Origin of the sequence: Brevundimonas lenta (genome assembly GCF_014196335.1) — a bacterium.
GTDB classification, from domain to species: domain Bacteria; phylum Pseudomonadota; class Alphaproteobacteria; order Caulobacterales; family Caulobacteraceae; genus Brevundimonas; species Brevundimonas lenta.
In genome coordinates, this window is sequence record NZ_JACIDM010000003.1 from 561,501 (window position 1) to 616,734 (window position 55,234).

The window sequence follows — 55,234 nt, forward strand, 5'->3', positions numbered from 1 at the left end:
GTCCGACGGCGACGCTCGACCCGCGAACGGGCGGTGTCAATGCGGACAGGGCCTCTAGGCGCCCGGCGCATTTCCGGCTTAGGTCCCGCCAACAACGGGAGAGGGGCCGCCATGACGGATGCCGCCGCGCAAAAGCCGACAACCGGCAAGCGCATCGAACTGACGCTTCGCGCACTGGTGCTGGGCTGTTTGCTGGCCGTGGTGTTCACCGCCGCCAACACCTACCTGGGCCTGCTGGTCGGCCTGACCTTCGCCTCGGCCATTCCGGCGGCGGTGATCTCGATGGCGATCCTGCGGGCGTTCCGCACCTCGACCATCTGGGAGAACATGACCGTCCAGACCGTGGCCTCGGTCGGCGGGGCCATGAGCTCGATCATCTTCGTCCTGCCGGGCCTGGTGATGATCGGCTGGTGGATGGAGTTCCCGTTCTGGCAGTCGGTGCTGATCTGCGTCTTCGGCGGCGTGCTGGGGGTCACCTTCTCGATCCCGCTGCGCCGGGCGCTGGTGACCGGAAGCGACCTGCCCTACCCGGAAGGCGTCGCCGCCGCCGAGGTGCTGAAGGTCGGTTCGCGCGGAGCCGAACAGACCGAGAGCGCGGTGCGCGAGAACAAGGCCGGCCTGTGGGTGGTGGTGTTCGGCTCGATCGTCTCGGCGGGCTACGCCCTGCTGGTCGCCGGGCGCGTGTTCGCCGGCGAGGCCGCGAAATTCATCAAGCTGCCGGCGTCGCTGGGCGCCGGCGCGACGGGCATCGGCTTCAGCATGCAGTTCGCCCTGCTGGGCGCGGGACACCTGATCGGCCTGACCGTCGGCCTGGCGCAGCTGTTCGGCCTGATCCTGGCGTGGTGCATCGCGGTGCCGGTGCTGACCTCTCCGGATACGGTCGCCTGGCTGACCGCGCACAACATTCCTTCGCTCGCCGGAACCATGGCGGCGGGCGCGCCGGTCGAGGAGCTGGCCACCAACGTCTGGCGCAATGAAGTGCGCTTCATGGGCGCCGGCGTCATCGGCGTGGCCGCGATCTGGACCCTGCTGAAGCTGGCCGGCCCGCTGGTCGGCGGCCTGTCCTCGGCGCTGGCCGCCCAGGCCCGTCGCAAGAGCGGCGAAGTGCTGGCGCGGACCGAACAGGACATTCCGATCGGCATCGTCGGCATGCTGTCGCTGGCCTGCCTGGTCGGCATCGCAGCCCTGCTGGCCTGGTTCGCGCAAGCCGCGCCCGCGCTGGCCGGATCGACGGGCATGCTGGTCGTCGGCGGCCTGGTCTATGTGGTGCTGATCGGCTTCGCCGTCGCCGCCATCTGCGGCTACATGGCCGGCCTGATCGGCTCGTCGAACAGTCCGGTGTCGGGCGTCGGCATCCTGGCGATCGTCATCGCCTCGCTGCTGATGCTGGGCGTCATGGCCATCGCGGGCGTGCCGGCGGATCCGTCGATCATCGCCTTCGCCCTGATCGTGACCTCGGTCGTCTTCGCCGTGGCGGTCATCGCCAACGACAACCTGCAGGACCTCAAGACCGGCCAGCTGGTCGAAGCCACCCCGTGGCGTCAGCAGACCGCGCTGATCGTCGGCGTCGGCGCCGGCGCGCTGGTCATTCCCTTCATCCTGAACCTGCTCAACCAGGCCTTCGGCTTCGAAGGCGGACCGCCCGCCATCGTCGAGGGCGCCGAGCCGCTGGCTGCGCCGCAGGCGACGCTGATCTCGGCCCTGGCCCGCGGCGTCATCGGCGGCGACCTGCGCTGGGACCTGATCGGGGTCGGTGCGGTGATCGGCGTGGTGATCATCATTCTGGACGTGGTTCTGAGCCGCGCCACGAAGGGCAAGATCAAGCTGCCGCCGCTGGCGGTGGGGATCGGCTTCTACCTGCCGGCGGCGGTGACCACGATGCTGGTGGTCGGCGCGGTGTGCGGCTGGATCTACGAGAAGGCGATCGCCAAGACCCGCTTCGTCGACGTGGGCCGCCGCATGGGCGTGCTGCTGGCCTCGGGCCTGATCGTCGGCGAGAGCCTGTTCGGGGTGTTCACCGCCGGGGTCATCGTGGCCACGCGCAACGACGCGCCGTTCGCCATGCTGCCGGAAGGCTCGGCCTGGCCGGCCATGCTGGCCGGGATCGTCGCCTTCGCGGGCCTGACCTTCCTGCTCTACAGCTGGATCATCCGTCAGTCGGCCAAGGTCTGATCGCCATCCCCGATCGCGTGATGAGCGCCCGTCCGTGAGGCCCGAACCTTCACGCGCCTCGGCCGGGGTGCTGCGCTTCCTGCCGGGGATCGCGCTGAGCGCCCTCGTGGGCGGGGCGGCGTGGACGGTGGCGAGGGCAGAAGCGACGCTGTTCGGACAGGCGTGGATCGAGGGCCTGGTGCTGGCCATCCTGATCGGCGCGGCGCTGCGGCTGGTGTGGACGCCGTCCGACGTCTGGCTGCCGGGCATCCGGTTCAGCGCGCGGACCCTGCTGGAGATCGCCGTGGCCCTGCTGGGCGCGACGGTCAGCGGCGCGGCCGTGGTGGCGCTGGGGCCGTGGATGCTGCTGGCCATCGTGGCCGTGGTGGTGCTGGCGATTGTCGGAGGGTTCGCCCTGGGACGCGCGTTCGGCCTGCCGCCGGCGATGGCGCTGCTGGTGGCGTGCGGCAATGCGATCTGCGGCAACTCGGCCATCGCGGCGATCGCGCCGGTGATCGACGCCGACGGCGACGACGTGGCCGCGGCGATCGGCTTCACCGCCGTACTGGGCATCGCCGTGGTGCTGCTGGTGCCGGCGGTGGCGGCGCTGCTGGGGTTCGACGCGGTGAAGACCGGGGCGCTGGCGGGGCTGACGGTCTATGCCGTGCCGCAGGTGCTGGCGGCCGCGGCGCCGGCGGGCGCGCTGGCGATCCAGACGGGCGCGGTGGTCAAGCTGGTGCGGGTGCTGATGCTGGGGCCGGTGTGTCTGGTGCTGGCTCTGATGAAGTCGAACCGGCCGGGCGCGACAGGGCCGAAGCGGCCGTCGCTGCATCAGATGGCGCCATGGTTCATCCTGGTCTTCCTGGCGCTGATGGGGCTGAGGTCGCTGGGCGCCATTCCGGAGGTGCTGCTGCCGCCGATCGGGACGACGGTGACTGTGCTGACCCTGATCGCCATGGCGGCGCTGGGCCTGGGCGTCGATCCGCGGGCGGTGATGAAGGCGGGGCCGCGGGTCGCGGCGACCGCCGCCCTGTCGGCGCTGATGATCGGCGTGCTGGCCCTGGGAGCGATCGCGGTGCTGGCTACGCTTTGAGCGAGGCGAGGACGCGGGACGGCTGCAGCACCCGCTCCAGCGCGCCGGCGGCCAGCAGGCGGTCGACCGCGGCCGCGTCCCTGATGGCCACCCGCGACCAGTAGAAATCCCGCGCCCTGTCGTCGTCGCCGGACAGCACCGCGTCGCGGGCCTGGAGATGGAACGGGCCGATGGAGGCGACGATGTCGTACTGGCCCCACCACTGATCGGGGAAGGCGCCCAGCAGCTCGTATTTGGCGCGGAAGGCATCGTAGCCGCAGCAGGCGTAGTGCAGGATCGAGGCGCGGTTGCTGACCACGCGACGCGCGGGGCGGGCGGGATCGTCGAAATCGTGGACGCCCATCGGCTCGAGCCCCGGGACGTCCAGCCGCACCGCAGCCTTGCCGTTGGTGTAGAGATTGAAGAGCGCCTCGCGGAAGCGCGGCACGCCGGCCAGCGCCGCCTGCAGGACGGCGGGCCGGGGGCTGGCGTTGAGGCGCGGGAGCGGGACCTTGAACAGGGTCACCTGCGCCATCGGATCGCTGAACGCCTCCTGCTCGGGCAGGGCTTCGTGGTTGGGATAGATGACCACGTCCGCCGCCAGGTTCGAGAGCTGGCGGAAATGGGCGTCGGCCCGCTGGTCGCCGGGGAAGAAGAGCTCGTCCACATCGATATGGAGAAGCCAGGCGCAGCCGTCGGCACGCGCCCATTGCATCGCCATGGCGGCGTTGAGGACCTGGCGGGCCATGACCTCCTGATCGATGGAGGCGGCGACGGAGGCATGGACGGGCAGTTGCGACCAGGCTTCGCGCAGCGCCGGGTCATGACGAACGACGGTGACGCCCGGAATATCGGCCACCCGATCGGCGTCCGGATCGGCCGGATCGTCGAACACCAGATAGATCCGCGCGAAGCCGATCGTGCGGTGCCAGGCGATGAAGGAATCCAGCAACGGCCCCGCGTTGCGGAGCGTCGTCACGATGGCTGGACCCGCGGGCGGGCGCTGCGCTTCCCCGATCATCAGCGTGTCTTACCTGACAGACCGGGGCGGGCAATGGCGGGGTGGTGCGGTTCCTGCTGGTGTTTGCAGGTGCGAACCTATAATAGGCCCGCGCTCCCCTTATCCCGCCTCAGGAACGCGGCACGCGCCGCGCCATTCGTCATGAACCTCCGTAACGTCGCCATCATCGCCCACGTTGACCACGGCAAGACCACGCTGGTGGACCAGCTGCTCGCCCAGTCGGGCGTGTTCCGAGCCAATGAGGCGACGACCGAACGCGCCATGGACTCCAACGACCAGGAGAAAGAACGCGGCATCACCATCCTGGCCAAGGCCACCTCGGTGCTGTGGCACGGCAAGGCCGGCGAGACCCGGATCAACATCATCGACACCCCCGGCCACGCCGACTTCGGCGGCGAGGTCGAGCGCATCCTGGGCATGGTGGACGGCTGCGTCATCCTGGTGGACGCCGAAGAGGGCGTCATGCCCCAGACCAAATTCGTGCTGACCAAGGCGCTGAAGATGGGCCTGCGTCCCATCCTCTGCATCAACAAGGTCGACCGCGCCCACGCCGACCCGGACCGGGTGCACCTGGAGACGATCGAGCTGTTCGAGGCCATCGGCGCCACGCCCGAGCAACTGGACTTCCCGCACATCTACGCCTCGGGCCGCAACGGCTGGGCGACGCTGGACATGAACGTCCCGTCCGACACCCTGGCCCCGCTGTTCGACATGATCGTCGACCACGTCCCGCCGCCGGCCGTGCAGGCGAACAAGGACAAGCCGTTCCAGATCCTGAACGTGCTGATCGAGTCCGACCCGTTCCTGGGCCGCATCCTGACGGGCCGCATCGAGAGCGGGAAAGCCGTTCCGGGCATGGCCATCAAGGCGCTGGACCGTGACGGCAAGCAGATCGAACAGGGCCGGATCACCAAGGTTCTGGCCTTCCGCGGCCTGAAGCGCACGGCCCTGGACGAGGGTTCGGAAGCGGGCGACATCGTCGCCATCGCCGGCATGTCCAAGGCCACCGTGGCCGACACGCTGTGCGCCCTGGAAGTCACCGAGGCCCTGCCGGCCCAGCCGATCGATCCGCCGACCATTTCGATGACCGTCTCGGTCAACGACAGCCCGCTGGCCGGTCGCGAAGGCGACAAGGTGCAGTCGCGCGTGATCCGCGACCGCCTGCTGAAGGAAGCGGAGGCCAACGTGGCCATCCGCGTGACCCAGACCGCCGGCGCCGACGCCTATGAAGTCGCCGGCCGCGGCGAACTGCAGCTGGGCGTGCTGATCGAGAACATGCGCCGCGAAGGCTTCGAAGTGTCCATCTCGCGTCCGCGCGTGGTCTATCAGACCGGCGAGAACGGCGAGCGCCTGGAGCCGATCGAGGACGTCATGATCGACGTCGACGACGAGTACACCGGCGTGGTCATCGAGAAGCTGTCGACCCGCAAGGCCGAGCTGAAGGACATGGGCCCGTCGGGCGCGGGCAAGACCCGCATCCAGCTGATGTGCCCGTCGCGTTCGCTGATCGGCTACCAGGGCGAGTTCCTGACCGACACGCGCGGTTCGGGCGTGCTGAACCGCGTGTTCAGCCACTACGAGCCGCACAAGGGCACCATCGAGGGCCGCCTGAAGGGCGTGCTGGTCTCGAACTCGGACGGCGACACGGCGGCCTTCGCCCTGTGGAACCTGGAAGACCGCGGCGTGATGTTCGTCGGCGCCGGCGAGAAGACCTATCAGGGCATGATCATCGGCGAGAACAGCCGCTGGGACGACCTGGACGTCAACCCGATCAAGGGCAAGCAACTGACCAACGTCCGCGCCTCGGGCAAGGACGAGGCCGTGCGCCTGACCCCGCCGCGTCGTCCGTCGCTGGAACAGGCCATCGCCTATATCGAAAGCGATGAACTGGTCGAGGTGACGCCGAAGTCGATCCGCCTGCGCAAGGCCGTGCTGAACCCCTCGTTCCGCAAGAAGCGCGTCCGCGAGGACTAAGCCTCACGCGAGCGATCGCTGGAGATTGTCGGGCCGCAGCCTTCCGGGTTGCGGCCCGATTGCTGTCCGACAAGGCGTTCGGCGAGCCGAAATCGGCCAATCCGGGCAGACCCAGGGTCATTTCGGGGCGGGCGAAACAAACCGAAACATCGGGTGTTTGCCTGTTCCTGCGAGCTCAACTCCGCTCGCGTTGATCAAGGCTGACATCATGCGAAAGACCGCGCTCCTCACTGGCGTCGCCGGCCTGTTCCTCATGACCGCTCCCGCGTTCGCCCAGGACAGCACGGCCCCGCAAACCCCGGCCCCCGCAGCGGCGCCGGCGGCTGAACAACCCCAGAGCCTGACGCTTCAGCCGGGCGCGACCGTCCGCGGCGCGGACGGCAGCGAACTGGGCAAGCTGGAAGGCGTCCGGCAGACCGAAGCCGGCCAGGAACTGACCGTACGCGGGGCTGACGGCGCCCTGCGCGGCGTGCCGGTGGCAGGCATCTCGCAACAGGGCGCCGACGTCGCGGTGGCCTGGAACAACAGCCAGTACCTGGCGGCTCCGGCCATTCCGGGGGCGGCCCCGGCTGCGGCTGAACCGGCGAACCCGGCCGAGCCGGCGACGCCGGCCGATCCCGCTGAACCCGCCACTTCGCCGTCGGCTGCAGAGCCGCCGGCCGCCGGTGAAGCCAAGCCGGACGAACCTGGCGCCTGACCGCCCGATCAGGCGACAGAAAAAGGGCGGCTCCGCAGGGAGCCGCCCTTCCCTTTTGTCAGATGGCCGGCCGGATCAGGCCCGACGCTTCACCAGTCCCAGCAGGAACAGCAGGATGATGGCGCCGAGGGTGGCCACGATCGTCGAACCGATCCAGCCGCCCCACGAGAAGCCCAGGGCGTTGGCGATGAAGCCGCCGATCAGCGCGCCGACGATGCCGACGATCAGATTGGTCAGCAGCCCATGGTTTCGGCCCATGATCTGTTCGGCCAGCCAGCCGGCGATAATGCCGACGATAATCCAGAAAATAATGCTCATTTTCGCTCCCTTCCTCAAAAGCAACGGTCGGCGAGTAAATGCGCCGCAGGGCCTCCGGTTGCCTTGACCGTAGAGAACGACGTTTTCCTGCAATCCCCCCTGGGGCGAGCCCGGCACGGCCCTTGCCGCGTGAAGGGCGAGCCGTCCCGCTTCGGGACAGGCCGTGAAGAGGGGAAATCGGGATCATGGCTTCGGACATCGACCTTCACCTTGGACGCCGCCTGCGTCGCCGCCGTCGCCTGCTGGGCCTGACCCAGCAGCAGCTGGCCATGCAGGTCGGCATCCGTTTCCAGCAAATCCAGAAGTACGAATGCGGCGCCAACCGCATCTCGGCCGCCCGCCTGTGGCAGCTGGCCGAAGCGCTGGAATCGCCGGTCAGCTATTTCTACGACGGTCTCGAGGAGGCCATCGAGCGCAAGGAGGCCGCCAATCAGGGTGGCGAGATGTTTTCCCGCAAGGAAACGCTCGACCTGATCCAGGCCTACTACCAGCTGGGCGAGCGTCCGCGCCGCCGTCTGCTGGATCTGGCGAAGTCGCTGCATGCCGAGGGCGAAGCGGCCTGATACGCGGCCAGGGTCGAGGGTCGCGGGTCCAGGGACGAGGGTTGAGGCGACGGGGGCGGGTCTGAGTTCTTGACTCGACCCTCGACCCTCGCCACTCGACCCTTCCATGACCGAGTTCGAGCTGTTCGCCGTCGACCTGGCCCGCGAGGCCGCGCGCGTCTCCCTGCCGTATTTCCGCGGCGCGTATGAGGAGATCGACAAGGGCGGACCGGGGGCTTTCGACCCGGTCACCCAGGCCGACCGCGAGGCCGAGGCCGCCATTCGCCGATTGATCGAGGCCCGCTATCCGGACCACGGCGTCATCGGCGAGGAGTACGGCGAGGACCGGCCGGACGCCGAACACGTCTGGATTCTGGACCCCATCGACGGCACGCGCGCCTTCATCGCCGGCCTGCCGCTGTGGACCAATCTGATCGCGCTGCGCACGGGCGGACGCCCGACCGTGGGCGTGATCGGCCAGCCGTATCTGGACGAGATCTTCATCGGCGGCCCGTCGGGTGCCCGGATGCTGAAGGGCGGCGCGGAGACGCCGCTGGCGACGCGGCCATGCGAGCGGCTGACCGACGCCGTGATCGCCACCACCGACCCCGACCTGTTCACCGGCGCAGAGCTGGGATCGTGGACGCAGGTGCGCGCCGCGGCGCGGCTGGCCCGCCTGGGCTGCGACGCCTACGCCTACGCCATGCTGGCGGCCGGGCGGATCGACCTGGTGGTCGAGAGCCAGCTGAAGGTGTGGGACTGGTCCGCCCTGGTCCCGGTGATCGAGGCCGCGGGCGGCGAGGTCACCAACTGGCGCGGCGAGACGCCGGACGGCAGCGGCCAGATCCTGGCCGTCGGCGACGTGCGCATCCGCGAGCAGGCGCTGGTGACGCTGCGGCGCTCGTCCCTTTAGGTCGAGGCGAAATCAGGCCGCGGAGGGTTCCGGAGAGCCTGAGGGGAAGCCGAAATCGGTCGCGGCGGGAGCCGCCGGAGCCGGCTGCTGGGCGGCCGGGGACAGGTCCTCGACCGGCGAGACGTAGGCCGCCATGGCGTCGAACTCCTCCAGGAAGACCGCGCGCTTGTCGTCGGTCTCCATGATGACCTCGTGCTTGGCGCCCGGGGCCTCGACGTAGCGGCCGCGGCCGAGACGTTTGGCGGCCCATTTGTTGGTCTGTTTCCAGACGCGGTCGTCCTCGGCGGCCTGAACGATGGCGACCGGAATCTTCACCGACTTCAAGGCCTTGGGCTTGAGCGCGCGCTCGCCGGCGTCGAGGCCGAAGGCCAGCCAGCCCCAGGTCGGGCCGCCGACGGCGAGGTGCGGGCAGGCGTACAGCTGCTGGCGCCATTGCTCGTAGCGGGTCTCGTCCGAGGTCAGGGCGTCCTTCTCGAAGGTGTGGTCGAAGGGGTCGTCCGGATTGTCGAGGACGTAGTCGCCGGCCTTGCCGTGGCGCAGGTTCCAGCGGACAGCCAGCTTGACCGACCACATCGACCGCTTGCCGGTCCTGATGCGCAGCATCGGGCTGGACAGGAGGGCGCCGGAGAAGCGCTCCTCGCCGTTTTCCAGCGTCATCAGGTTGAGCACGCCGCCCATGGAATGGCCAACCATGACCCAGGGCTTGGGCGCGCGGGTCTCGAAGGCGTCGACCAGGCGGGCGTAGTCGTCGAGGAACTCCTCGACCGCGCGGGCGTGGCCCTTGAGACGGTCGGGCAGCAGGCGGGCGGACAGGCCCTGGCCGCGCCAGTCGTGGGCCAGGACGCACCAGCCGCGGGCGAGGAAATTGCCGATGACCTCGAAATATTTCTCGATCGGCTCGGTGCGGCCGGGGCTGAGCACGACGGTGCCGCGCGGCTTGCGGGCGACGAGGGCGGAGGGCGTCCAGAAGGCGGCGCGCAGGCGCAGGCCGCCGGCGCCGCGGAACCATTCGCCCGCCCCGCCCGGAGGCGAGGACGCGCCCGGAACCCCCATCAGGGGCGCGTTGGCGGCGTATGCGGCGGCTCGGTTCACTCGGGCTTCCTGAACTTCAAGGTCATGCGGTCGCTTTCCCCGATCTCGTCATACTTGGCGCGATCGAAGTCAGGGTCGGGAGTCTCGCCCCGCGGCGCGCTGCGGCGCTGCGGCGGCAGGGTCTCGACCCCGAACGGATGATCCTTGGTATCCCTTTCATTCGCGTTGATTTCCGAGGATCCGACGAAGGCGAAGCCGGCTTCGGCCGCCAGCTGCTTCACGAAGGCTTCCTGGACGTAGCCGTTGGCGGCCGCTGGGTCCTGATCCTCATCCGGACCGAGGCGATGTTGTTCGATGCCGAGGATGCCGCCGGGGCGCAGGGCGGCGTAGGCGTCGGCGAAGGCCTTTTCGGCGATGCCGGCAGCCATCCAGGCGTGGATGTTGCGCATGAACAGGACCAGGTCGGCGGTGCCCGCCGGGGCCACGGGGCCGGACGTCGGCCCGAACTGGGTCAGTTCGATCTCGCCGTACAGGGGGCGGTCATTGGTGAACCGCTCCTCGAAGGCGCCGGTCAGGGCCACCTGGGCGGGATCGGCGCCGGGGCCCGTCTGGAAGCCGGCGGCGATGTATTTGCCTTCGCCCTCAGCCAGATAGGGGGCGAGGATTTCGGTGTACCAGCCGCTGCCCGGCCAGAAGTCGACCACGGTCATGCGCGGCTGAAGGCCGAAGAAGCGCAGCGTCTCCATCGGATGACGGGCGGCGTCGCGGGGCTTGTCCTGGGCGCGCCAGGGACCGGCCACGGCCCACTCCAGCGAACCTTTCGGCGGGCCGTCGGGCGTGGGAGGGGGCTCGGCGGTCTTTTCCTTGCCACAGCCCGCCAGCGCGAGCAGGGCCGACGCCGCGACGCCGGACAAAACGCCCCGGCGCGACGGCGACAGTCGCCAGCCCTCAGTCGAATCACTCATGCACGTCCCCCGTCGGGCGATCCTGCACGTTTTGGACCGGCCCCGGAACGTCGGGATTAACCCTGTTCCCCTGAACGGTCAAAACGGCCATCGCGTCAGTCCGGCTTGCGGAATCGCAGGGTCATGCGGTCGCTCTCGCCGATGGCGTCGAGCTCGGCGCGTTCCTGTTCGGTCAGCGGCGTGGCGCGATCGAGCGCATTGCCCTCGCGCGGCGCGCTGGTGCGGACCGGCGGCAGGCTCCAGACGCCGAAGGGATGGTCGCGGTCATCCTTCGGATTGGCGTTCAGCTCGCTGCGGCCGTCGAGCACGAAGCCGGCTTCCTGGGCGGCGTGGATGACGTAGCTTTCCGAGACATAGCCCCATGGCGCGGTCTCGTCGGGGTTCAGACCCTCGGCGCTGCGGTGCTGTTCGATGGCGAGGACGCCGCCCGGCTTCAGCGCCTTGAAGAAGGCGGCCATGTAGGGGGCGGTGCGGTCGCTGCGGTGCCAGTTATGGAAGGCGCGGGCGACGACGATCATGTCGGCGGTCCCGTCCTCGACCCCCATGCCCTCCAGCGGGCGATTGACGGCGACGTAACGGCCGCCGGTGGCGGCGGCGTAGGGCTCGAGGATGTTGCGCCACCAGCCGGCGCGGCCGGGCTCGATCTCGACGACCGTCAAATTGGGATGCAGGCCCCAGAAGGTCAGGGTTTCGAAGGGGTGGCGGTACGGATCGCGGGCGCGGTCGGCGGCGGGGCGGCTTTCCGAGGCGACGATGCCCTGAAGGACGGTGTCTTCCTGCGGAACCGGCGGCTCCATCGCCGCGCGGCGCGCCGTGCGCTGGGCCGCGGTCTCGTCGAGGCCGGGAAGCGGCGGAAGGCTCTGGGCCGCGGCCACGGCGGGCAACAGGAGTGCTGTGGTCACGGCGAGGGCGATCAGTCGCATCGATGCTTCCTTGTGAGGGGCCTTTTGAGCCGGCGGCGAACCCTGACGGCGAGCGGCGCGGGGGGCAAGCCGCATCGCGTCGGACGCGACACGATCACGCGGACTTGACGATGCATCGCCGCTTCCCATCTGAGCTCTCGAGGACGCCGACATCGGGTCCTCCGGAGCGAGCGGGGCCGATCACGGGCCGCACGATCCGAACTCCCACCGCCGGTCCGGGCATCAAACGGCGGGACCGGCTCAACCTTGCTGATCCTCAGGAGGATGACCCATGCGTACCTATGATTTCTCGCCGCTGTACCGTTCGGCCGTCGGTTTCGACCGTCTCGCCGGTCTGCTGGAAAGCGCCGCGCGCACCAGCCAGGAAAACGGCTGGCCGCCCTACAACATCGAGACCACGGGCGAGAACGCCTATCGCATCGAGATCGCCGTCGCCGGCTTCAAGCCCGACGAGCTGAACATCGAGGTGAAGGAGAACCTGCTCACCGTCACCGGCCGCAAGACGGCCAACGATGACGCCGGCGCGGAGCGCAACTACCTGCACCGCGGCCTGGCCGAGCGCGACTTCGAGCGCCGATTCCAGCTGGCCGACTATGTGGTGGTGAAGGATGCGGACCTGGTCAACGGCCTGCTGTCGATCGACCTGGCCCGCGAACTGCCGGAAGCGCTGAAGCCCCGCCGCATCGAGATCGGCGCCGGCAAGGCGTCGAAGCCTCTGATCGAGGGCAAGAAGGCGAAGGCGGCCTAAACGCCGCTACAGTGAGAGCCTGATGAAGGGGCGGCGCGTTGCGTCGCCCCTTTTTCGTGGCCGGTCAGGGCTGGATTTCGAGGCCGCGCGCGCCAGTGGTGATCGCGCCCTTCAGCACGGCCTGACGCAGACAGGCGCCGCGCAGGGTGGCGCGGCTGAGATTGGCGTCCGTCAGGTTGGCGCATTTCAGATCGGCGCCCGACAGGTCCGCGCCCTTCAGGCTGGCGCCCGTGAGGTCGCAGGGCAGCAGACGGTCGGCGGTGATGAGCAGCGGGCCCAGCTGGGCCTCGCGCATGTCGGAGCCGCTGAGCAGGGCCCGGGCCAGACGCGCGCCGCGCAGGTCGGCGCCCTTTAGGTTGGCGGAGCGGAGGTCGGCGTCCTCGAGATGGGCGCCCTGAAGCTGCACGCCCTCCATGTCGAGGCCGTAGAAGATCGCGCCCTTGGCCGACAGGGCGGTGAGGTTGTAGCCGCGGATCGAACGCAGGGCGCGCAGGTCGACGCCGTCGAAGACGGAGGGCCGGCCGGCCGCGCCGCCGGTCTCGCACCACTGGGCGTGGTCGGCCAGCATGTCGGCGGCGGGCATCTTGCCCACGGGCGCGCCGGACGAGCGGTCGTCGGTGAGGGCGCCGGAGAGATCGGCGCCGTCGGTCCGCCACATGGCCGATTTGACCCCGACCAGCACGGCCTCGCGCAGGTCGGCGCCGGTCAGATCGGCGCCCGAAAGGTCGGCCCCGGCGAGGTCGGCGCCGCGGAAGCTGGCCTGCTTCAGGTTGGCGCGGACCAGCTTGCAGTCCTTCATGATCGCGTCGGAGAAGTCGGCGGCGACGGCGACCACGCCGGTCAGCTTGGAGCGTTCGAGATTGGCGCCGGCGAGGCAGGCGCCCTGGGCCTGGGTGTCGCGGCTGGAGCGGGCCTCGATGACGCGGAAGCCGAGGCGGGAATCCGCGGCGGCGATGGTGCCCTCGCGCAGATCGGCCTCGAACAGGTCGGCGCCAGTCAGGTCGGCCCCGCGCAGGCAGGCGCCGCGCAGGTCGGCGCGCCGCATGCTGGCGTCGACGAGGACGCACTCCTGCATGTCCGCGCCGAAGAGGATGGCGTTATCGAGCTTTGCCCCGCTGAGGTCGCAGCCGATCAGGCAGGCGGCGGAGAAGTCGGCGTCAGCGAGATTGCGGTTGACCAGCGAGAGGCCGGACAGGTCCATCCAGGCGAAGACGGCGCGGGCGCCGCCCGGCCGGGCCTGCCACAGGCGGTCGTGCCGGGCGCAGATGGCGTCCAGCTCTTTTTGATCGATGCGCCTTCTGGCGACGGCTTGGGCGGTGTTCCCCGACATTGACCCAGAATGGCACGCCGCCGCTTAAGGAAGAGTGAGGAACGTCACCAGAATGCGTGAGGAATCAGCGGGTAATCAGGCGGTCAGCAGACCCTGTTCGCGCAGCGCGTCGGCCAGTTCGCCGGGCCCGACCCAGACACGGGTGTAGCCGGCCTCGCCGAGGCGTTTCAGCTCGGTGGCCAGGTCGGCCTTGGCCGAGGCGGCGAAGCGGGCGTCGAACCCCTCGCCGTCGTCGCTGATGCGGACCAGGGGGCGGCCGGTTTCGACGCGGTGCAGATAGCCTTCGTAGAGAACCGAGGCCTCCTGGGCGAGCAGACCGGTCTCGACGTCCAGGCCCGCCTTGCGCAGACGCTCGACGCCTCGGCCCGAGGCGAAGGGCGAGGGATCGACGGCGGCGACGACCACGCGGCTGACGCCGGCGTCCATCAGGAAGTTGGAGCAGGACGTGCGGCCCGACGAGCGGGCGCCGCACGGCTCCATGGTGACATAGGCGGTGGCGCCGCGGGCCTTGTCCCCGGCGGCGGGAACGGCCTGTTCCTCGGCGTGGGGACGACCGCCCGGAGCCGTGGCCGCCTCGGCGACGACCTCGCCGTCCTTGACGACGACGCAGGCGACCGCCGGGTTCGGCCAGGTCTGGCCCATCCGCGCCTTGGCCAGGGCGATGGCCCGGCCCATGAAGCGGATGTCGTCGGAGGTCTGCTGCGCGCTGGTCATGTCAGGCTTCCGGCAGGGGCGGCAGGGGCTGGGCGCGGTCGGCGTCGAGGTAGCGGGCGGCGACCGGGGTCAGGTTCGCGTCGAGATCGATCTCCAGCGGATTGCCGGTGGGGATTTCGACGCCGACGATCTGGTCGTCCGGGACGTTGAACAGGTGCTTCACGATGGCCCGCAGGGAGTTGCCGTGGGCGGCGATCAGCACGTCGTCGCCGGCCTTGAGGCGCGGGGCGATGGCGTCGTTCCAGTAGGGCAGGACGCGGTCCAGGGTGGTCTTCAGGCTTTCGGTATCCGGAATGTGCTGGCCGGCGTAGCGGGGATCGTGGGCGAAATCGAACTCGCCGCCCGGGGCCAGCGGCGGCGGCGGGACGTCGTAGCTGCGGCGCCAGATTTTCACCTGATCGTCGCCGTGCAGGGCCGCCGTCTCGGCCTTGTCGAGGCCGGTCAGGCCGCCGTAGTGGCGCTCGTTCAGGCGCCAGTCCTCGACCACCGGGACGTCCTTGAGGCCAGCCGAGTCCAGCGCCAGCGCGCCGGTGCGCTTCGCCCGGGTCAGGACGGAGGTGAACATGACGTCCGGATGGAAGCCGGCCGCCGCGATCTGTTCACCGCCGCGCCGCGCCTGGGCCTCGCCCTCGGCGGTCAGGTCGACGTCGACCCAGCCGGTGAAGCGGTTTTCCAGGTTCCACTGGCTCTGGCCGTGGCGCAGCAGGATCAGGCGGGGCATCAAGGTCTCCGATGGCGTTCGGGACGGGGGTAGGCCCGGGCTCCGGACCGGTCAAGGTTCGCTCGCCGCTACGCCAACGCCGCACCCAAACCACCGTTCCCGCGTTGTTGTGGCCCTCCGACGGCCTGCTATACCGGTCGCCCCGCTTCAGGACCCGATCATGATCAAGCCGCGCCAGGACCTTCGCCCCAACACGGCCGAGTACGAGACCGTGCCGCTGGTGAAGCCCACCGGGTTCCGCGAGTACGACGCGCGCTGGATCCTGGACAAGGAGATCAACCTGCTGGGCATCCAGGCCCTGGGCCTCGGCCTGGCGACCTACGTCCACGAGATCGGCCAGCGGAACAAGATCGTGGTCGGCCACGACTACCGCTCATATTCGCTGGCCGTGAAACAGGCGCTGACCCTGGGCCTGCTGGAAGGCGGGATGGACGTGCTGGACATCGGCCTGGCCCTGTCGCCGATGGCCTATTTCGCCCAGTTCGACCTCGCCGCGCCGTGCGTGGCCATGGTCACCGCCAGCCACAACGAGAACGGCTGGACGGGGGTGAAGATGGGCGCGCAGCCGCCGCTGACCTTCGGCCCGGACGAGATCGGCCGCCTGAAGGAGATCGTGCTGAACGCCGAGGGCATCGTCCGTGGCGGCGGCACCCTGACCCGCATTGAGGGCTTCCGCGAGCGCTACATCGAGGAAGTCAGCCAGGTGAAGTTGAGCCGGCCGATCAAGGTGGTCGCCGCCTGCGGCAACGGCACGGCGGGCGCCTTCGCCCCCGAGGCCCTGCGCCGGATGGGGGCCGAGGTGATCGAGATGGACGTCGAGCTCGACTACACCTTCCCCAAATACAATCCGAACCCCGAAGACCACGCCATGCTGGTGCAGATGGCGCAGAAGGTGCGCGAGACCGGCGCCGACCTGGCCCTGGGCTTCGACGGCGACGGCGACCGCTGCGGCGTGGTGGACGATACGGGCGAGGAGATTTTCGCCGACAAGATCGGCCTGATGCTGGGCCGCGATCTGAGCGCCCTGCACCCCAACTCGACCTTCGTCGTCGATGTGAAATCGACCGGCCTGTACAAGACCGACGAGGTGCTGAAGGCCAACGGGGCGGAGACCGTCTACTGGAAAACGGGCCACTCCTACATCAAGCGCAAGACGGCCGAACTGGGCGCGCTGGCGGGCTTCGAGAAGTCGGGCCACTTCTTCTTCAACGCCCCGCTGGGCCACGGCTATGACGACGGCATCGTCGCGGCGGGGGCGGTGCTGGCGATGCTGGACCGGAACCCCGGCAAGAAGCTCAGCGAGCTGAAGGCCGCCCTGCCCGACGCCTGGACCAGCCTGACGATGTCGCCGCACTGCGACGACGAGCTGAAGTACGAGGTGCTGGAGCGGATCGTGGCCGAGTACCAGGCCCTGGCCGATGCGGGCGGCTCGATCCTGGGCCGCAAGATCGTCGAGGCGATCACGGTCAACGGCGTGCGCGTGCACCTGGAGGACGGGTCCTGGGTGCTGGTCCGCGCCTCGTCCAACAAGCCGGAGCTGGTGGTGGTGGTCGAGAGCATGCGCTCGGAAGACGACATGCGCGCCCTGTTCCGCGAGGAAGTGAAGCCGCGGCTGGCCAAGTACGCCGAGGTCGGCGCCTACAATCAGGAGATTTGAGGGCTTTCGTCATTCCGGGCGGAAGCGAGCAAAGCGAGCTGCAGACCCGGAACCCGGCGGCGCGCGAGAGCGCGAACCTGTCACGCACGCAGCTGGCGGACACATCGCCTTCGCTTTGCTACGGCGCCGCCGGGTTCCGGGTCTCCGCTGCGCTTCGCCCGGAATGACGACAGCAGGGGGCGCGCCCGATGACGAATGCGTGGGGTCGGTTGAACCGTCCGCCTTGGCAGTACAGAAGCGAATGACGACCGGGAGCTTCCGTGGCTGACGACGACCAGCGCATCGCGATCATCGGCGGCGGGTTCTCCGGCGCCATGCTGGCCGCCCGGCTGGCCGAAGCGGGCGTCGCCTCGGTCCTGATCGACCGGACCGGGACCTTCGGGCCGGGACTGGCCTACTCCACCCCGTTCGAGGGCCACCTGCTGAACGTGCGCGCCAACCGCATGAGCGCGGTCGAGGGGCGGCCCGACGATTTCGTGGACTGGCTGAAGGCGAGCGCGGGCTGGCGCGCCGATCCCGAAGGCTTCGCGCCGCGGCGCTACTACGGCGAATATCTGCAGCACCGGTTGAACGCCGTCCGGCTGGCGCATCCCGGCCTGATCGAGCTGGTCACCGGCGAGGTCTCGGCGATCGAGGCCGATGCGGTCAGGCTGGCCGACGGGCGGCGGATCGAGGCCCGCGCCACGGTGCTGGCCACCGGCAATCCGGCTCCGAAGACGGCGCAGGGCGGTTCGCGGCGCATCATCCACGATCCCTGGGCGCCGGGAGCGCTGGACCGGATCGGAGCGGAGGATGCGGTCATCATCGTCGGCTCGGGCCTGACCATGATCGACATGGCCCTGTGGCTGGAGGCCAACGGCCGCAAGGGACCGATCCATGTGCTGTCCCGCCGCGGGCTGACGCCGCGCGCGCACGGCGAACACCACGACACGCCGGCGCCGCCGACAGACCTGCTGCTGGAGGGATCGCCCTCGCAACAGGTGGCCGAGGCCCGGCGGCTGGCGGCGGAGACCGGGAACTGGCGGGCGGTGATGGAGGGCCTGCGCCCCCTGACCGCACGGCTGTGGACGGGGGCCGATCCGAAGACGCGGGCGCGCTGGCTGCGGCACCTGCGGCCCTGGTGGGACGTGCATCGGCACCGGATCGCCCCGGAGGTGCAGGAGGCGATGGACAGGCTGGGGAGCCGGCTCGACATTTCGGCGGGCCGGGTGGAGCGGGTGGAGGCCGATGCGGACGGCGTCACCGTCCACTGGCGCCCGCGCGACGGCTCGGCGCAGCCGCCGCTTACGGGCGGCTGGCTGATCGACTGCACCGGGCCGGGGCATGCGGCGGCGCAGACCCCGCTGACCGGCGCCCTGATCGCCTCGGGCCGTGCACGGCTGGAGCCGCTGGGCCTCGGGCTGGAGGTGGCGCAGGACGGGCGCGCGATCGGCGTGGACGGGACGCCGGACGACCGGCTGTTCGTGCTGGGCCCGCCGGCGTTCGCGTCGTTCTGGGAGACGACGGCCGTGCCGGACATCCGCAAGCGGGTGGAGGGGTTGGTCGGGGTGTTGACGGCCGTTTAACCGCCTCCATGGTTTTGGGCTGAAACGGCAGACATCGTGGTCAGCCAGAGTCGAGACCTGGAACATGTTCAAAGAAATGATGCTCGCCGCCGTGCTGTTGGCGATGGCGGGGCAGGCGGCCGCGCAGGACGTGCATCAGGCGCGGGTCGATCTCGGTGAGCCCGCCCAAGGCTATGCATTCTACAACCGCCCCGGCGCGACGGTCGCCGAGCACAACGCCGAACTGGCCCGGTGCGCGGCGGACACCTGGTTCGGGGAAGACGGTCAGGAATTTCGTCGAATGGGCCTGGCGTATGAGCTGTTCTGGGGCGGGACGGCCCGGGCGGTCCCCGTTGTGAAAACCGAGAACTGCATGATCGCCCGCGGCTGGCGGGTGTTCGAACTGGAGAGCGCTGAAGGCGCGGCGGTCGCCGGGCTTTCGGGGGCGGCACTGGCTGAGCGGGCGGGGCCTTGGTTGGGCGCCGAAACGCCGCCGGGTCGGCTGGTGCGCAGCTTCACCAACCAGCTCGCCCGCCCGAACGGTTACGGCACGGCCTCACGCCCGAGACCCGCCAGCCCCGGCCACATCAGCCTGAAGATCTTCATGGAGGGCGACGCGAGCGTCGAACTGCCCCTGCTCGACCTGCGAGCGGTCTTCAAGCAGCCGCGGGCCAAAACGCTTCGCTGGCCGCAGCTTCCGGAGCCGGCGCCCGGCAACGCCATCGTCATCATGCGGCTGAGCGGCACGCACTACGCCCTAGCGTTTGAGCAGGACGTCGAGGACAGCGCCCCGCTCGGCCAATCCTTCGGCGCCATGCCCAGCCGAAACGGCCGCTGGGTCGCGGTCGAGGTTCCTGCAGGACGGTGGCGGATCGCGCGGATCCAGAGCCTGAATCTGTGCTTCGGATCGCCCGCCTTCGAGGTGGCGGCGGGCGAAGTCGTCTACGCCGGGCATTTCGACACGGCGGGAGCGCGGCTGGGGCCTGACCTGGACCTGGCCCCCGTGCGCGCCGCGGTCCAGGGCCCTGTCGTCGAGCGCCTTCGCCCGGCCGTCTATCGCAACGGCTCGACCGGTGACTGCAACATGCCGAACATCGGATATGCGCTCGAATTCCCCGGCGCGGAGTTCGAGCCGGGTTATCGCGGCGGCAGCGTAGCCGCCGCGCCGGCGCCCTAACCCGCCGCCTTCACCGCCGCGGCGACGTCGGAGACCACCGACTTCACCAGCTTTTCGTCGTCGCCCTCGGCCATGACGCGGATGAGTTTTTCGGTGCCCGAGGGGCGGACCAGCAGGCGGCCGACGCCGTCCAGGCGGGCCTCGGCGTCGGCGATGGCGGCAACGACCTTTGCGTCCTCCAGCGGCTTCGCAGCGGTGTAGCGGACGTTTTCCAGCTTCTGCGGCACGGTCTCGAACTGGCGCGCCAGCTCGCTCATGGGCTTGCCGCTTTCGACCAGCACGGCGAGGACCTGGAGGGCCGACATCAGGCCGTCGCCGGTGGTGGCGTAGTCGTGCAGGATGATGTGGCCGGACTGTTCGCCGCCGAGGTTAAAGCCGCCCTCGCGCATGCGCTCCATGACATAGCGGTCGCCCACTTTCGTGCGCTCAAGGGTCAGGCCCTCGGCCTGCAGGCGGCGCTCGAGGCCGAGGTTGGACATGACGGTGGCGACCAGGCCGCCGCCCTTCAGCAGGCCGCGTTTGGCCCAGTCGAGAGCGACCATGGCCATGATCTGGTCGCCGTCGATGACGCGGCCGTTCTCGTCGCAGATGATGACCCGGTCAGCGTCGCCGTCCAGGGCGATGCCGATGTCGGCGCGGTAGCGTTTGACCGCCTCGGCCAGGGTCTCGGGGTGGGTCGAGCCGCAGTTCTCGTTGATGTTGAGGCCGTTCGGCTCGACGCCGACGGCGCAGACCTCGGCGCCCAGTTCATAGAGGGTGGTCGGGGCGACTTTGTAGCCGGCGCCGTTGGCGCAATCGACGGCGATGCGCAGGCCCTGCAGGCTGAGCCCCTTGGGGAAGCTGGCCTTGGCGATCTCGACATAACGCGCCTGGCTGTCGTCGATGCGCTTGACCCGGCCGATGGCGTCGGCGGGCGCGAGGCCGGAGCCGAGGGCCTCATCCATCATCGACTCGATCTTCAGCTCGACGGCGTCGGACAGCTTGTAGCCGTCCGGGCCGAACAGCTTGATGCCGTTGTCGAGGTAGGCGTTGTGCGAGGCCGAGATCATGACGCCGATGTCGGCGCGCATGGAGCGGGTCATCATGGCCACGCCCGGCGTCGGCAGCGGGCCGAAGGTGCGCACGTCCATGCCGGCGGCCGAGAAACCGGCGACCAGGGCGGGCTCGATCATATAGCCGGACAGGCGGGTGTCCTTGCCGATGACCACGAGGTGGCGGCGGTCGTCCGACGACATGAACATCCGCCCCGCGGCGAGACCCACGCGCAGCGCCACTTCGGGCGTCATGGGATGGGTGTTGGCGCGGCCGCGAATGCCGTCAGTGCCGAAGTAGCGTCGTTCAGCCAAGCGTGGTCTTCCTCTGGTCGCGATCCGCAGAAACCTTGCGAAACCGCTTTTTAGGTGCATATCCGACCGCCTGTCGCCTACACCGGCGCCAGATTGTCAGGGTCCCGATTAGACCCTCCGGCGGTTGTGCGCAAAGCACGACGCTCCAGATTTCCGAGGACCTTCCATCCATGTGCGGCATCATCGGCGTGACCGGGACTGGCCCGGCGGTTCCCCGTCTGATCGACAGCCTGAAACGGCTGGAATACCGGGGCTATGACTCCGCCGGCGTGGCCGCCCTGGTCGACGGCAAGATCGAGCGCCGCCGCGCCAAGGGCAAGATCCGCGAGCTGGAGGCCGTGCTGGCCGCCGAGCCGCTGAACTCGACCATCGGCATCGGTCACACCCGCTGGGCGACGCACGGCGCGCCGACCACGACCAACGCCCACCCGCACAAGGCGGGCCGGGTGACCCTGGTCCACAACGGCATCATCGAGAATTTCGCCGAGCTGAAGGCTGAGCTGGCCGCCGAGGGCCACGTCTTCGAGAGCCAGACCGACACCGAGGTCGTGGCCCACCTGCTGGACCGCGAACTGGGCAAGACCAACGACCCGCTGGTCGCCTTCAAGGTGGTGCTGGACCAGCTGACCGGCGCCTATGCGCTGGCGGTGCTGATCGAGGGCGAGGACGGCCTGATCCTGGGCGCGCGCCGCGGCAGCCCGCTGGTGGTCGGCTGGGGCGAGGGCGAGATGTACCTGGGCTCGGACGCCCTGGCGGTCGGCCCGTTCACGCAGAAGATCAGCTATCTGGAAGAGGGCGACTACGTCGGCATCGACCGCGACGGCGCGCGCATGTTCGACGCCTCGGGCGCGGCGGTGACGCGTCCGATCGTGCAGGTCTCGGCCTCTTCGGCCCTGGTCGAGAAGGGCGAGTACCGGCACTTCATGGAGAAGGAGATCCATGAGCAGCCGGACAGCGTCCAGCACACCCTGTCGCACTACCTCGACTTCGTGAACGGCCGGGCCAAGCCCAACGAGGCCGATTTCGCCAACGTCGACCGCATCCAGATCGTCGCCTGCGGCACCGCCTTCTACGCCGGCCAGATCGGCCGCTATGCGTTCGAGAAGCTGGCCGGCCTGCCCTGCGACGTCGAGATCGCGTCGGAGTTCCGTTACCGCAATCCGGCCCTGACGCCGGGGACCCTGGCCGTGGCGGTCAGCCAGTCGGGCGAGACGGCCGACACCCTGGCCAGCCTGAGCTGGTGCAAGGCCGCCGGCCTGAAGACCGCCGCGCTGGTGAACGTCCATTCGTCGTCGATGGCGCGCGAGGCCCAGACCCTGTGGCCGACGCATGCCGGGCCGGAGATCGGCGTGGCCTCGACCAAGGCGTTCACCGCCCAGGTCGCGGCGCTGCTGGCGCTGGCGGTGTCGGCGGGCGTGCAGCGCGGCCGCATCGACGCGTCCACCGAGGCCGAACTGGTCAAGGCGCTGTTCGAGGCGCCGCGGATCATCGCCGAGGCGATGCGGATGGAGGGCGCGCTGAAGGAAGTCGCCCACGACATCTCCAAGGCCACGGACGTGCTGTTCCTGGGCCGCGGGGCGATGTTCCCGCTGGCCATGGAAGGCGCGCTGAAGCTGAAGGAGATCAGCTACATCCACGCCGAGGGCTATGCCGCCGGCGAACTGAAGCACGGCCCGATCGCCCTGGTCGACGAACTGACTCCCATCGTGGCCCTGGCCCCGATGGACGAGGTGTTCGAGAAGACCGCGTCGAACCTGCAGGAAGTCGCCGCGCGCGGCGGTCCGGTGATCATGATCGCGCCGAAGTCGGCCCCCGATCCGCACGGCGCCGGCATCCGCCGCGTCGACGCGCCCGAGTGCCATTCGCTGATCGCGCCGCTGGTCTATGCGATCCCGGTGCAGCTGCTGGCGTATTACACGGCGGTGCAGAAGGGCACGGACGTGGACCAGCCGCGCAATCTGGCGAAGTCCGTCACCGTCGAATAGCGGTTCACCGCAGCGCCCGCGCAGCAAGGGGGGCTACGAAGTTTCGCGACGCGCGTTAGTGTGCGCACCGCTTCGCTGTTCAGGACTTCGTATGACCGCCCACGCCCGCCGCCTTCGCAAGGCCGTGCTGCCCGTAGCCGGCCTCGGCACCCGCGTGCTGCCCGGCACCAAGACCACGCCCAAGGAACTGCTGAACGTCGTCGACCGGCCGATCCTGAGCTACATCGTGGAAGAGGCGCGGGAGGCCGGGATCGAGCACATCGTCTTCGTCACCGGCCGCTCGAAGGGGGCGATCGAGGACTATTTCGATCACCAGATCGAGCTTGAGGCCCAGCTGCTGGCCAAGGGCAAGATCGAGATCCTGGAGATGATGAACGCCGAGCTGGCCAGCGCCGGCGAGATGAGCTTCACCCGCCAGATGCAGCCCAAGGGGCTGGGCCACGCGGTCTGGTGCGCCCGCGACATCATCGGCGACGAGCCCTTCGCGGTGATCCTGCCGGACGTGATCGTGGACGGTCAGCCGGGCGCGCTGAAGCAGCTGGCCGACGTCTATGCGGAGCTGGGCGGCAACGTCATCGGCGTGGAGTCGGTGCCGGAGAGCGAGACCCACAAATACGGCATCGTCGATCCGGACGGCCGCGAGGGCGACCGCATCCGCATGAAGGGGATGATCGAGAAGCCGCCGCGCGGCGAGGCGCCGTCGAACCTGTCGATCTCGGGCCGCTACATCCTGCAGCCGGAGATTTTCGACATTCTGGAGACGCAGGAGCGCGGCGCGGGCGGCGAAATCCAGCTGACCGACGGCATGGCGCGGCTGATGCGCGACCAGCGCTTCACGGCGGTCGAATACGCGGGCGTGACCCACGACTGCGGTGACAAGATCGGCCTGCTGCGGGCCAACGTCGCCCTGGCGCTAAAGCGGCCGGACCTCGGCGAGGCGGCGCGCGCCGCGATCACCGCCCTGCTGTAGCCGCTACTGCTGCGGCGGGATGCGGGTGGCCATCGCGCCCTCGATCTTGCAGAAATTGTCGACCTCGGGCCGGCCGGTCATCTGGCCGGGCGACGGGACGAGAATGCCGCCCCGGTCGCTGCACGCGCGGGCCAGCTCGGCCGTCTTGCCTGACGCGCTCTCGATCGGCTGACCCGTGCTGCTGCAGGCGGCCAGGGTCAGGCCGGCGGCGATGAGGATGATTGCACGCATGGTGGAGCCTCCTTGTGCTCCGCGAACGCCGCCTATTCGGACAGGCGCGAGGCGTTGCGTCCGCTGATCTGGCAGAAATTGTTCGCGGCCGGGTTGGCGTTTTCCTGCCCGGGGGTCGGGACCAGGATGCCGCCGCGGCTGCGGCAGTCCTCGTTCAGGCGCTGAAGTTCGGTCTGGTAGGTTCCGGTGGCGCCCGTGTTGGCGCAGGCGGCGAGACCGAGGCCTGCGGCCATGAGGGCGATGGCTGCTGACGTTCGCATGGCGATCTCCTTACCCAATCAATGTGGGGGCACGGCCCCGGTTCCGCTCGACGGCCTCGACCAGACGGTCAAGGTCTGCGGGTGATGAGAGACGATGATCCCCGTCGGCGACAAGGTCCAGCATCACGTCCCCGCCGTTCAGCCGTTCGATCAGCTCGATGGTATGACGCCACGGAACAACGTCGTCCTTACGCCCCTGCAGGATATGCACCGGCGCGGCGATGGCGATGGAGCCGTCCAGCAGCAGCCAGTCGCGGGCCTCTTCGAACATCCGGCGGGTCAGGACGTATTCGCCCAGCCCCTCCTCGACGATCAGGGTCTCGCCCTCGCGCAGGATGGCCTGTCGTTCATGATCGGCGAGGCCGGGCCACATCAGACGCTCGGTGAAGTCCTGGGCCGGATTGACCAGCACCAGGCTGGCGACGCGGTCCGGCCGGGCGAGCGTGGCCAGCAGGGCGACCCAGCCGCCCATGGACGAGCCGACAGGGATGACGGGCCCCTCCAGGCTGTCGATCAGGGCGACCGCGTCCTCGCGCCAGCGGCCGATGGTGGCCTGACGCCAGTCGCCGGAGGACCGGCCGTGGGCGAAATGGTCGTAGCGGACGTAGTTCCAGCCCCGCTCGCGCGCCGCGGCGTCCAGGGCCAAGGCCTTGGTCCCCTCCATGTCCGAGCGGAAGCCGCCGATCCAGACGACGGTGGGGCCCGAGCCCTCGACACGCTTCAGGGCAAGGGTCTCGCCGTCCGGCCGGGTCAGGCGTTCCAGATCATCCATGGCCGTTCCTCTCGCGAAATCGTTCCAGGACTGATAGCGAACGCCAGCAAGCGAAGCGAAGGCCAAAGCGTGTCCGACAAGAAGGTCCTGTTCGTCACCTCCAACCGCATCGGCGACTGCGTCATCTCGTCGGGGATCATCCGCGAGATCTGCCGCCAGATCCCCGGCGCGCGGATCACCGTCGCCTGCGGCCGCCCGCCCGCCCCGTTGTTCCGGGCCGCGCCCGGCGTCGAGCGGGTCATCATACTCGACAAGAAGAAGATGGCCGGACACTGGGTCGATCTGTGGAAGCAGGTGGTCGGCACCCGCTGGGAGATGGTCATCGACATCCGCGGATCGGCGCTGAGCTACCTGATCCCGGCGAAGCGGCGGGTAGTCTACAACCGGTCGTGGGAGACCGGGGTGCGCAAGGTCGAGATGGTGTCGCGCCTGATGGGCTCTGACACCCCGCTGGCGCCGGAAATCTTCTTCGACGACCAGGCGCGCGACGAGGCCGCGGCCGTCATCGATCCGCAGCTGGAGGCGGGCGCGGGCCCGGGCCCGATCATCGCCCTGGCCCCCATCGCGCACCAGCCGGGCAAGAGCTGGCCGGCCGACCGCTGGGGCGCCCTGGTCGAGAAGATGAAGGCCGAGCCGCGCTTCGACGGCTGGCGCTTCATGCCGGTGGGCGGACCGGGCGACCGGCCGCCCGCGACCCCGGCGCTGCAGGCCGCCGGCGAGCGCGGCGTCGACTTCGTGGGCAAGGGCGACATCCTGGCCTCGGCCGCGGCGATCGGCCGCGCGGCGCTATTCGTGGGCAACGACTCCGGCCTGATGCACGTGTCCGCCGCGGCGGGCCGCCCGACGCTGGGCCTGTTCGGGCCGACCGAGTGGTGGCTGTACGGGCCGTGGGGTCCAAAGACCCGCACGGCGGCGTCCAACGAGACCCGCGGTCAGTTCGCGCCCATCGAGGACCTGACGGTCGACCACGTGTTCGACGCCGTCATCGCGCTGCACGACGCCTACATCACGCCGGAAACGCCCGCGAAGCCTTGAAAACAGGGGGTTTGGCGGTCATATAGGGCCCCAGAGGGGAACGCCGCGATTTATCGCGCGCTCCGTCTCGTCAGAACCGACGCCTTCTCCGACCACATAAGGAAACGACGCCCATTCGCCGTCCCATGCAAACGCCGCCCGTCAAGGATGGGCCGCGTATGAACCAGGAAATCCGCTCCCCCCGTGTGCTGCTCATCGATCAGCATGGCGAGAAGCAGGGAGTCATGCCCACCTCCGCCGCGCTGGAGGCCGCTGAGGAAGCCGGGCTGGATCTGGTCGAAATCGTCGCCACGGCAGATCCGCCCGTCGCCAAGATTCTCGACTACGGCAAATTCCGTTTCCAGGAGCAGAAGAAGAAGGCCGAGGCCCGCAAGCGCCAGAAGGTCGTCGAGCTCAAGGAGATCAAGCTCCGTCCGAACATCGACGTCCACGACTATGAGGTGAAGGCCAAGGCCATGCACCGCTTCTTCGACGAGGGCGACAAGGTGAAGGTCACCCTGCGCTTCCGCGGTCGTGAAATGGCCCACCCCGAGCTCGGCATGAAGCTGCTGAACAAGGTCCAGGCCGATTTCGAGGAAATCGCCAAGGTCGAGTACGCGCCGCGTATGGAAGGCCGCCAGATGATCATGATCCTGGCGCCGAAGTAGGCTCCGTCGATCCACCAGATCAGAAGCGCCCCGGTCGGAAACGGCCGGGGCGTTTTTCTGTCCGCGGCCCGGGGAAATCCGGTTGCGTACGGCCACGCTTTCGGTGATCTGGGCGCGGGGGAGTAAGCATGAGCATACGTACGGGTTTTGCGGTCGCCGCGGCGGCCATGGTGCTGGCGACGGGCGCATACGCGCAGGAAACGCAGCGACCACCGCTTGAGGCCTACGGCGCCCTGCCGTCGCTGGAGCTGGTGCAGATATCGCCCGCCGGCGATCAACTGGCCTTCGTCACCGTCATCGCCGACGACCGCGCGATGCTGATCACCGACCTGTCGGCCGGGACCGCGGCCGGCGGCCTGCGCATCGGCAACGCCAAGGTGCGCGACCTGCAGTGGGTGGGCGAGGATCAGGTGCTGGCCACCACCTCCGTCACCGCCGCCATTCCGCAACTGGGCGTGCCCAGAAGCGAGTTCTACATGGGCCAGATCTTCTCGATCGAGGACCGGTCGCTGCTGCGGATCTTCCAGCGCAACCGCGACGTCCTGCCGATCATGTTCGGTCCGCCGCGGGTGCGTCAGACGGCGGATGGCCCGACGATCTTCGTGCGCGGCTATTCGCCGAGCAATGCCGAGGACCTGAACCTGTTCCGCGTCAGCCCCGGGGACGGCCTCGGCCGCGTGGCGGTCGACGCGGACCTCGATGTCGAGGATTTCGTGCTGGACCCGGAGGGCCGCCCGCTGGCGCGCTCCGACTACAACGAGCGCTCGCGCAAATGGACCCTGCTGCTCCCGCGCAACGGACGCCTGACGACGGCCTGGACGGTCGAGGCTCCGGTCGACTCGCCCTACCTGCTCGGCCAGGGACGATCGCCGCGCACGATCATCGTCAACGCCAGTCGCGAGGACCTGGCGCCGTCCGAGGGCTCCGGCGAGGACGGAAGCCTGTCGAACCTGTTCGAGGTCAACGTCGACACCGGCGTATGGGAGCCGCTGAAGTTCGACGGTCATCCGGGCTTCCTGATGCACCATCCCCGGACGGGACTTCTGATCGGGTCCGGCACGACCGGCGAGGACGGGGTCACCTACAATTTCACCGATCCGATGGCCGCGCGCGTCTGGGCGGCGATCGACGATGCGTTCGAGGACGGGGCGCCCGAGCTGGTCTCCTGGAGCGACGACCTGAAACAGGTCGTGGTCTTCACCAGCGGAACCGGCGATTCCGGCGTCTACCGGCTGATCGACCTCGACAACGGGACCGCCCAGATCGTCGGAGAGACCTATCCGGCCATCAAGCCCGAGCATGTCGGCGAGGTGCGTTCGGTGCACTACAAGGCCCAGGACGGGCTGGAGATCCACGCCTACCTCACCCTGCCGCCGGGCGTGACCGACCCGTCGAACCTGCCGCTCGTCGTGTTGGCCCACGGGGGGCCGGCGTCCCGCGACGTGATGACCTTCGACTGGTGGGCCCAGGCCCTGGCGTCGCGCGGCTATGCGGTGCTGCAGCCCAATTTCCGCGGTTCGACCGGCTACGGCCTGGCGTTCCTGGAGGCCGGCTACGGCGAATGGGGCCGCAAGATGCAGACCGACCTGTCGGACGGCGTGCGCCACCTCGTCGGCGAAGGGATCGCCGATCCGGCGAAGGTCTGCATCGTCGGCGCCAGCTACGGCGGCTATGCGGCCCTCGCCGGAGCGACGCTCGACCTGGGCGTCTATCGGTGCGCGGTCTCGGTGGCCGGCGTATCGGATCTGCGCCGCATGGTGCAGTGGGAGGCCGATCAGGGCGCGCGCCGCGACAATCAGACGGTGCGCTACTGGAACCGCTTCATGGGCGCGGAGAGGACCGGCGACCGCCGGCTGGACACCCTGTCCCCGGCACGCCTGGCGGAACAGGCCGACGCCCCGATCCTGCTGCTGCACGGCAAGGACGACACCGTGGTGCCGATCCATCAGAGCCGGATCATGGCCAGTGCGCTGCGCGAGGCCGGAAAGCCGTACGAGATGATCGAGCTGGCCGGCGAGGATCACTGGCTGTCGCGATCGGAGACCCGGCTGCGGATGCTGGCCGAGACCGTGCGGTTCCTGGAGGCCCACAACCCGCCACAGTGACGGCTTTCCCTTGCGTTCGGCGCCCGCTTCGACTAGAAGCCGCGCCTTCGCGTACCGAACCGCCGGGCGAACAGGCATGCCTGGGCGGTTCTCAATCAGGGTTTCCAACCGAGGGCTCTCGTAGCCCGAAGGACAGGGACCCGCTCAGATATAGAGAGTGAAAATGCCGAAACTGAAGACGAAGTCTGGCGCCAAGAAGCGCTTCAAATTCACGGCGACTGGCAAGGTTAAGGCCGGTGTTGCTGGCAAGCGTCACCGCTTGATCAGCCACAACAGCAAGTACATCCGCCAGAACCGCGGCACCTCGGTCATGGCCGACGCCGACGCCAAGAAGATCAAGTCCTACATGCCGTACGCCTGATCGGCGCGCGCTTTTCGACCTGATCTCCACACCGAATTTGAAAGGATAGCGACATGGCTCGCGTCACCCGGGGCGTAACGTCCCATGCCAAACACAAGAAAGTTCTGAAGCAGGCCAAGGGCTTCTACGGCCGCCGCAAGAACACCATCCGCACGGCCAAGGCCGCTGTCGATCGCGCCGGCCAGTACGCCTACCGCGACCGCCGCACCAAGAAGCGCAACTTCCGCGCCCTGTGGATCCAGCGCATCAACGCCGCCGCCCGGATCGAAGGCTTCACCTACAGCCAGTTCATCCACGGCCTGGGCAAGGCCGGCATCGAGCTGGACCGCAAGGTTCTGGCCGCGATGGCCGCTGACGAAGTCGCCTTCAAGGCGATCGCCGACCAGGTCCGCGGCGCCCTGGCCGCCTAGGCCACAGCGTCACGACGATTTCGAAACGCCCGCTCCGGTCCGCCGGGGCGGGCGTTTTCGTATGCGCCGGCCGGAGAACGCTGTACTTTGGCCCCATGCGCCGAGCGATCAGCACCGCATGCCGGACTGTCCTGATCCTGGGGCTCTGGGCGGCGCTGACCGCGTCGCAGGCGCCGACCCGCCCGGTTGACGCCCGCGAGCCGCCCGCCGCTTCGGCAGCATCCGATGCCCAGGCCGCGAACGCCCTGAAGGTCCAGCTTCGGGCGGTCGAGGCGGCGGAGAGCCAGATCCTGCCCTCATGGCTCGGCGCCATCCTGTCGTTCGTGGGGACGTGCCTGGTGTTGTGGTCCCTGCACATCGCCCGCGCCTCGAACGCCATCTCCCGCCAGGCCCTGATGGTGACCCGGGAGGGCACCGAGAACGCGATACGCGCCTATCTGGAGGTCGGGGACTACGCCCTGATGATCGACGACAGGGGACTGATCACCCCCTCGTTCGTCCTGACCAACGTCGGCCGGACACCGGCTCGCCGGGTCAATGTGGTCTGGGCCGTGGGTGAACTGCCGGCTGCGGACGCCCCCAACATGGACCTCGTCCCGACCTACGCCCAGGCGCCCCTGAGGATCAGCCATCTCTCGGCCGGGGGAAGCGTCACCCCGGAGGCGACGGCGTTCGATCCGATGCTGTCCGACGACGACGATATGGGCCCCGCGCACGAGGCCGTGGTCTTCGGCTCGGTCGACTACGACGACATCTTCTCGGACTCCGTTCGCCACCGGACCGAGTTCTGCGCCCAGGTCGTCATCCGGCGGGATTACAGCAAGCCCGACCGCGTCGGATGGAGCTTCACGCCGTCCGCCTTTCACAACGCCACGGACGACGACTGCGCCCGTCCGCCCGATCCGTGGTGACGACCGGAGCAGGCGCGGCAAGAAAAACGCCCGCCCCGGAGACCGGAGCGGGCGTCTTCTGTTTCAGCACCTGACGTGGATCAGGCCTTGAACGCCTGCTTGCAGAGCTCTTCGCCGAAGGCGTTGCTCATGTTGACCTCGGCGTTGGCGGCCGCGGCGACGCCAAAGGTCCCGCCCATCGTCAGCGAACGCTCGATGCGGTACTCGCCGACCACGGCGCCGCCCGCGTCGCGCAGACGCGCCACGCCGCTGACCTTGCTGGCCATCGGCACCATATAGGCCGCGATGAGGTTGGGAGCGGTGAAGCCGTCCAGGGTGACCTCCAGCGTCAGCGCCTGCGAGCCGGTGGCGCATTTGCCCAGCTGGCCGCGCACCGCGCCTTCAAACGTCTCCTTGAATTCCGCACTGACGTTGTCCGGCGCGCTGCTGAGGCTGACGACGGTGATGCGGGCGTTGTCGCGCACGTCGTTGGCGAGCGGGCTGACAGCGCCGCTGGCGCCGGCCGACACGCAGCCGCCAAGCATGAGAAGGCCCGCAAGGGCCGGAATGATGGACTTCATGGTTCTTCCCCCGAAATAAACCGAACGCTGGCTACAGCGCCGCTTCCCCCATAGCGCGGGCGATTCGCCCTGTCTCGCACCGGATCACGTTCCGGTGATCACACCCGCCGGGACGAAATCGACGGCCAGGATTCGACCTGGCGCAAAAATCGGCTAGACGACTGCCCACAATGACCGATCTCGCCCAGCTCGAACTCGATCTCATCAACGCCATCGGCTCGGCGGAGACCGCCGCCGCCGTGGAAGACCTGCGCGTGGCCGCGTTGGGCAAGTCCGGATCGATCTCCGGCCTGCTCAAGGGCATGGGCGCGATGTCGCCCGACGAACGTCGCGAGAAGGGGCCGATGATCAACGGCCTGCGCGACCGGGTGCAGTCGGCGCTCGCCGCCCGCAAGGGCGAGCTGGAGGCGGCCGAACTGGATGCCCGTCTGAAGGCCGAGCACGTCGACCTGACCCTGCCGCCGCGCCCGCGCCGCCAGGGCAGCGTGCACCCGACCATGCAGGTGATGGACGAGATGATCGCCATCTTCGCCGACATGGGATTCGCCGTCGCGGAGGGTCCGGACGTCGAGGACGACTTCCACAATTTCACCGCCCTGAACTTCCCGCCCAAACATCCGGCGCGGGAGATGCACGACACCTTCTTCCTCAAGCCCGACCCGGAAACGGGCGAGCGCAAGGTGCTGCGCACCCACACCAGCCCGGTGCAGGTGCGGACCATGCAGACCCAGAAGCCGCCGATCCGCATCATCGCGCCCGGCCGGACCTTCCGGAAGGACAGCGACGCCACCCACACGCCGATGTTCCACCAGGTCGAGGGCCTGGTGATCGACAAGGGCATCCACATGGGCCACCTGAAGTGGACGCTGGAGACCTTCGTCGCCCGCTTCTTCGAGGTGGACGGCGTCGATGCGCGCTTCCGCCCGCACCACTTCCCCTTCACCGAGCCGTCGGCCGAGATGGACATCCGCTGCGACCGTTCGGGCGGCGAGCTGAAGCTGAACACCGGCGACAGCTGGATGGAGATCCTCGGCTGCGGGATGGTGCACCCGAACGTGCTGCGGAACTGCGGCATCGATCCCGACGAATACCAGGGCTTCGCCTTCGGCATGGGCGTCGATCGCCTGGCCATGCTGAAATACGGCATCCCCGACCTGCGCCCGATGTTCGACGCCGACACCCGTTGGCTCGCGCACTACGGCTTCTCCGCCTTCGCGGCGCCCAATCCGGCTAGCGGACTGTCCTGATGACCTTCAACAACAACATGGTTTCCCAGCGCCCGATGGTGGAGGTCCCCGAGGATCTCGCGTCGCGCGACGTCTATGACGGCATGACGCTGCCGCTGTTCAGCGTGTACCGCCAGATCGTGGCCGCCGGCGGCCGGATGATCGAGCGCAAGACCTTCCGCAACTGCGTCATCGAGGGGCCGGCCGTGCTGCTGGCGACCGGCGGGGTGCAGTTCCACAACTGCAACATGGGCGAATCCGGCGGCGACATCCGCAACCTGCTGCTGCGCCCGGTGGGCCCGAAACAGGTCGTCGGCACGATCGCCGTGGCCGACACCGTGTTCGAGAACTGCCGCTTCTTCGGCGTCGGCTTCACCGGCGGCGCCGCCTTCCTCGATCAATTCCTCCAAGGCATCGGACCCTCCAGGCCATGAAGTTCACTCTCTCCTGGCTGAAGGAGCATCTCGAGACTGACGCCGAGGTCGACGCCGTCGCCGACGCCATGACCATGGCGGGGCTCGAGGTCGAGGAAGTCCACGATCCGGTCGCCTCGCTGGCCCCGTTCACGGTGGCGAAGATCGTTTCGGCCGAACGTCATCCGAACGCCGACCGCCTGCAGGTCTGCCAGGTCGACACCGTCGACGGCCGCAAGGAGATCGTCTGCGGCGCGCCGAACGCACGCGCGGGCCTGACCACCATGTACGCCCCCATCGGCGCCTATGTGCCCGGCCTGGGCGTGACCCTGGTCGAGAAGCCGGTGCGCGGCGTGGTCTCGCACGGCATGCTGTGCTCGGCCTCCGAGCTGGAGCTGGCTGACGATAGCGACGGCATCCTGGAGCTGTCCGACGATCTGGCCGTGGGCGAGCCCGCCGCCGGCGTGTTCGGCGCCGAGCCGGTGATCGATTTCGAGGTCACCCCCAACCGCCCCGACTGGCTGGGCGTCGCCGGCATCGCGCGCGACCTGGCCGCCGCGGGTCTCGGCGTGCTGAAGACCCCGGCGATCGAGCCGATCCCCGGCCGCTTCCCCTCGCCCATCGGCGTGCGGATCGAGGCGCCGGAGATGTGCCCGGTGTTCGCCGGCCGGACGATCCGCGGCGTGAAGAACGGCCCGTCGCCCGACTGGCTGCAGCGCCGCCTGACCGAGATCGGCCTGCGTCCGATCAACCGCCTGGTCGATATCACCAACCTGATCACCTACGACCGCGCCCGGCCGCTGCACGTCTATGACGTCGCCAAGCTGGTCGACACGACCATCGTCGTCCGCGCCGGACAGGTGGCCAAGGATACGGGCGAGCACGAGCATCTGATCGCGCTGGACGGCAAGACCTACACGGTCGATCCGAACATGTGCGTCATCGCCGACGCCGCGGGCGAGCGCCCGATCGGCCTCGGCGGCGTGATGGGCGGCGAGTCCACCGGCTGTTCGGAAGAGACGGTCGACGTCTTCCTCGAGAGCGCCTGGTTCGATCCGATCCTGATCGCCCAGACCGGCCGCACCCTGACGATCAACTCGGACGCCCAGTACCGCTTCGCGCGCGGTGTCGACACGGCCTCGCCCGTGCCCGGCATCGAGCTGGCGACGAAGCTGATCCTCGATCTGTGCGGCGGCGAGCCGTCGGAGGTCGTGGTGGCGGGAGCGGCCCCGGCCCTGCCCTCGGGCTTCGCCTTCGATCCGGCGCGCGTCGGATCGCTGACCGGCCTGTCGCTGAGCGACGACCGCATCGCCGAAATCCTGACCGCCCTGGGCTTCGCGGTGAAGACCGGTTCGCCCTGGACCGTGACGCCGCCGTCGTGGCGCCGGGACGTGGAAGGCCCCGCCGATCTGGTGGAAGAGGTCGCCCGCATCGAGGGCTTCGGCGAACTGCCGTCGACGCCCCTGCCCGACCAGGGCGCGCCGTCGCGCGGCGTGCTGAACCCGCGTCAGGCGCGGGTGCGTCTGGCCCGCCGGGCGCTGGCCGCCATGGGCTATGCCGAGGCCGTCACCTGGTCCTTCACCAAGCAATCGACCGCGGCCCTGTTCGGCGGCGGCGACGAGCGGCTGGTGGTCGAGAACCCGATCGCCGCCGATCTGGACTGCATGCGGCCCTCGGCCCTGCCGAACCTGATCCAGGCCGCCGCCCGCAACGCCGCCCGCGGCCATGCCGATGCGGCCCTGTTCGAGATCGGCCCGATCTATCTGAACGACAGCCCGACGGGACAGCGCACGGTCATCGCCGGCCTGCTGGCGCCGAAGAGCGCGCGTCACTGGGGCGGAAGCGCCGAGGACGCCCTGTTCGCGCTCAAGGGCGACCTGATCGCCCTGCTGGACCAGCTGGGCGCGCCGACGGCGTCGCTGCAACTGACCCAGGGCCAGAACCGCGACTGGTGGCATCCGGGCCGTTCGGCGCGGCTGCAGCTGGGTCCGAAGAACGTCATGGTCGAGTTCGGCGCCCTGCACCCCCGTGTGCTGAAGGCGCTGGACGCCGATGCGCCGATGCTGGCCTTCGAGATCGTGCTGGACGCGGTGCCCGAGCCGCGCGGGAAGGCGTCCAAGGCGCGCGGCGCGGCCAATCTGGCCAACCTGATGCCACTGACCCGCGACTTCGCCTTCGTGGTCGAGGACGGCAAGGCGACGGGCGACCTGGTGCGCGCCGTGGCCGGGGCCGACAAGGCCCTGATCGCCGATGTGCGGGTGTTCGACGTCTATCGCGGCGCCGGCGTGCCCGAGGGGCACAAGTCGGTTGCGCTGGAAGTTGTGATACAACCGGTCGAGGCCACGCTGACGGAGGCCGAAATCGAGGCGCTGTCGGCGAAGGTCGTCGCGGCGGCGAGCAAGACGGGGGGCCAACTCAGGAGCTGAGGAGGCCGGTGTGAGCGTAAAGACGAGGATCGAGACCGCGCTGGAGCGGTTCATCTTCATGTCGCGCTGGCTGATGGCGCCCTTCTACGTCGGGCTCGTGATCGCGCTCGGCCTGCTGCTGGTCGTGTTCGCCCAGGAGGTGCTCCACTACGTGCCGCTGGCGTTCCAGCCGATGCACGAGAAGAGCTCCAGCAACGCCATCCTGGCGGTGCTGTCCCTGGTCGACATTACGCTCGCCGCCAATCTGCTGCTGATCGTGATCTTCGCCGGCTACGAGAATTTCGTCTCCAGGCTGGACCTTGATGGCGAGGACGATCGCCCGCCGTGGATGGGCACGGTCGATTTCTCGGCGCTCAAGATCAAGCTCATCGCCTCGATCGTCGCCATCTCGGCGATCCAGCTGCTGCGGTTCTTCATGCAGGAGCCGGTGGGCGTGCCGGGGATGAATGTCGAGGAGGCGCGCTGGCGCGTGATCATCCACCTGACCTTCGTTTTCTCGGGTGTCCTGCTGGCCCTGATGGACTGGCTGGTCGGAAAAACCCCCAAGCACTGACCCGGCAATCTCCCGTTAACCTTGCCGCCCCAAGGCTGACGCAAAGCCCGGTGACGGTGAAGCCTAGCGCCTGCGTGAGTCGGGCGAGCCGTCCCCGCCTTCGGAGCCTATGCCATGCACCGCCGCCAACTGATCCTCTCTGGCCTCGCCGCCACCGCGGGCGCCTCGGGCCTGTCCGCCTGCGCGACCACCAACCAGCCGCACGACCCCAACTATCCGATCCGCTCGGACCAGACGGCGCCGGCCTACACCTCGGAAGAACTGATCGCCGCGGGTTCGCGCGAACTGGGCATTGCCGCGGAAGCCATCGGCGGCGCGATCGAGCGCGTCTTCGCCGATCAGGGCGGCGCCCCGACCGCCTACATCGCCGGTGAAGAGGGCGCCGGCGCGGCCGCCGTCGGCCTGCGCTACGGCCGCGGCGCGCTGCACATGAAGGATCTCAGCGCCTCGCAGGAAGTGTTCTGGCAGGGCGTCTCGATCGGTTGGGACGTCGGCGGCAACGCCAGCCGGGTCTTCACCCTGGTGTACGGCCTGTACCACCCGGACATGATCTACCGCCGCTACCCCGGCGTGGAGGGCACCGCCTATCTGGTCGCCGGTCTGGGCGTGAACTACCAGCAGGCCGACGGCATCGTGCTGGCCCCGATCCGCACCGGCGTGGGCCTGCGCGCCGGCGCCAACGTCGGCACCATGAGCTACAGCCGTCAGCGCAACGTTCTGCCGTTCTGATCGCCCCTGCGGGAGCGCTCAGCCGCCGACGCGGATGAGCGCTTCCAGCCCGTCCCGCCACGACGGGTACCTCGGCCGCCAGCCGAGCTCGGCCTTGGCGCGCGCGTTCGAGAGACGTTTGGAGTCGAGGTAGAAGCGGCGCATGGCGTCGCTGACGGAGGGGTCGTCGATGTCGACCTCGGGCGGTCGTGGAAGGCCCAGGTAACGGGCGGCGCCCTCGATGACCTCATCCGCCGGTGCGGGCTCGTCGTCGCAGAAGGTATAGGCGCCGCCGGGACGCGGCCGGGCGATCGAGGCGAAGATGCCGGCGACCGCGTCGTCCAGATGGATGCGGTTGAACACCTGCCCCGGCTTGCGGACGATCCGCGCCGAACCGTCGCGCAGACGGTCGACGGGCGAGCGGCCCGGGCCGTAGAGGGCGGGCATACGCAGCAGCTGGACCGTCAGGCCCATGCCTCGGCCGGCGTCCAGCCAGTCACGCTCGGCCCTGACGCGGCGCGCGCCCTCCAGGGAGGCGGCGTTCAGTTCGTCGTCCTCGAAGGCCCAGCCGCCGGCGCGGTCGCCGAACACGGCGGTCGAGGAGACATAGCCGATCCAGTCGGGCCAGGCGCCCGAGGCCGTGATGGCCGGAACCAGCGCCTTCAGGCCGGGGCAGCCCGTCGCCTCGGGCGGGGCGGTGATCAGCAGCGCCGTGGCGCCCGCCACGGCCTCGGCCAGGGCGGCGGCGTCATCGGGGTCGACGGCGCGAACGCCGTCCATTTCAAGCGCCCTGCGGGTCTCGGCCTGACGCGAGGTGGCGACGGCGGTTCCGCCGCGCCGGATGGCCTCCAGCGCCGCCGCGCGGCCCAGCCAGCCGCCGCCGAAGACCAGCAGCGAAACGGGCGGGGCGGCGTCGGTCATCGGGCCTCAGGCGGAACGGGCGTGGCTCTGTGCGCCGCCGGCGACAACCGTGACGCTTTCGTTCTTCAGCGCGTCGGCGCGCTTACCGTTCCAGCTGGAGACGCAGGGAATCTTCGTCAGATCGGCCCGGTCGGCGTAGCGGCGAGCGATCTCGGTGACGTCCTGCATAAGGCCCTCGGCGAGGGTGATCGGCTTCAGGCCCAGTTCCCTGAACTGGTCATTGGCGACGACGAGCTCGTTCTCGTCGGCCTCCTGGCGCGGGTTCGGGACGTTGTGGACCTCGGCGCCGGTCATGGTCGCGATCATGGCGGCCAGGTCGCGGACCCGGCGGCTCTCGGTCATCTGGTTGAGGATCTTGACCCGTTCGCCGGTCTTCGGCGGGTTCTTGAGCGCCAGCTCGACGCAGCGGACGGTGTCCTGGATATGGATGAAGGCCCGCGTCTGGCCGCCCGTGCCATGGACCGTCAGCGGATAGCCGACGGCCGCCTGCATCAGGAAGCGGTTCAGGACGGTGCCGTAGTCGCCGTCGTAGTCGAAGCGGTTGATCAGACGCTCGTCCTGACGCGTCTCTTCGGTCTGGGCGCCCCAGACGATGCCCTGGTGGAGGTCGGTGATCCGGACGCCGTCGTTCTTCGCATAGAACTGGAACAGCAGGGCGTCCTGGGTCTTGGTCATGTGGTAGATCGAGCCCGGGTTCGGCGGGAACAGAATCTCCTGCTCGGTGGGCCCGAAATCGGTGTCGACCGTGATCTTCAGATAGCCCTCGGGGATGCGCAGGCCGGCGGTGGTGTAGCCATAGACCCCCATGGTCCCCAGGTGCGCCAGGTGCACGTCCCGGCCGCTCTCGACGATGGCGGCGAGCAGGTGGTTGGTGGCGTTGAGGTTGTTGTCGACGGTGTAGAGCTTGTGGCGCGCGCTCTTCATCGAATAGGGCGCGGCGCGCTGCTCGGCGAAGTGGACGACGCTGTCGGGCTTCCAGTCGCGGATCAGGGCGACCAGGCGGTCGAACTCCTTGCCGACCGTCATGTTTACGAACTCGATGGTCTTGCCGGAGACCTCTTTCCACGCGGCGATACGCTCGCCCATGGTGCGGATCGGGGTCAGCGACTGGACTTCCAGCTCGTTGTCGATGTTGCGGCGGCTGAGGTTGTCGACCACCAGCACGTCCCAGCCGCGGGCCGAGAGATGCAGCGCCGTCGGCCAGCCGCAGAAGCCGTCGCCGCCCAATACCAGTACGCGCATTTCCACCCTCGTCATTCTTCCCTGCATCCTGCCTAGCGGATGCGCAGCACCGGTCAAAGCGCGGCCTTTGTCCCCCGGTTCCCTACCGCGGGCGGGCCTTCCACTCGTCGCGGGTCTGGCCCCAGGCGTCGACGGCGATGTGGTCGAACGGCGCGGGCATCTTCGTCGGCCCGCGGTTCCGCGATCCGATCCGCTCGGCCAGCTTTTGCGACGGGACGTTTTCCGGATCGATGCAGTGGATGATGTCGGTCCAGCCCAGCACGTCGAAGGCGTAGTCCATGGCCGCGGTCGCCGCCTCGACGCCGTAGCCCTTGCCCTGGGCGTCCGGATGCAGGCCCCAGCCGACCTCCGTGCCGGGCCAGCCGTGCGGTTGCCACGGGCCGATCCGTCCCAGCCACAGGCCGGTCTGGCGATCGACCACCGAGAACATCGAGACGCCGGTCAGGCTCCAGGCCCCGGCCATGGTCATGAAGCCGCGCCACGCCGTGGACTCCGCCTGGGCGCCGCCGAGGTATTTCGCGGCTTCGGCGTCGCCCATCATCCCGGCCCAGCGGGGGAAGTCCTCCAGCGCGATGGGGCGCAGGGTCAGGCGTTCGGTGTGCAGCACGGGGCCGGTCGTCAAAGCAGATACTCCCTCTCGAGCTGGTACTGGCTGCCCTCGTGGGCGAGCACGCTGGAATACAGGCCGAAGCGGTCGACCCGGATCGGCGGCGAATGCAGCAGGTTGTGACCCTTGATCCAGGCGCCGATGCGATCCTGGTTCGTCTGCGGCTTGAGGTAGGCGAGGGTCACGTGGGGGCGGTAGTCGCGGCGCTCGATCGTAATCCCCGCGCGTTCCGCCGCTGACCGACAGCGGCCGGCGAGGACATTCAGACGTTCGTTCGGCTCGATCCCGGCCCACAGCGTGTGGCTGCGATGCGAATCACCGAAGGCGCCGACGCCGGCGAGGGCGATCTCGAACGGCCCGCCGGCGCCCGCACGGCTCAGCTCGGCGGCGAGGTCGTCGGCGCGGCGCTCGTCGATCTCGCCGTAGAAGGCGAGGGTCACATGCAGTTGCTCGGCCGTGCGCCATTTCGCGCCGGGCAGGCCGCTCTGGCGACGCTTGAGCGTTTCGGCCACATCGTCGGGGACCGACAGGGCGGTGAAAAGCCGGATCATGCGACCGTTGGTAGCGGCTCCGGAGGCCCGGCCCAAGTCCGGTTTTCCTTGCGGAAGCCCGGCCAGAGACCGATATTTGCTCCAAAGGTCGGGAATCTCCCGGCCGAACGGAGGATCGACGTCGCCATGAGCGATTTCAGAAACGGATATTCCATCCCGCAGACGGTCGACATGTCGGTCGATGCGGGCCTGCGCAGCTTCATGTTGGGCGTCTACAACAAGGTGGCCATCGGCCTCGTGATCTCGGCCGCCCTGGCCTGGCTGACCGGGACCTATCCGCCGGTGCGCGACCTGATGTTCGCAACCCAGGTCTTCCCTGACGGCGTGACCCGCCTGACCGGCTTCACCCTGCTGGGCATGATCGTGGCCTTCGCGCCGCTGGTGGTGCTGCTGGGCTCCAACTTCGTGATGAAGAACCCGACCGCGGGCGGCGCCAGCGCGCTGTACTGGCTGGTCGTGGCGCTGATCGGCGCCTCGATGGGCACGGTGGTGCTGGTCTATACCGGCGCCTCGGTGGTGCAGACCTTCCTGATCACGGCCGCCGCCTTCGGCGGTCTGAGTCTGTTCGGCTACACGACCAAGAAGGATCTGACCGGCATCGGCAGCTTCCTGATCATCGCGGTGATCGGCCTGATCATCGCCATGGTGGTGAACATGTTCCTGCAAAACGCGATGATGCAGCTGATCATCAGCGTCGCCGGCGTGCTGATCTTCGCGGGCCTGACGGCCTACGACACCCAGCGCCTGAAGATGACCTACTACGCCCTGGGTGGTAACCAGAGCGCGATGGGCGTGGCCACCAGCTACGGTGCGCTGACGCTGTACATCAACTTCATCAACATGTTCCAATTCCTGCTGGCGCTGTTCGGCACCCGCCGCTGATCCCTTCCGGATCAGGCAGATAAGGAAAAGGCCCGGAGCGATCCGGGCCTTTTTTCTATTCGACGATGGAGAAGCGGCGGCTGTCGAAGACCCGCAGCACCTGGGCCAGTTCGCGCCCGCGCTTCAGGATCATGCCGCCCTCGCCCAGCACGGCCCACTGACCCTGCCGCAGGCGCAGGGCCGGGCGCTTCTCGATGCGATAGAGGGGCGCGTCGCCGTGGCGGCGGAAGACGGCGAACTCGGCCACGTCGCGATGCCCGATCATGGCGTAGTCGCGCCATTCGCCCGAGGCGACCATGCGGCCGTAGACCCTCAGGATCTGGTCCAGCTCGCGCCGGTCGAAGAAGACCGGTCCGGACTGAGGCTGCGCATCGGCGGCGTCGCTCATGGGAACAATCTATGCCGCTTCGCGTCCGGCGCCACCCCGGTCGTATCGAACGGCGTGTCATGAACGTCGCAATGCGAATAAATCGCACACGCCTAGAAATCGCCTCCGTTCGGCCCATCCGCCGCCCCCTTGGGAGGTGACACCGGACACATCGGCTCGTCGGAGTTCGGAGCGGTTCCGGATCCTGAACAGCCCCCCCAGCCCCCCTGGATCGTTCCATCAGGGCTTCGGCGGGCCGATGCTTCCTCCAAAGCGAGACGCCCGCTTCGCCCCCTCCCCCTCCCGGCCGAGCGGGCGTTTTGCTGTCCGGAACCCGGGTTCAGCGATCAGGGCAGGGTGATGCGGATCGTATCCCCGCCGCGGTCCACCGACAGACGACGCTCGCCGCTGCGCTCCAGCGCCCGGCCCAGGGCGCTCAGGCTGGACACATTGCTTCCATCGACCGAGCGGATCACGTCGCCCGCCTGAAGGCCGGCGGCGGCGGCCGGCGAGCCGCCCTCGACCGCGAACACCTGCAGACCGTCGGCGACGTCGCGCACGCCCGCGCCGCGGGCGATGATGGCTTCAGAACCGGAAATGACCGGACGGTCGGCGCGCGGCGCGACCAGCAGGGTCGTGCGGCCCTCGCGGCCGTCGCGCAGATAGACGACGTCCAGCTGGGTGCCGGGCTCGGCGATGCCGATGGTGGCCTGCACGGTGCCGGCGTTGGAGACCGGGCGGTTCTGGATGCGGGTGACCACGTCGCCGCGGCGCAGGCCGGCGGCCTCGGCGGGCGAGCCGGGGGCCACGTCCTCGACCACGGCGCCGCGGACGATGCCGAGACCGAGATCGCGCGAGCGCTCGGCGTTCAGCGAGCCGAGAATGGCGCCGGTGGTGCCGCGCTTGACCTCGCCGGTCGCGCGCAGCTGGCCGACGACGTACATCAGGATGCGGCTGGGCACGGCGAAGGCGATGCCGTCGTTGCCGCCGCCGCCGCCCGACAGGATGGAGGTGTTGATGCCGATCAGGCGTCCACGACTGTCCAGCAGCGGCCCGCCCGAGTTGCCCGAGTTCACGGCCGCGTCGGTCTGGATGTAGTCCTCGATCCGGTCGCCCATGCCCGAGCGCCCGAGGCCGGAGATGACGCCCATGGTCAGGGTCTGGTCGAGGCCGAGCGGATAGCCGACGGCGAAGGCCAGATCGCCGGTGCGCAGCGAGTCGGAGCTGACCACCTCGATCTGCGACAGGCCGGGCGCCTCGATCTTCAGCACGGCGAGGTCCGTCGCCTTGTCGGTGCCGACGAGGACGGCGTCGAAGATGCGGCCGTCGGTCAGGTCGACGGTGAATTTCCGCCCGCCTTCGACGACGTGGTTGTTGGTGACGATGATGCCTTCGGCGGCGTCGATGATGGCGCCGGATCCGCTGGCGACCGGCCGCGGTTCGTTGTCGCCTGAGCTGGGACCTTCGGACTGGCCGAGGGTGGTGACCTGGACCACGGCGGGCAGGGCCTGCTCCAGGCCGGTGGCGAAGGTGAAGACGCCGCGTTCGGCGTCATAGGGCAGCGGGCCGGACTGGGCGTTCGCCGGCGAGGCGATCAGCAGAGGCGCGGCCAGCGCGAGCGCAAGAACGGAAGCTCCGCCTGCCCGGATCATCGAACGCCGCATACCGTATCCCCTGTTCCAGCCGTGACCCTAGCGCGAGAATTGCGCCGTGACGACAGCCCCCGGACGGGCGTCATCAATCGTCATGGCCGCGCCGTGCCGCTTCAGGATGTTGCGCACGAAGGCCAGGCCCATGCCGTGGCTTTCGCGGCCCGCCGCGACGGCGGCGGCGACGGCGGCGGCGGGCGCGTCGAGGACCCGGGCGTCGAAGCCGGGGCCCTGATCCGCCACGGTCAGCCGGGGCCGTCCCTCGCCCGCCGAAACGGTCACCGTGACGACCCCGCCGTCCGGGGAGAACTTCACCGCGTTGTCGACGAGGTTGGCGGTCGCCCGCTGCAGCAGGGAGCGCACGCCCAGCACCGCGGCGGGTTCGGCCTCGACCCGGATGGACACGCCGCGCTCCTCCGCCAGGGCCTGGTAGAGCTCGGCGGCCTGGGCCGCCAGCACGTCCAGACGCACGCTTTCGAACGACCAGGCCTCGCCGTCGCGCAGCGCCATCGACTCGTTCATGGCGCGGATCAGCTCGTCCAGATCGGCGCGGACCTCGCTCACCAACGTGCGGGCCTCGGGCGTGTCGGCGCTCTCCTTCAACCGGTCGAGGCGGACCGAGGCGCGCGCCAGCGGAGTGCGGAAGTCGTGCGCCAGTTGGTCCGAGGAATCGCGCAGCCAGGCCAGCAGCTCCTCCAGTCGGTCGAGGGTCTGGTTCACATGCTCGGACAGTTCGGTCAGTTCGGGCGCGACCTCGGTCTCGGGCGCGCGCAGCGAGAAGTCGCCCACCGCCGCCCGGTCGAGGGCCAGGCTGACCTCCGCCACGGCGTTGGTCAGGCGGCGACGGCCGTAGGTGGCGGCCCCGATCCCGATCGCCATCAGCAGCACGCCGGCTCCGGCGACGGCGGCCACGGCCCAGCCCCAGGCGTCGCCCGAGCGGTCGACCACGCGGCCGACGATGATGTTCAGGGCCCCGACCGTGCGCTTGACCACCACGACCTCGACGGCGCGGTTCGGGCACAGGACGCCGCGCTCCAGCCGCATCACCTGAACCCCCTCGCCCAGCCGGGGCGCCGCCTCGCCGTGCAGGGTCTCCAGCTCCGCCAGGCCGGCCGGCTTGCCGACGGGCGCGCGGATGAAACGGACGCCGGCGCCGCCGCGGCCGGTGCGGCAGGTGTCCTCGAGGGTGCGGGCGTCGCCGTCGCGGGCCGGGCCGCTCTGGAAGGCGGTCAGCCAGTTGGACAGATAGGCGGCGTCGGCGGCGGTCACCGTGTCGCGCGAGAAGCTGGTTTCGGCGCCCAGCTTCTCGGCCATGGCTCCGTAGTCGTCGAGCGCGGCCAGGGCCGCCTGCTCGCGCTGGTCCATGCGGACCGCGGCGCCGATGACGACCACCGAGCCGGTCAGGGCGAGGGCCGACAGGATGGCGATCCCGGCCGCCAGCTGTGTGGTCGTCAACCGCCCCAGCCAGGCCCCCAGCCGCCGGAATGGGCCGGTCATCGCCGCCTCAGCCCGTCCAGGCCGACAGGTCGCGGAAGATCAGGCTCTGGCTGCGGGCGGAGACGATCAGGGGATGCAACCCCTCGCCCAGTTCCGGTGCCTGTTCCTTCAACCGGCGGCGCAGGGCGCTGATGCGGGCGTCGATGATGTTGACGAAATTGTCGGGCAGGAATTTCCACTCCACCCAGCAGCGGTCCCACAGCATGGTCTTGGTCACCGGCTGGCCGCGGGCGGTCATCAGCTCCGAGACGATGGCGAACTCCAGCGGCGACAGATCAATCAGGCGCGCCTGGCCTTCCAGCTCCAGTCTCAGGGTCCGGGCCCCGAACGACAGGCGGAAGGGTCCGTTGACCAGATCGGCGCCCGCCGGCCGCGCGCGGCGCGCCGCGCGACGCAACTGGGCCGCGATTCGGGCCAGCAGTTCCTCGTCGCCGACCGGCTTGGACAGATAGTCGTCGGCGCCGCCCAGCAGCCCCTCGACCTTCTGCCGCTCGGCGCCCAGGGCGGTGAGCATCAGTGCGGGCGCGTCCGAGCTGGGACCGGCCCCGGCGCGCAGGCGCTTGAGCATCTCAAGCCCGTCCAGACCGCGCGTATGACGGTCCAGGATCAGCATGTCGTAGGATCGGGCGACCGCCGCTCGAAGCGCGTCCTCGCCGGCGTCGAAGCGGTCGACGCGCTCGAAGCCGGCCTGCAACAGACGCCCGGATACGTGTTCGGACAGGGCGGGATCGTCTTCGAGAAGCAGGGCTACGCGCCCGGCGAACACATCCCTAAGTTGGGCGAATGGATCGACACCGACACCCGTCACTTCCCCACTCATGTACGCCTCCCGTCACAGGACGATACGGCGTTGAAGAGAAATAACAATAGTCCGCCACCGTCATCGCTACCTTAGCGTGTGAAAAAATCACTCTTTGCTGATTTTTCCTGACGCTGCGGGCAGCGAAACCCGGTCAGAAGGCGCTTTCGCCCGTGATGGCGCGCCCCAGAATCAACGCGTGGACGTCATGCGCGCCCTCGTAGGTGTTGACCGTCTCGAGGTTCATGGCGTGACGCATGACGTGCATCTCGCCGGTGATGCCCGCGCCGCCGTGCATGTCGCGCGCCTCGCGGGCGATGGCCAGGGCCTTGCCGCAGTTGTTGCGCTTCATCATCGAGATGGCTTCGGGCACCCAGGCGCCCTGATCCAGCAGGCGTCCGACCGCCAGCGCGCCCTCGAAGCCGAGGAAAATCTCGGTCTGCATGTCGGCCAGCTTCTTCTGCACCAGCTGGCGGGCGGCCAGCGGGCGGCCGAACAGCATGCGCTCGGCGACATAGCCGCGGGTCAGGTGGAAGCAGGCCTCGGCCGCGCCCATGGCGCCCCAGGAGATGCCGTAGCGCGCCTTGTTCAGGCACGAGAACGGCCCGCGCAGGCCCTTCACGCCCGGCAGCAGGTTCTCTTCCGGCACGAAGACGTCGTTCAGGCCGATGTCGCCGGTGATCGAGGCGCGCAGCGACAGCTTGTCGCCGATCTTGTCGGTGGTGAAGCCGTCGAAGCCGCGCTCGACGATGAAGCCGCGGATCTCGCCGTCCAGCTTGGCCCAGACGATGGCCAGGTCCGCGATCGGGGAGTTGGTGATCCAGTATTTGGCGCCGTTCAGGCGGTAGCCGCCGTCGACCTTCTCGGCCTTGGTCTTCATCGAGGCCGGGTCCGAGCCGCCGTCGGCCTCGGTCAGGCCGAAGCAGCCGACCAGCTCGCCCGCCGCCATGCGCGGCAGGAAGCGCATCTTCTGCTCCTCCGTGCCGAAGGCGTAGATCGGGTACATGGCCAGCGACGACTGCACCGACATGGCCGAGCGATAGCCGCTGTCGACCGCCTCGATCTCGCGCGCGATCAGGCCATAGGCCACGTGGCTGACGCCCGCGCCGCCGTACTGTTCCGGCAGGGTGGCGCCGAGGAAGCCCATCTCGCCCATCTCGGTCATGATGGCGCGGTCGAAGGTCTCGTCACGGAAGGCGGCGACGATGCGCGGCAGCAGCTTCTCCTGCGCATAGCCGCGGGCCGCCTCCCGGATCATGCGTTCTTCGTCGGTCAGACGCCCGTTCAGGTCCAGCGGGTCTTCCCAGCGGAAGGTCTTGTGCGGGGCGGAGGAGCCGTCGGCCATGGTGCGTTCCTGAGCTTTGCGGGGTTCAGGCGATCGTGAGCGGCAAGCGACGATCGACCCCCTGTTCTGACGCGCGGTTTAGGCCAGAATGCAGCCCGCGGGTAGAGGGAGAGCCCGCGTCGGGGTATGCAGGGGAATGATCCGGACGCTGAAACGCCTGTTCGCCGACCACCCGCGCGAGGTGAAGGAGAGCTATTTCCAGCACATGGCCCACTCGGCCGCCTTCGGTTTCAAGCTGGCGCGCCTGTCGGCGACGGCCTTCCTCCACGCCATGGTGCCGGGGATTCACAAGACCACCGTCTCGGACGAGATCAAATGCATGGCCCGCGACATGGGCGGCCGGGCGGAAGAAGCCCGCGAATGCCGCATGCGGGAAGCCGGCGTCTGGGATCCGGGACTGTGACCCCTTCCCTCTCTCCCTGCGGGAGAGGGTGGCGGCCGAAGGCTGACGGGTGAGGGGTCGCACGGCGACTGACGCCCGCAAGACCCCTCATCCGACCCGCTGCGCGGGCCACCTTCTCCCGCAAGGGGAGAAGGGTTACTCAAGCCTATGACCCAGCCCTCCGGCCCTCTCTCCGGCGTTCGCGTCCTCGATCTCAGCCGCGTGCTGGCGGGCCCGTGGGCGACCCAGCTGCTCGCCGACCTCGGGGCCGAGGTGATCAAGATCGAGCGGCCGGGCGTCGGCGACGACACGCGCCAGTGGGGCCCGCCGTTCACGACGAAGGCCGACGGCACAAAGGGCGACGCCGCCTATTTCATGTGCGCCAACCGGGGCAAGAAGTCCGTCGAACTGGACATCGCTTCGCCCGAGGGCGCCGCCGTAGTGCGCGAGCTGGCGAAGGGCTGCGACGTGGTGGTCGAGAACTTCAAGACCGGCGGGCTGAAGAAATACGGCCTCGACCACGCCTCGCTGGCGGCGGTGAATCCGAAGCTGGTCTATTGCTCCATCACCGGCTTCGGCCAGGACGGGCCGGACGCGCACCGGGCCGGCTACGACTACATGATCCAGGCCATGGGCGGGCTGATGTCGATCACCGGCCAGCCGGACGGCGCGGCCGGGGCCGAGCCGATGAAGGTCGGAGTGGCGGTCGTGGACCTGTTCACCGGCCTGTACGCGTCGAACGCCATCATGGCGGCCCTGCTGCACGCCCGGGCCACCGGCGAGGGTCAGGCCATCGACATCGGCCTGTTCGACGTCCAGGCGGCCATGCTGGCCAACCAGGCGACCAATTTCTTCGTCTCGGGCAAGGCGCCGACGCGGATGGGCAACGCCCACCCCAACCTGGCCCCCTACCAGCCGTTCCCGTGCAGCGACGGAATGGTGGTCATCGCGGTCGGCAACGACGGCCAGTTCCGGGCCCTGGCCGGGGCGCTGGGCGCGGGCGGACTGGGCGCCGATCCCCGCTTCCTGACCAACGCCCTGCGCATCGAACACCGCGCCGTGCTGACGGCCGAGCTGTCGGCCCTGACGGCGGGCCAGACCATGCACGGGCTGATGGCGGCGCTGGAGGCGGCCGGCGTGCCCTGCGGCCCGGTCAACACCATCGATCAGGTCTTCGACGAGCCGCAGGCGAAGCATCGCGGGCTGGAGGTCGAGCAGACGCGGAGCGACCTGTCCGCCCCGGTGCGCACCGTGGCCTCACCGATCCGCATGTCGAGGACGCCGGTGACCTACGACCTGCCGCCGCCGGCGCTGGGGGCCGATACGGATGAGGTGCTGGGCGGACTGAAGCGCTAGCGATCCCGTCGACGCTGCAGCAAGAGCCACCAGCCGATCATCAGGACGCCGGCAGCCCCCATCATCCAGTTGACCCAGCTCTCGTGGCCGAGACCGAACCGGACCCAGAAGGCTCCGCCGATCAGGACCAGCCCCCAGACCAAAGGCATGGGCTCGCGCATCTTCATCGCCTTGTCCGATCTAGGGTGGATTCAACAGCATTTCAGCGCCGATCAGAACGGCTGCTGAAGCGATGGCGAACAGGCCGGCGGCAATCAGAACCCCCTGCCACGGCGGCGAACGGAACCGGCGCGGCAGGCTGTTGCCCCAGAAACCTCCGGTCGCAAAGGCGGCGATGGCCATGACCGTACCGGCGGCACGCGTTCCTGTAGCCATAGGGTCGATGTCGTCACCGTCTTCAGTGGCGAACTCCCCCGCTCGGGCCCGGTCCAGCAAGGATCGCGCCTCATCGAGGTGCGAGGGCGCCCCGAGCAATCGAATGCCCAGGGCCCTCTGCATCAGGGGATCGATGGTGGTCTGGTGCCGCTCTGTCACCGACACGGGGATGCCGTGCGACTCGAGAAAGGCGGCCGCGAGGTCAGCCTCATAGACATCGGTGAAGCGGGCGATCTCGACCAGACTCATTGACCAAGCCTAGCACGCGCATTGCTTACGGCTACGCTTTCGCCGCCGACCGTCGCGGTCCTACCAAAGATGCTCCCACGACGAAGTGGGCTGCGGATGGCCCTGTCCGGAGATGGCGATCAGGATTCCGATGGCGACAGCGGCGAGGATGGCGAGGGGCCAGGCCTTGCGGGTGGGCGCGGCTAATGCAGGGGTGGAATCCGCGATCCGGTCCGCGCCTCCACGCAACTGTTCGAGCAACACCCGCGCGGCGGCGGCCTGATCGTCCGGCACCGACAGGCTGACGCCGCCCAGCGCCATCAGCACGAGGGGGTTGGCCTTCACATGCTCGGCTCCGCCCAGCACCGGCTCGTAGCCGTCGGCGCGCAGGCGGGATGCGGCGATCTCGGCCTCATAGACGTCGGCGAAACGGGCGATCTCGATCATGGTCATCACCCTCAGGTAGTGACGATAATCCTGCAGAACAGCCCGACCGGGTTCAGCAGCTTCCCTGCGCCCGGCCTGGCGGTACGGCGACGCCAATTGAAAACGGCGGACGCCCGAGGACGCCCGCCGCTTTTCGTTCGATCTGAAACCCGCGCCTACAGATCCAGCAGCGCGCGCGCCGGGTCTTCCAGCAGTTCCTTGACGCGGACGAGGAAGGTCACCGCTTCCTTGCCGTCGACGATGCGGTGATCGTAGCTGAGGGCCAGGTACATCATCGGACGGATCAGAACCTCGCCGTTCACGGCCATCGGGCGCTGCACGATGTTGTGCATGCCGAGGATGCCCGACTGCGGCGCGTTCAGGATCGGCGTCGACATCAGCGAGCCGTAGGTGCCGCCGTTGGTGATGGTGAAGGTGCCGCCCTGCAGCTGGTCCAGGGTCAGGTCGCCGTCGCGGGCGGCCTTGCCCAGCGCCGCGATGCCCTTTTCGATGCCCGCCAGCGTCAGCTGGTCGGCGTCACGCAGGACCGGGACGACCAGGCCCTTGTCGGTGCCGACGGCGACGCCGATGTCGTAGTGGTTCTTGTAGATGATGTCCGTGCCGTCGATCTCGGCGTTGACCGCCGGGATCTCGTGCAGGGCCTGAACGATCGCCTTGGTGAAGAAGGACATGAAGCCCAGCTTCACGCCGTGGCGCTTCTCGAACACTTCCTTGTACTGCGCGCGCAGGGCCATGACGTTGGTCATGTCCACCTCGTTGAAGGTGGTCAGCTGGGCGGCGGTGTTCTGCGATTCCTTCAGGCGGCGGGCGATGGTCTGACGCAGGCGCGTCATCTTCACCCGCTCCTCGCGCGGCTGGTCGGCGCGCGGGGCGGCCGGGGCGGCGGCCGGAGCCGGAGCAGCGGCGGGTGCAGCGTTGATGGCGGCCAGGGCGTCGCCCTTGGTGATGTTGCCCTTCGGACCGGTGGCGGCGATGGCCTTCGGGTCGAGGTTGTTCTCGGTCACCACGCGCTGGACGGCGGGCGACAGGTGCGGGGCGTCAGCCGCGACCTGAGCCGAGCCGGCGTTGGCCGGTGCAGCGGCGGCAGGGGCCGGAGCGGCCGCTGCGGCAGCGCCGGAAGCGGCGATCGAACCGATCTGCTGGCCCGGGGTCACGGACGCGCCCGCGTCGGCCAGGATGGTCAGCACGCCGGCGGCCGGGGCCGACACCTCGACGGCGACCTTGTCGGTCTCGATCTCGACCAGCAGTTCGTCCTTGGCGACGGTGTCGCCCGACTTCTTCAGCCAGGTCCCCATCGAGCCCTCGGCGACGCTTTCGCCCATGGTCGGGACGCTGATGGCGACCGCGCCGCCCGAAGCGGCCGGAGCGGCGGCGGCGGGTGCGGCGGCCGGGGCCGGGGCGGCTTCAGCCTTCGGAGCAGCGGCGACCGGGGCGGCCGCGGCGGAAGCGCCTTCCGAGACCACGCCCAGAACGGCGCCCGGGGTCACGGTCTCGCCATCGGCGGCCTTGATCTCGGCCAGCACGCCGTCGGCGGGCGAGACGACTTCCAGCGAGACCTTGTCGGTCTCCAGCTCGACCAGGACCTCGTCCTTCTTCACCGGGTCGCCGGCCTTCTTCGTCCACTTGCCGATGGTGGCTTCGGTGACGGATTCGCCGAGGGCGGGGGTCAGGATGTCGGCCATGGGAGGGTCCGGGTCTGTGGGGTCAGCAGGTTATAGATACGCCTGTCAGGCGAATGCGTCGGTCAGGAAGGCGTCGAGTTCTTTCAGGTGCCGGCTCATCAGGCCCGCGGCGGTCGAGGCCGAGGCCGGACGACCGACATAGCGGGCGCGCTTGGCCTTCACGTTCAGCTTCTCGAGCGTCAGCTCAAGCCACGGATCGACGAAGGTCCAGCCGCCCATGTTCTTGGGCTCTTCCTGACACCACACCAGTTCGGCGTTCGGGAAGCGGGCCAGTTCGGTCAGCAGCGACTTCATCGGCCACGGATAGAACTGCTCCAGGCGCATCAGATAGACGTCGTCGACCTGGTCGCGCTCGCGGCGTTCCAGCAGGTCGTAATAGACCTTGCCCGAGCACAGCACGACGCGGCGGATTTCCTTGTCGCCCTTGATCTTGATGCCCGCCACGTCCGGACGCGTCTGGGCGTCGTCGTGCAGCACGCGGTGGAAAGACGAGCCCTCGGCCATGTCGGCCAGGGTCGAGACCGCCTTCTTGTGACGCAGCAGCGACTTCGGCGTCATGATGATCAGCGGCTTGCGGAACGGCCGCTGCATCTGGCGACGCAGGATGTGGAAATAGTTCGCCGGGGTGGTGCAATTGGCGACCTGGATGTTGTCCTCGGCGCACTGCTGCAGGAAGCGCTCGAGGCGCGCCGACGAGTGCTCCGGCCCCTGCCCTTCGTAGCCGTGCGGCAGCAGCATGGTCAGGCCGCACATGCGCAGCCATTTGCGCTCGCCCGAGCTGATGAACTGGTCGATGACGACCTGGGCGCCGTTCACGAAGTCGCCGAACTGGGCTTCCCACATGACGAGGGTGTTCGGGTCGGTCAGGGCGTAGCCGTATTCGAAGCCCAGCACCGCCTCTTCCGACAGGGCCGAGTCGATGACCTCGAAATGGGCCTGCTTTTCCGAAAGGTTGTTGAGCGGCACGTAGCGCTTCTCGGTCGTCTGATCGACGATGCCCGAGTGGCGCTGCGAGAAGGTGCCGCGCACCGAGTCCTGACCCGACAGGCGGACCGGGAAGCCCTCTTCCAGCAGCGAGCCGAAGGCGAGGCTTTCGGCCGTGGCCCAGTCGATGTTCTGGCCGGTCGCGATCATCTCCCGACGGCCTTCGTAGACGCGCTTCAGCGTCTTGTGGACGTCGACGGCGTTCGGAATGGTCGTCAGGCGGTGGCCCAGATCGGTCAGCTTCGCCGTCGGAACGGCGGTCTCGCCGCGGCGCTCGTCGCCCTCGGGCAGACCGATGCCCTGCCACTGGCCGTCCAGCCAGTCGGCCTTCTTGGCCTCGAACGTCTTGCCGGCGTCGAACTCGGCGTCGAGGAACGCCTCGAAGCGGGCGACCTCGGCGTCGACCTCGGCCTGGCTGAGCACGCCTTCGCGGACCAGACGGTCGGAGTAGATCTCGCGCGTCGACGGCTGGGCGCGGATCTTCGAATACATCAGCGGCTGGGTGAAGGTCGGATCGTCGCCTTCGTTGTGGCCGAAGCGGCGGTAGCAGAACATGTCCACCACCACGTCCTTGTGGAATTTCTGCCGGTACTCGGTGGCCACCTTGGCGGCGAATACGACCGCTTCCGGATCGTCGCCGTTGACGTGGAAGATCGGCGCCTGGACCATCAGGGCGACGTCCGACGGATAGGGCGACGAACGGCTGTTCCGGGGCGAGGTGGTGAAGCCGATCTGGTTGTTGACCACGAAGTGCAGGGTACCGCCGGTGCGGTAGCCCTTCAGGCCCATCAGGGCGAAGCATTCGGCCACCACGCCCTGGCCGGCGAAGGCCGCGTCGCCATGGATCAGCAGCGGAACGACGCGCGAGCGGTCCAGCGCCCAGGTCTCTTCCGGCTGGCCGGCGTTGGCCTCACGGATGTCGAACGCCTGTTTGGCGCGCGCCTTGCCGAGCACGACCGGGTTGACGATCTCGAGGTGCGACGGGTTGGCGGTCAGCGACAGGTGGACGGTGTTGCCGTCGAACGCGCGGTCCGACGAGGCGCCCATGTGATACTTGACGTCGCCCGAACCCTCGATGTCCGAAGGCACGGTCGAACCGCCCTGGAACTCGTGGAAGATGGCGCGATAGGGCTTGCCCATCACCGCCGCGAGCGTGTTGAGGCGGCCGCGGTGGGCCATGCCCAGCACGATCTCGTCGACGCCCAGCTGGCCGCCGCGCTTGATCACCTGCTCCAGCGCCGGGACCATGGCCTCGCCGCCGTCCAGACCGAAGCGCTTGGTGCCGGGGAAGCGTTTGTGCAGGAAGCGTTCGAAGCCCTCGGCCTCGATCAGCTTGTTCAGGATCGCCAGCTTGCCTTCCTTGGAGAAGGCGTTCTGCTCGAACTTGTCCGGCCCCTCGAAGCGCTGCTGGAGCCAGGATTTCTCCTCCGGCTCGGCGATGTGCATGAACTGGATGCCGATGTGGCCGCAGTAGGTGCGCTTCAGGATGGCCAGCACCTCGCGGATGCTGCCGGTCTGCAGGCCCAGCACCCCGTCGAGGAAGATCGGGCGGTCGAGGTCGGCCTCGGTGAAGCCGTAGAACTCGGGCGTCAGCTCGGGATTGTGGGTCGGCTGCTCGATGCCCAGCGGGTCCAGCGTCGCCTGCAGATGGCCGCGGACGCGGTAGCTGCGGATCAGCATCAGGGCGCGGATCGAATCGTGGGCGGCGGCGCGGATCTCCTCGGACGAGGCGGTCGCGGCGGGCGCAGCCTTCGCAGGCGCGGCGGCGGCAGGGGCGGCCTTCTTCGTATCAACCTTGGGCGCGGGCCAGCGGCCGTCGAACACGGCGGCGGCTTCGGTCGGCTCGCTGGTGACCGGACGGCCCCAGGCGCCGGCGCCGGCCGAGGCCTTCACCGTCGCGGCGTTGTCGCGCAACTGGTCGAAGAAGGCGCGCCATTCGGCGGACACAGAGGCCGGATCGGAGGCCCATTTCTCGTGCAGGTCTTCGATGAAGGCGGCATTGGAGCCGTACAGGAAGCTGGTCTCGGCAAAGACCTGGTTCAGCCGTCCGGCGTCGTCAGCCATCGTCTCGTCACGTCCCTTGGGTTCGCGCGCGCACGTCTGCACGGAGGCGAACGGCGCTCATATAGGCGCTGTTTCCTTATGGGTCATGACCGAATAGCGGCGCTGGGGTCGAAATTCGGCGGAATTACACGAAATTTGACCGGATCATGCCACAGTAGTGGGACATCGACAGGCCCCACCAGGGCCCTCTCCCGCCGGGAGAGGGCTTGAGCGCACGAGAGCGAAGCGATTGTCCTTGCGCGAAAGGTGAGGGTCGACAGCGCGCATCCTGCGTAGGCCGCACCTTCGCGGCGGCTCACGCCGACTGACGTATCCGACCCTCATCCGACCGGGCTCCGCCCGGCCACCTTCTCCCATCGGGAGAAGGGCCAGGAGAGCTTCAGCCCTTCAGGACCTCGACCAGGGTCGAGCCCAGGCGCGCCGGCGACGGCGACACGCGGATGCCCGCGGCCTCCATGGCGGCGATCTTGGATTCCGCGTCGCCCTTGCCGCCCGAGACCACGGCGCCTGCGTGGCCCATGGTGCGGCCCTTGGGAGCGGTGCGGCCCGCGATGAAGCCGGCCATCGGCTTCTTGCGGCCCTTCTTCGCCTCGTCGATCAGGAACTGGGCGGCGTCTTCTTCCGCGCCGCCGCCGATTTCGCCGATCATGATGATCGAGGTCGTTTCCGGATCGGCCAGGAACAGCTCCAGCACGTCGATGAACTCGGTGCCCTTGACCGGGTCGCCGCCGATGCCGACGGCCGTCGTCTGGCCGAGGCCTTCGTTGGTGGTCTGGAACACCGCTTCATAGGTCAGGGTGCCCGAGCGCGAGACGATGCCGACGTTGCCCTTCTTGAAGATCGAGCCCGGCATGATGCCGATCTTGCACTCTTCCGGGGTCAGGATGCCGGGGCAGTTCGGGCCCAGCAGGCGCGACTTCGACTTCTCGAGGCGAGCCTTAACGCGCACCATGTCGAGCACCGGGATGCCCTCGGTGATGCAGGTGATGAAGGGGATCTCGGCCTCGATGGCCTCGATGATGGCGTCCGCGGCGCCTGCCGGCGGCACGTAGATGACCGAGGCGTCGGCACCGGTGGCGTCCTTCGCTTCAGCGACCGAGGCGAAGATCGGCAGGGTCTCTTCTTCCGACCCGTGCCACAGCTCGCCGCCCTTCTTGGGGTGCACGCCGCCGACCATCTTCGTTCCGTAGTAACGAAGCGCCTGCTCGGTGTGGAACGTCCCGGTCTTGCCGGTCAGGCCCTGGACGATGACCTTGGTGTCTTTGTTGACGAGAATGGACATGGCTTAGCCTTGAATGGGGTCTGTCAGCAGGGCGGTGGCGGCTATCAGCCGACCGCCGCGACGATCTTCTGGGCGGCGTCGTCGAGGTCGTCGGCCGCGGTGATGGCCAGGCCGGACTCGTTCAGGATCTTCTTGCCGAGGTCGACATTGGTGCCT

At 69.0% G+C, this 55,234-nt stretch carries 55 protein-coding genes (1 of these 55 running past the window's edge); 26 read left to right on the plus strand and 29 right to left on the minus strand.

What is annotated here, in order from left to right; all coding sequences use genetic code 11:
• Positions 1-111 precede the first annotated feature (111 nt).
• Together GGR12_RS15845 and GGR12_RS15850 are read left to right on the plus strand one after the other, a co-directional pair.
• Positions 112-2,172 carry an OPT family oligopeptide transporter gene (locus tag GGR12_RS15845; RefSeq protein ID WP_183205627.1) on the plus strand — a complete coding sequence of 687 codons (2,061 nt, stop codon included), beginning with the start codon at positions 112-114 and terminating at the stop codon, positions 2,170-2,172.
• Positions 2,173-2,206: 34 nt separating this feature from the next.
• Positions 2,207-3,244, plus strand: a complete 1,038-nt coding sequence (locus GGR12_RS15850; RefSeq protein ID WP_183205629.1) for a putative sulfate exporter family transporter — start codon at positions 2,207-2,209, stop codon at positions 3,242-3,244.
• Here the strand turns inward: GGR12_RS15850 and GGR12_RS15855 are convergent.
• Positions 3,234-4,244, minus strand: a complete 1,011-nt coding sequence (locus GGR12_RS15855; RefSeq protein ID WP_183205631.1) for a glycosyltransferase family 2 protein — start codon at positions 4,242-4,244, stop codon at positions 3,234-3,236. The genes GGR12_RS15850 and GGR12_RS15855 overlap by 11 nt on opposite strands.
• A 141-nt stretch (positions 4,245-4,385) precedes the next feature.
• Between GGR12_RS15855 and typA the strand changes: the two genes are divergently transcribed.
• Both typA and GGR12_RS15865 read left to right on the plus strand, forming a co-directional pair.
• Positions 4,386-6,218, plus strand: coding sequence for a translational GTPase TypA (gene typA / locus GGR12_RS15860; protein ID WP_183205633.1), 1,833 nt, complete (start codon positions 4,386-4,388; stop codon positions 6,216-6,218).
• Between the two features lie 208 nt (positions 6,219-6,426).
• A complete protein-coding gene (locus GGR12_RS15865) occupies positions 6,427-6,915 on the plus strand; it encodes a superoxide dismutase (protein ID WP_221212422.1) in 489 nt (162 codons plus the stop codon).
• Positions 6,916-6,990: 75 nt separating this feature from the next.
• Here GGR12_RS15865 and GGR12_RS15870 read toward each other — a convergent pair whose 3' ends face one another.
• A complete protein-coding gene (locus GGR12_RS15870; protein WP_183205635.1) occupies positions 6,991-7,233 on the minus strand; it encodes a GlsB/YeaQ/YmgE family stress response membrane protein in 243 nt (80 codons plus the stop codon).
• 176 nt (positions 7,234-7,409) lie between these two features.
• On the opposite strand from GGR12_RS15870, the gene GGR12_RS15875 reads away from it, so the two are divergent.
• Positions 7,410-7,796: a helix-turn-helix domain-containing protein gene (locus GGR12_RS15875; RefSeq protein WP_183205851.1), complete on the plus strand. Its 387-nt coding sequence runs from the start codon at positions 7,410-7,412 to the stop codon at positions 7,794-7,796.
• 106 nt (positions 7,797-7,902) lie between these two features.
• Entirely contained in the window at positions 7,903-8,688 is a 786-nt protein-coding gene (hisN, locus tag GGR12_RS15880; RefSeq protein WP_183205636.1) for a histidinol-phosphatase, read from the plus strand.
• Between the two features lie 12 nt (positions 8,689-8,700).
• Here hisN and GGR12_RS15885 read toward each other — a convergent pair whose 3' ends face one another.
• The 3 genes from GGR12_RS15885 to GGR12_RS15895 all read right to left on the minus strand — a co-directional run bounded on the left by GGR12_RS15885 (position 8,701) and on the right by GGR12_RS15895 (position 11,608).
• Complete coding sequence (locus GGR12_RS15885) at positions 8,701-9,780, minus strand: alpha/beta fold hydrolase (protein WP_183205637.1); 1,080 nt, start codon at positions 9,778-9,780, stop codon at positions 8,701-8,703.
• A complete protein-coding gene (locus GGR12_RS15890) occupies positions 9,777-10,685 on the minus strand; it encodes a class I SAM-dependent methyltransferase (RefSeq protein WP_183205638.1) in 909 nt (302 codons plus the stop codon). The genes GGR12_RS15885 and GGR12_RS15890 overlap by 4 nt, the downstream gene beginning before the upstream one ends.
• Before the next feature lie 95 nt (positions 10,686-10,780).
• Complete coding sequence (locus GGR12_RS15895) at positions 10,781-11,608, minus strand: class I SAM-dependent methyltransferase (RefSeq protein ID WP_183205639.1); 828 nt, start codon at positions 11,606-11,608, stop codon at positions 10,781-10,783.
• Positions 11,609-11,879: 271 nt separating this feature from the next.
• Here GGR12_RS15895 and GGR12_RS15900 point away from each other — a divergent pair, with 271 nt between their 5' ends.
• Positions 11,880-12,356, plus strand: coding sequence for an Hsp20 family protein (locus GGR12_RS15900; RefSeq protein ID WP_183205640.1), 477 nt, complete (start codon positions 11,880-11,882; stop codon positions 12,354-12,356).
• A 64-nt stretch (positions 12,357-12,420) separates the two neighbouring features.
• On the opposite strand, the gene GGR12_RS15905 is transcribed toward GGR12_RS15900, so the two are convergent.
• The 3 genes from GGR12_RS15905 to gpmA all read right to left on the minus strand — a co-directional run bounded on the left by GGR12_RS15905 (position 12,421) and on the right by gpmA (position 15,121).
• Complete coding sequence (locus tag GGR12_RS15905) at positions 12,421-13,686, minus strand: pentapeptide repeat-containing protein (protein ID WP_183205642.1); 1,266 nt, start codon at positions 13,684-13,686, stop codon at positions 12,421-12,423.
• Between the two features lie 75 nt (positions 13,687-13,761).
• On the minus strand, positions 13,762-14,400 hold the full coding sequence (locus GGR12_RS15910) for a bifunctional diaminohydroxyphosphoribosylaminopyrimidine deaminase/5-amino-6-(5-phosphoribosylamino)uracil reductase RibD (protein WP_183205644.1): 639 nt from the start codon (positions 14,398-14,400) through the stop codon (positions 13,762-13,764).
• A 1-nt stretch (position 14,401) separates the two neighbouring features.
• Complete coding sequence (gpmA, locus tag GGR12_RS15915; protein ID WP_183205646.1) at positions 14,402-15,121, minus strand: 2,3-diphosphoglycerate-dependent phosphoglycerate mutase; 720 nt, start codon at positions 15,119-15,121, stop codon at positions 14,402-14,404.
• A gap of 160 nt (positions 15,122-15,281) precedes the next feature.
• On the opposite strand from gpmA, the gene GGR12_RS15920 reads away from it, so the two are divergent.
• The 3 genes from GGR12_RS15920 to GGR12_RS15930 all read left to right on the plus strand — a co-directional run bounded on the left by GGR12_RS15920 (position 15,282) and on the right by GGR12_RS15930 (position 19,499).
• Entirely contained in the window at positions 15,282-16,778 is a 1,497-nt protein-coding gene (locus GGR12_RS15920) for a phosphomannomutase/phosphoglucomutase (protein WP_183205648.1), read from the plus strand.
• Between the two features lie 260 nt (positions 16,779-17,038).
• Positions 17,039-18,343, plus strand: coding sequence for an FAD/NAD(P)-binding protein (locus GGR12_RS15925; RefSeq protein WP_343053297.1), 1,305 nt, complete (start codon positions 17,039-17,041; stop codon positions 18,341-18,343).
• 76 nt (positions 18,344-18,419) lie between these two features.
• Positions 18,420-19,499 carry a hypothetical protein gene (locus tag GGR12_RS15930; RefSeq protein WP_183205650.1) on the plus strand — a complete coding sequence of 360 codons (1,080 nt, stop codon included), beginning with the start codon at positions 18,420-18,422 and terminating at the stop codon, positions 19,497-19,499.
• Here the strand turns inward: GGR12_RS15930 and glmM are convergent.
• Positions 19,496-20,845: a phosphoglucosamine mutase gene (gene glmM / locus GGR12_RS15935; RefSeq protein WP_183205652.1), complete on the minus strand. Its 1,350-nt coding sequence runs from the start codon at positions 20,843-20,845 to the stop codon at positions 19,496-19,498. The two genes, GGR12_RS15930 and glmM, sit on opposite strands and share 4 nt — an antisense overlap.
• 170 nt (positions 20,846-21,015) lie before the next feature.
• On the opposite strand from glmM, the gene glmS reads away from it, so the two are divergent.
• The gene (glmS, locus tag GGR12_RS15940; RefSeq protein WP_183205653.1) at positions 21,016-22,830 is read left to right on the plus strand and encodes a glutamine--fructose-6-phosphate transaminase (isomerizing); all 1,815 of its coding nucleotides are present in this window, start codon (positions 21,016-21,018) and stop codon (positions 22,828-22,830) included.
• 91 nt (positions 22,831-22,921) lie between these two features.
• The gene (gene galU, locus GGR12_RS15945) at positions 22,922-23,800 is read left to right on the plus strand and encodes a UTP--glucose-1-phosphate uridylyltransferase GalU (RefSeq protein ID WP_183205655.1); all 879 of its coding nucleotides are present in this window, start codon (positions 22,922-22,924) and stop codon (positions 23,798-23,800) included.
• Between the two features lie 3 nt (positions 23,801-23,803).
• Here the strand turns inward: galU and GGR12_RS15950 are convergent, their stop codons facing one another.
• The 3 genes from GGR12_RS15950 to GGR12_RS15960 are packed head-to-tail and all read right to left on the minus strand — an operon-like array spanning position 23,804 to position 25,063.
• On the minus strand, positions 23,804-24,031 hold the full coding sequence (locus tag GGR12_RS15950; RefSeq protein WP_183205656.1) for a hypothetical protein: 228 nt from the start codon (positions 24,029-24,031) through the stop codon (positions 23,804-23,806).
• 32 nt (positions 24,032-24,063) lie between these two features.
• The gene (locus GGR12_RS15955) at positions 24,064-24,291 is read right to left on the minus strand and encodes a hypothetical protein (protein ID WP_183205658.1); all 228 of its coding nucleotides are present in this window, start codon (positions 24,289-24,291) and stop codon (positions 24,064-24,066) included.
• Between the two features lie 10 nt (positions 24,292-24,301).
• A complete protein-coding gene (locus GGR12_RS15960) occupies positions 24,302-25,063 on the minus strand; it encodes an alpha/beta fold hydrolase (protein ID WP_183205660.1) in 762 nt (253 codons plus the stop codon).
• Between the two features lie 69 nt (positions 25,064-25,132).
• On the opposite strand from GGR12_RS15960, the gene GGR12_RS15965 reads away from it, so the two are divergent.
• From GGR12_RS15965 to GGR12_RS15990, 6 genes are all read left to right on the plus strand, one after another.
• Positions 25,133-26,098 carry a glycosyltransferase family 9 protein gene (locus GGR12_RS15965; protein ID WP_183205662.1) on the plus strand — a complete coding sequence of 322 codons (966 nt, stop codon included), beginning with the start codon at positions 25,133-25,135 and terminating at the stop codon, positions 26,096-26,098.
• Positions 26,099-26,223: 125 nt separating this feature from the next.
• The gene (gene infC, locus GGR12_RS15970) at positions 26,224-26,745 is read left to right on the plus strand and encodes a translation initiation factor IF-3 (RefSeq protein WP_183205664.1); all 522 of its coding nucleotides are present in this window, start codon (positions 26,224-26,226) and stop codon (positions 26,743-26,745) included.
• A 128-nt stretch (positions 26,746-26,873) separates the two neighbouring features.
• Entirely contained in the window at positions 26,874-28,850 is a 1,977-nt protein-coding gene (locus tag GGR12_RS15975; RefSeq protein ID WP_183205666.1) for an alpha/beta hydrolase family protein, read from the plus strand.
• A 163-nt stretch (positions 28,851-29,013) separates the two neighbouring features.
• The gene (gene rpmI / locus GGR12_RS15980) at positions 29,014-29,211 is read left to right on the plus strand and encodes a 50S ribosomal protein L35 (RefSeq protein ID WP_003166435.1); all 198 of its coding nucleotides are present in this window, start codon (positions 29,014-29,016) and stop codon (positions 29,209-29,211) included.
• A 53-nt stretch (positions 29,212-29,264) separates the two neighbouring features.
• Positions 29,265-29,621, plus strand: a complete 357-nt coding sequence (gene rplT / locus GGR12_RS15985) for a 50S ribosomal protein L20 (RefSeq protein WP_183205668.1) — start codon at positions 29,265-29,267, stop codon at positions 29,619-29,621.
• Positions 29,622-29,716: 95 nt separating this feature from the next.
• Positions 29,717-30,532 (plus strand): hypothetical protein, encoded by an 816-nt coding sequence (locus GGR12_RS15990; RefSeq protein ID WP_183205671.1) that lies wholly within the window; start codon positions 29,717-29,719, stop codon positions 30,530-30,532.
• A gap of 80 nt (positions 30,533-30,612) precedes the next feature.
• Here GGR12_RS15990 and GGR12_RS15995 read toward each other — a convergent pair whose 3' ends face one another.
• Positions 30,613-31,092 (minus strand): hypothetical protein, encoded by a 480-nt coding sequence (locus GGR12_RS15995; protein ID WP_183205673.1) that lies wholly within the window; start codon positions 31,090-31,092, stop codon positions 30,613-30,615.
• Between the two features lie 170 nt (positions 31,093-31,262).
• Here GGR12_RS15995 and pheS point away from each other — a divergent pair, with 170 nt between their 5' ends.
• From pheS to GGR12_RS16020, 5 genes are all read left to right on the plus strand, one after another.
• Complete coding sequence (gene pheS, locus GGR12_RS16000; protein ID WP_183205675.1) at positions 31,263-32,339, plus strand: phenylalanine--tRNA ligase subunit alpha; 1,077 nt, start codon at positions 31,263-31,265, stop codon at positions 32,337-32,339.
• On the plus strand, positions 32,339-32,752 hold the full coding sequence (locus GGR12_RS16005) for a hypothetical protein (RefSeq protein ID WP_183205677.1): 414 nt from the start codon (positions 32,339-32,341) through the stop codon (positions 32,750-32,752). Before pheS ends, GGR12_RS16005 begins: the two co-directional genes overlap by 1 nt.
• Positions 32,749-35,157 (plus strand): phenylalanine--tRNA ligase subunit beta, encoded by a 2,409-nt coding sequence (gene pheT, locus GGR12_RS16010; protein ID WP_183205678.1) that lies wholly within the window; start codon positions 32,749-32,751, stop codon positions 35,155-35,157. Before GGR12_RS16005 ends, pheT begins: the two co-directional genes overlap by 4 nt.
• A 10-nt stretch (positions 35,158-35,167) precedes the next feature.
• Positions 35,168-35,710 carry a TIGR00645 family protein gene (locus tag GGR12_RS16015; RefSeq protein WP_183205680.1) on the plus strand — a complete coding sequence of 181 codons (543 nt, stop codon included), beginning with the start codon at positions 35,168-35,170 and terminating at the stop codon, positions 35,708-35,710.
• Positions 35,711-35,824: 114 nt separating this feature from the next.
• Entirely contained in the window at positions 35,825-36,439 is a 615-nt protein-coding gene (locus GGR12_RS16020; protein ID WP_183205682.1) for an EipA family protein, read from the plus strand.
• Positions 36,440-36,457: 18 nt separating this feature from the next.
• On the opposite strand, the gene GGR12_RS16025 is transcribed toward GGR12_RS16020, so the two are convergent.
• The 4 genes from GGR12_RS16025 to thpR all read right to left on the minus strand — a co-directional run bounded on the left by GGR12_RS16025 (position 36,458) and on the right by thpR (position 39,739).
• A complete protein-coding gene (locus GGR12_RS16025; protein ID WP_183205684.1) occupies positions 36,458-37,339 on the minus strand; it encodes a Rossmann-fold NAD(P)-binding domain-containing protein in 882 nt (293 codons plus the stop codon).
• A 6-nt stretch (positions 37,340-37,345) separates the two neighbouring features.
• A complete protein-coding gene (locus GGR12_RS16030; RefSeq protein WP_183205686.1) occupies positions 37,346-38,581 on the minus strand; it encodes an NAD-dependent epimerase/dehydratase family protein in 1,236 nt (411 codons plus the stop codon).
• Between the two features lie 82 nt (positions 38,582-38,663).
• A complete protein-coding gene (locus GGR12_RS16035; protein WP_183205689.1) occupies positions 38,664-39,203 on the minus strand; it encodes a GNAT family N-acetyltransferase in 540 nt (179 codons plus the stop codon).
• Positions 39,200-39,739, minus strand: a complete 540-nt coding sequence (thpR, locus tag GGR12_RS16040; protein ID WP_183205691.1) for an RNA 2',3'-cyclic phosphodiesterase — start codon at positions 39,737-39,739, stop codon at positions 39,200-39,202. The genes GGR12_RS16035 and thpR overlap by 4 nt, the downstream gene beginning before the upstream one ends.
• A 126-nt stretch (positions 39,740-39,865) precedes the next feature.
• On the opposite strand from thpR, the gene GGR12_RS16045 reads away from it, so the two are divergent.
• Entirely contained in the window at positions 39,866-40,621 is a 756-nt protein-coding gene (locus GGR12_RS16045; RefSeq protein WP_183205693.1) for a Bax inhibitor-1/YccA family protein, read from the plus strand.
• 55 nt (positions 40,622-40,676) lie between these two features.
• Here GGR12_RS16045 and GGR12_RS16050 read toward each other — a convergent pair whose 3' ends face one another.
• From GGR12_RS16050 to GGR12_RS16070, 5 genes are all read right to left on the minus strand, one after another.
• Complete coding sequence (locus GGR12_RS16050) at positions 40,677-41,009, minus strand: DUF2794 domain-containing protein (protein ID WP_183205695.1); 333 nt, start codon at positions 41,007-41,009, stop codon at positions 40,677-40,679.
• A 326-nt stretch (positions 41,010-41,335) separates the two neighbouring features.
• A complete protein-coding gene (locus GGR12_RS16055; protein WP_246328957.1) occupies positions 41,336-42,652 on the minus strand; it encodes a trypsin-like peptidase domain-containing protein in 1,317 nt (438 codons plus the stop codon).
• Between the two features lie 27 nt (positions 42,653-42,679).
• Positions 42,680-44,134, minus strand: coding sequence for a sensor histidine kinase (locus GGR12_RS16060; RefSeq protein ID WP_183205697.1), 1,455 nt, complete (start codon positions 44,132-44,134; stop codon positions 42,680-42,682).
• A 7-nt stretch (positions 44,135-44,141) separates the two neighbouring features.
• Complete coding sequence (locus tag GGR12_RS16065) at positions 44,142-44,954, minus strand: response regulator transcription factor (protein WP_183205699.1); 813 nt, start codon at positions 44,952-44,954, stop codon at positions 44,142-44,144.
• Between the two features lie 133 nt (positions 44,955-45,087).
• Positions 45,088-46,278, minus strand: a complete 1,191-nt coding sequence (locus GGR12_RS16070; RefSeq protein ID WP_183205701.1) for an acyl-CoA dehydrogenase — start codon at positions 46,276-46,278, stop codon at positions 45,088-45,090.
• Between the two features lie 136 nt (positions 46,279-46,414).
• Between GGR12_RS16070 and GGR12_RS16075 the strand changes: the two genes are divergently transcribed.
• The gene (locus GGR12_RS16075; RefSeq protein ID WP_183205703.1) at positions 46,415-46,681 is read left to right on the plus strand and encodes a DUF6356 family protein; all 267 of its coding nucleotides are present in this window, start codon (positions 46,415-46,417) and stop codon (positions 46,679-46,681) included.
• A gap of 147 nt (positions 46,682-46,828) precedes the next feature.
• Complete coding sequence (locus GGR12_RS16080; RefSeq protein WP_183205705.1) at positions 46,829-48,016, plus strand: CaiB/BaiF CoA transferase family protein; 1,188 nt, start codon at positions 46,829-46,831, stop codon at positions 48,014-48,016.
• Here the strand turns inward: GGR12_RS16080 and GGR12_RS16085 are convergent.
• From GGR12_RS16085 to sucC, 7 genes are all read right to left on the minus strand, one after another.
• Positions 48,013-48,183, minus strand: coding sequence for a hypothetical protein (locus GGR12_RS16085; protein ID WP_183205707.1), 171 nt, complete (start codon positions 48,181-48,183; stop codon positions 48,013-48,015). The two genes, GGR12_RS16080 and GGR12_RS16085, sit on opposite strands and share 4 nt — an antisense overlap.
• 13 nt (positions 48,184-48,196) lie before the next feature.
• Positions 48,197-48,640: a putative signal transducing protein gene (locus tag GGR12_RS16090; RefSeq protein ID WP_183205709.1), complete on the minus strand. Its 444-nt coding sequence runs from the start codon at positions 48,638-48,640 to the stop codon at positions 48,197-48,199.
• Between the two features lie 60 nt (positions 48,641-48,700).
• Complete coding sequence (locus tag GGR12_RS16095) at positions 48,701-49,072, minus strand: hypothetical protein (RefSeq protein ID WP_183205711.1); 372 nt, start codon at positions 49,070-49,072, stop codon at positions 48,701-48,703.
• A gap of 149 nt (positions 49,073-49,221) precedes the next feature.
• Positions 49,222-50,748 (minus strand): 2-oxoglutarate dehydrogenase complex dihydrolipoyllysine-residue succinyltransferase, encoded by a 1,527-nt coding sequence (odhB, locus tag GGR12_RS16100; protein WP_183205713.1) that lies wholly within the window; start codon positions 50,746-50,748, stop codon positions 49,222-49,224.
• 45 nt (positions 50,749-50,793) lie between these two features.
• Entirely contained in the window at positions 50,794-53,796 is a 3,003-nt protein-coding gene (locus tag GGR12_RS16105) for a 2-oxoglutarate dehydrogenase E1 component (protein WP_183205715.1), read from the minus strand.
• A gap of 379 nt (positions 53,797-54,175) precedes the next feature.
• Positions 54,176-55,078, minus strand: a complete 903-nt coding sequence (gene sucD, locus GGR12_RS16110) for a succinate--CoA ligase subunit alpha (RefSeq protein WP_183205718.1) — start codon at positions 55,076-55,078, stop codon at positions 54,176-54,178.
• 44 nt (positions 55,079-55,122) lie between these two features.
• Positions 55,123-55,234, minus strand: the 3' portion of a protein-coding gene (sucC, locus tag GGR12_RS16115; protein WP_183205719.1) for an ADP-forming succinate--CoA ligase subunit beta. Its footprint extends 1,079 nt past the window's final position; the window shows 112 of its 1,191 coding nt (coding positions 1,080-1,191); its start codon lies beyond the right edge, outside the window; it ends in the stop codon at positions 55,123-55,125.

Excerpts from the sequence above, each read along its gene's own strand:
- GGR12_RS15990 (WP_183205671.1), top strand. The coding sequence starts at position 29,717 with ATGCGCCGAGCGATCAGCACCGCATGCCGGACTGTCCTGATCCTGGGG.
- GGR12_RS16075 (WP_183205703.1), top strand. The coding sequence starts at position 46,415 with ATGATCCGGACGCTGAAACGCCTGTTCGCCGACCACCCGCGCGAGGTG.
- GGR12_RS16090 (WP_183205709.1), bottom strand. The coding sequence starts at position 48,640 with ATGAGTCTGGTCGAGATCGCCCGCTTCACCGATGTCTATGAGGCTGAC.
- GGR12_RS16050 (WP_183205695.1), bottom strand. The coding sequence starts at position 41,009 with ATGAGCGACGCCGCCGATGCGCAGCCTCAGTCCGGACCGGTCTTCTTC.
- GGR12_RS15865 (WP_221212422.1), top strand. The coding sequence starts at position 6,427 with ATGCGAAAGACCGCGCTCCTCACTGGCGTCGCCGGCCTGTTCCTCATG.
- GGR12_RS15890 (WP_183205638.1), bottom strand. The coding sequence starts at position 10,685 with ATGAGTGATTCGACTGAGGGCTGGCGACTGTCGCCGTCGCGCCGGGGC.
- rpmI (WP_003166435.1), top strand. The coding sequence starts at position 29,014 with ATGCCGAAACTGAAGACGAAGTCTGGCGCCAAGAAGCGCTTCAAATTC.
- GGR12_RS15845 (WP_183205627.1), top strand. The coding sequence starts at position 112 with ATGACGGATGCCGCCGCGCAAAAGCCGACAACCGGCAAGCGCATCGAA.
- GGR12_RS15955 (WP_183205658.1), bottom strand. The coding sequence starts at position 24,291 with ATGCGAACGTCAGCAGCCATCGCCCTCATGGCCGCAGGCCTCGGTCTC.
- GGR12_RS15900 (WP_183205640.1), top strand. The coding sequence starts at position 11,880 with ATGCGTACCTATGATTTCTCGCCGCTGTACCGTTCGGCCGTCGGTTTC.
- pheT (WP_183205678.1), top strand. The coding sequence starts at position 32,749 with ATGAAGTTCACTCTCTCCTGGCTGAAGGAGCATCTCGAGACTGACGCC.
- GGR12_RS15855 (WP_183205631.1), bottom strand. The coding sequence starts at position 4,244 with ATGATCGGGGAAGCGCAGCGCCCGCCCGCGGGTCCAGCCATCGTGACG.
- galU (WP_183205655.1), top strand. The coding sequence starts at position 22,922 with ATGACCGCCCACGCCCGCCGCCTTCGCAAGGCCGTGCTGCCCGTAGCC.
- infC (WP_183205664.1), top strand. The coding sequence starts at position 26,224 with ATGCAAACGCCGCCCGTCAAGGATGGGCCGCGTATGAACCAGGAAATC.
- GGR12_RS16025 (WP_183205684.1), bottom strand. The coding sequence starts at position 37,339 with ATGACCGACGCCGCCCCGCCCGTTTCGCTGCTGGTCTTCGGCGGCGGC.
- rplT (WP_183205668.1), top strand. The coding sequence starts at position 29,265 with ATGGCTCGCGTCACCCGGGGCGTAACGTCCCATGCCAAACACAAGAAA.
- glmS (WP_183205653.1), top strand. The coding sequence starts at position 21,016 with ATGTGCGGCATCATCGGCGTGACCGGGACTGGCCCGGCGGTTCCCCGT.
- GGR12_RS15975 (WP_183205666.1), top strand. The coding sequence starts at position 26,874 with ATGAGCATACGTACGGGTTTTGCGGTCGCCGCGGCGGCCATGGTGCTG.
- GGR12_RS15895 (WP_183205639.1), bottom strand. The coding sequence starts at position 11,608 with ATGCGACTGATCGCCCTCGCCGTGACCACAGCACTCCTGTTGCCCGCC.
- GGR12_RS15870 (WP_183205635.1), bottom strand. The coding sequence starts at position 7,233 with ATGAGCATTATTTTCTGGATTATCGTCGGCATTATCGCCGGCTGGCTG.
- GGR12_RS16020 (WP_183205682.1), top strand. The coding sequence starts at position 35,825 with ATGCACCGCCGCCAACTGATCCTCTCTGGCCTCGCCGCCACCGCGGGC.
- odhB (WP_183205713.1), bottom strand. The coding sequence starts at position 50,748 with ATGGCCGACATCCTGACCCCCGCCCTCGGCGAATCCGTCACCGAAGCC.
- typA (WP_183205633.1), top strand. The coding sequence starts at position 4,386 with ATGAACCTCCGTAACGTCGCCATCATCGCCCACGTTGACCACGGCAAG.
- GGR12_RS15910 (WP_183205644.1), bottom strand. The coding sequence starts at position 14,400 with ATGACCAGCGCGCAGCAGACCTCCGACGACATCCGCTTCATGGGCCGG.
- GGR12_RS16080 (WP_183205705.1), top strand. The coding sequence starts at position 46,829 with ATGACCCAGCCCTCCGGCCCTCTCTCCGGCGTTCGCGTCCTCGATCTC.
- GGR12_RS16030 (WP_183205686.1), bottom strand. The coding sequence starts at position 38,581 with ATGCGCGTACTGGTATTGGGCGGCGACGGCTTCTGCGGCTGGCCGACG.
- thpR (WP_183205691.1), bottom strand. The coding sequence starts at position 39,739 with ATGATCCGGCTTTTCACCGCCCTGTCGGTCCCCGACGATGTGGCCGAA.
- pheS (WP_183205675.1), top strand. The coding sequence starts at position 31,263 with ATGACCGATCTCGCCCAGCTCGAACTCGATCTCATCAACGCCATCGGC.
- GGR12_RS15950 (WP_183205656.1), bottom strand. The coding sequence starts at position 24,031 with ATGCGTGCAATCATCCTCATCGCCGCCGGCCTGACCCTGGCCGCCTGC.
- GGR12_RS15995 (WP_183205673.1), bottom strand. The coding sequence starts at position 31,092 with ATGAAGTCCATCATTCCGGCCCTTGCGGGCCTTCTCATGCTTGGCGGC.
- GGR12_RS16070 (WP_183205701.1), bottom strand. The coding sequence starts at position 46,278 with ATGGCCGACGGCTCCTCCGCCCCGCACAAGACCTTCCGCTGGGAAGAC.
- GGR12_RS16095 (WP_183205711.1), bottom strand. The coding sequence starts at position 49,072 with ATGACCATGATCGAGATCGCCCGTTTCGCCGACGTCTATGAGGCCGAG.
- GGR12_RS16045 (WP_183205693.1), top strand. The coding sequence starts at position 39,866 with ATGAGCGATTTCAGAAACGGATATTCCATCCCGCAGACGGTCGACATG.
- GGR12_RS16085 (WP_183205707.1), bottom strand. The coding sequence starts at position 48,183 with ATGAAGATGCGCGAGCCCATGCCTTTGGTCTGGGGGCTGGTCCTGATC.
- GGR12_RS16065 (WP_183205699.1), bottom strand. The coding sequence starts at position 44,954 with ATGAGTGGGGAAGTGACGGGTGTCGGTGTCGATCCATTCGCCCAACTT.
- gpmA (WP_183205646.1), bottom strand. The coding sequence starts at position 15,121 with ATGCCCCGCCTGATCCTGCTGCGCCACGGCCAGAGCCAGTGGAACCTG.
- hisN (WP_183205636.1), top strand. The coding sequence starts at position 7,903 with ATGACCGAGTTCGAGCTGTTCGCCGTCGACCTGGCCCGCGAGGCCGCG.
- GGR12_RS16060 (WP_183205697.1), bottom strand. The coding sequence starts at position 44,134 with ATGACCGGCCCATTCCGGCGGCTGGGGGCCTGGCTGGGGCGGTTGACG.
- GGR12_RS15930 (WP_183205650.1), top strand. The coding sequence starts at position 18,420 with ATGATGCTCGCCGCCGTGCTGTTGGCGATGGCGGGGCAGGCGGCCGCG.
- GGR12_RS16105 (WP_183205715.1), bottom strand. The coding sequence starts at position 53,796 with ATGGCTGACGACGCCGGACGGCTGAACCAGGTCTTTGCCGAGACCAGC.
- GGR12_RS16055 (WP_246328957.1), bottom strand. The coding sequence starts at position 42,652 with ATGCGGCGTTCGATGATCCGGGCAGGCGGAGCTTCCGTTCTTGCGCTC.
- GGR12_RS15960 (WP_183205660.1), bottom strand. The coding sequence starts at position 25,063 with ATGGATGATCTGGAACGCCTGACCCGGCCGGACGGCGAGACCCTTGCC.
- GGR12_RS16005 (WP_183205677.1), top strand. The coding sequence starts at position 32,339 with ATGACCTTCAACAACAACATGGTTTCCCAGCGCCCGATGGTGGAGGTC.
- GGR12_RS15905 (WP_183205642.1), bottom strand. The coding sequence starts at position 13,686 with ATGTCGGGGAACACCGCCCAAGCCGTCGCCAGAAGGCGCATCGATCAA.
- sucD (WP_183205718.1), bottom strand. The coding sequence starts at position 55,078 with ATGTCCATTCTCGTCAACAAAGACACCAAGGTCATCGTCCAGGGCCTG.
- GGR12_RS15920 (WP_183205648.1), top strand. The coding sequence starts at position 15,282 with ATGATCAAGCCGCGCCAGGACCTTCGCCCCAACACGGCCGAGTACGAG.